This window comes from Flavobacterium sp. 140616W15 (assembly GCF_003668995.1).
Classification (GTDB): domain Bacteria; phylum Bacteroidota; class Bacteroidia; order Flavobacteriales; family Flavobacteriaceae; genus Flavobacterium.
This window is the reverse complement of record NZ_CP033068.1, coordinates 3,575,624-3,633,294: the sequence shown is the minus strand read 5'-3', so window position 1 is coordinate 3,633,294 and position 57,671 is coordinate 3,575,624. Positions and strand designations below refer to the sequence as shown.

The following is a 57,671-nucleotide window of genomic DNA, read 5'->3' as shown; positions in this document are numbered from 1 at the left end:
GCATTTCTTAAAAGATATTTATTGGGCTGCAGGCCGTACCATGGATGAAGTTCAGATTACGATTGATCATTCGTTTTGTTTTGGAATTTTTCTGGATAATAAACAAATTGGCTTTGCCCGCGTAATTACCGATTATGTGGTTTTTGCTTATGTAATGGATGTTTTTATTACCGAAGAACATCGGGGTAAAGGTTATTCGTCAATTCTAATTGAAAGAATGATAAATGAGCCAGCATTAAAAGATGTTAAAATATGGAGATTAGCAACTACAGATGCTCATTTCTTATATAACAAGTTTGGATTTACTGCATTAAAAAGCCCAGAGAAAATGATGGAAAAAGTAGTATTATGAAAACAGTTATAAAACTAGAAGAGTTAGGTCTATTTGTTCTCGGAATATATTTGTTTGGTCAATTAGATTATCAGTGGTGGTGGTTTCTGGTTTGGATATTAGCACCCGATTTCTCCATGCTTGGTTATGCAATTAATGCTAAAGTTGGTGCTTTTTTATATAATGTATTTCATCATAGAGGAATTGCTGTTTTTGTTTATATTTTAGGTTGCTATTTAAAGTTAGAAGCACTACAACTTGTTGGAGTTATTTTATTTTCTCATGCTTCTATGGACCGAATTTTTGGTTATGGATTAAAGTATGAAACAGGTTTTAAGTACACACATTTAGGTGAAATTGGTAAATAAGAAATGATATGAATTTAGAAACGTATTATGAATATTGTCTTTCTAAAAAAGGAGCCACAGAACATTTTCCTTTTGATGAAGAAACATTGGTGTTTAAAGTTGGTGGAAAAATGTTTGCATTATCATCTTTAACCCAATGGGAAAAAGAGATTCCTTCGGTAAATTTAAAATGTGATCCAGAGCGTGCTCAGGAATTACGTGCCGAATACGATGATATAAAGCCGGGGTATCATATGAGTAAAGTACATTGGAATACTATTACGATGAATGGAGATTTGCCTACTGCTTTTATAAAAGAACTGATAGATCATTCGTATGATTTGGTTTTCAAAAGTTTGACGAAGAAAATTCAGAATGAAATTATTGAATTAAAAAATTAGGCATTACATTTGTAACGTAAGACAAAAAACTAGCAACTCAGTTACTTTGTAACTTAGCAACTTATAAAATATGAAAGAACAATTTAAAAAGTTTTTAAACGAAGAACAAGACCCAAAAGCGATTGAAAAAATTACTTCTAAGCTCAATGATTTATTGATGAGAGGTGAAGAGATTGGATATATTGCAGTTCAGAAAAAACCGGCAATCACTGTTTTTCCTGATAGTATTGTTGTAACAAACAAAAGAATTATAATATGTAAGCCTAAAAACTTAGGTCTTTCGATGGATTTTACTGATTATACTTGGGATGATATCGTTGGTACATTTGTAAAAGAAAACATTCTGGGGTCAGAGTTTTCTTTTTCTACCAAAACTGATATTCAGTTTTCTATAGATTATATTCCTAAAATTCAAGCAAGAAAAATTTTTACTTACGCAAAAGAACAGCTAGATATACTTAAAAATCCAATTCTTGCAACTGCTCCAGTTGCTGAGGTTACAGAGCCTGAAGAAGTTGAGGCAATAGAAGAGGAAGAAGTAGAAGAAATCGAAACAGAAGAAGTTACAAACTATGCTGAAATTATACCAGCGACACCAGTTTATAACGAACCAATTCACGAAACTTCATTTGTAGCAGGCGAAAGAAGATTAAGTGATATGTCTCAAGATGAGCTTTTTGAAAAATTACAGAATTACAAGAAGTTATTAGACAACGGATTGATTATGCAAGGAGAGTATGATGCATTCAAAAAAGAGATCTTGAGTTATATGTAAGTAAGTCTGAATGTCCTAAAGTCAAAAGTCTTAAAGCCATTTAGGTTATAAATAAAAAAGTCGAAAATAGTAAAGTTTCTATTTTCGACTTTTTCTTTTAAATAATATTGGTCACTTTAAGACCTTCGACTTTTAAACTTTAAGACTTATAGAGTCGCTTTCTGTTTTTCTACAAAGCGATGCGCTTGTAATTCGAGTAATTCTTTTGCTTTTTGTCGCTGTAAGTTGTAGATGTCTTTATCTTCGGCAATATCGGCATAAACTTTATCATGCATTGCAGCACTAGTTTTTACTAATAAACTACGTTGGTATTTGTTTTGCTCCAGAGTAGCTTTTAATGCCGTTTCAAGTTCTTCTTGCTTAAAATCATATTCTCCTCTTGGAGCTAATAATTTGGCTATAATCGGTGATGTTTCGATTGCTAGAAACAATAGCATAATAAAGAAAGAAGGAACCCAAGGAAGCTTGTTCAGAGCATTTATTCGTGCCATTAAACCATCAAAACCATCAATGATAGGCTGAGTTTCTGATACTTTTTTGTCTACATCAGCTTGCAGTACCAGCGCAGCTTTTTCTTTTTCGGCTATTTTTACCTCATTCTGAGCTTTCAAAGTTGCATATTCCTTTAATGCAGTATCATGTTTGTCACGTTTCTCTTTATAAACGGGACCTTTACCTAAACGTTTTGAACCAGCTGTTCCTTCGGCTTCGGTAATGTAAGTGGAATATAATGCGTTTACTTCTTTCTCTTTGTTAAGGATATCCGATTTTAATCCAGCGATTTCAGCTTTGTTCTTATCTAAATCGGATTTATAATAATTACCAACTTCTTTTTTATTGGCAAGAGCCATTGCATTTTTCTCTTTTAATAAAACGGTGTTGATCTCCTTTTCAAAAATTTTGATTTCTAAAGGTTTTGAAATTACTATTGCTATAATAACTGCCAGAATAATTCGGGGTGTTGCTTGAAGGAATTCATCCCAAACACGGTCTCTTTTTTTTATTGTAGATACAATAAAACGGTCAAGATTAAAAATAAGTAAACTCCAAACAAATCCGAAAAGCATTGCTGGATATACAGAGTCGAAAACAGTAAATAGGGCATAAGCACTAGCGATAAATGCCATTACTGCAGTAAAAAAAACGGTAGCTCCAATACCGACATACTTGGTTTGTTCACTTTCTGAACAGTCCTCGAGGAGATTTTTATCTGCTCCAGAGCAAAGGATAAAAAATTGTTTCAACATGATTGATTGTTTTTGATTGATTGATAAGGCAAATTTAACGCCAAAAAATTAATAAAGAGATAAATAGTTGATATGTTTTTGATTAGAGTATTGTTTTTGGTGTTTACAATAGCTCTTTTATAGCATTTTTAAATAGGAGTAATGTTAATTTTACTCAATCTTTTTGAGGGTTGGTATTATTTTAAAGTGAAAAAATCTAGTTTAAAAAGTAGAAGCATAACGTTATGTTAAATTTTTTAGGTGGTAGAGTTAATATGCAGAAACTAGTTTAGCACCGTAGTAAAACAACCAAAACCAAGATGAAAAAAAATTGTTTAGTATTAGTTCTATTTTTAATAACCTTAGTTGGTTATGCCCAAAAAGGAATTGTTTCTGGAAAAGTGTTAGATGCAGATGATAAATTGCCTTTGCCAGGAGCAATGATTGAAATTGTTGGTCAGAATAAGTACACTGTTTCTGATTACAACGGAAGATATGAATTGCTGAATGTAATGTCAGGATCTTATCAAGTTAGAGTTAAATATATGGGATATACAGAGAATATCCAAGATGTCGTTGTTGCTGATGGTAAGAATGCAGTGATAGATTTTGCGCTTAAATCGTCAGGAACAGAATTGAATGAAGTTGTTGTTGGAGATATCTTAAAAGGGCAAGCAAAAGCGTTAAACCAACAAAAAACGAATAAGAACATCGGTAATGTTATTTCGGCTGACCAAATGGGGCGTTTCCCAGATGCAAATGTTGGTGATGCCTTAAAACGTGTGCCTGGAATTACCATGCAGAACGACCAAGGCGAAGCTAGGAATATAATTATTAGAGGTTTGGCTCCTTCATTAAACTCAGTAACTTTAAATGGAGATCGTATTCCATCAGCCGAAGGTGATAATAGAAATGTACAAATGGATCTTATTCCATCAGACATGATCTCGACAATTGAAGTAAACAAAACGCTTACTCCTGATATGGATGCCGATGCTATTGGAGGTTCAGTCAATTTGATCACTAGAGCAACACCAAATGGCGAAAGAATCTCAGCAACAGTTGCGGGTGGTTATGCACCAATTAGGGATAAAGCTATTTATACAGCAGGATTAGTATATGGTAACCGTTTTCTTGATGATAAACTTGGTGCTGTGGTAAGTGGTTCTTATAATAATGTAGATTACGGCTCCGATAACATGGAGGCTGTTTGGACGAAAGACAAATTTGGAAATGAGTATTTAAGCAAATCCGAAATTAGAAAATATGATGTGCAACGTATTCGCAGAAGTGGAGCTATTGCCTTAGATTATAAATTTGATGACAACAATGCTATTTTTGCTAATGCAATTTACAATTGGAGAGATGATAGAGAAAATCGCTATCGAACTACTTATGACGATATAAAACCTATTTACAATGGCGAAGAAATTTCGGGTTTTACAGGAAGAGTAAAGCGCCAGACAAAAGGAGGAGTTGACGATAATCGTAATAAAAACCGAAGACTTGAAGATCAACGTGTACAGAATTATGCATTACGTGGAGAGCATTTGATAAATTCTAATTTAGATTTAGATTGGTCTGCAAATTATTCTAGTGCAAGAGAGTACCGTCCGCAAGAGCGTTATATTGAATACCGTCAGAAAGGATTGAACACAGCTCAGGATTTGTCGGATATGGAATTTCCTTTGGTTACAACAACTGGAGAAGCTTTAAATAAATTTAAATTTGATTCAGCAACCGAAAACACTAATGAAACTAAAGAGAGTGAATTTGGAGCTAAAGTAAATATTCGATTCCCTTTTACAATAATCCCTTCAGAAAAAGGAAGATTGAGAACGGGACTTAGATTACGTATGAAAGATAAATCGAGAGATAATATTTTTTACTCTTATGAGCCATTAAGTGGAATGGGAACTCTTGCTGATGTTGGAACTAGCTATTATGATGGGGCCGATTTTAATGCGGGTAGCAAGTATGTACCAGGTACATTTGTTTCCAGTTCTTATTTAGGAGGTTTAGATTTAAATAACCCTGCTTTATTTAATAAAGAGCTTAATCCTGCTGAATTTTTGACTGTAAATTATAAAGCCAAAGAAAATATTTATGCGGCTTACGTAAGATGGGATCAGGATTTTAATGATAAACTATCTATGATTTTAGGTTTCCGTGTAGAGAACACGCATATTGATTATACTGGGAATCGTGTTTTGGATGAAGAAGCATTAGAAGGACAGATTAATACGACTAATTCATACACAAACGTAATGCCTGGAATTTCGTTTAAATATAATGCTACTAAAGACTTGGTGTTAAGAGCTGCTGCGACAACAGCATTGGCACGACCTGATTATTATGCATTGGCTCCATATATTAATAATATTGCTACCGATTCTCAAATCTTAGCAGGTAATCCAGATCTTAAAGCGACCTATTCATATAATTATGATTTCATGGCCGAGAATTATTTTAAATCAGTTGGTTTGATTTCAGGAGGGTTTTTCTATAAAAACTTAAATGATTTTATCTATACCTATAGTGATAATCAATACACGACAGCAAAATTTGCAACGGACTTTCCTAACCAACAAAACCCAATTCCTGCAACTGATAATTGGACACTTATCCAACAAAGAAACGGTGATAATGTTGATGTTTATGGATTTGAAGTGGCATTGCAACGCCAATTGGATTTCTTTACAAGTCCATTCTTGAAAGGATTTGGGATTTATTTAAATTATACCTATACAAAATCAACTGCCAAAGGTATTGCTGATGCCGAAGGAAATGAAAGACGTAATATAAGTCTTCCGGGAACAGCTCCACATATGTTTAATGGTTCATTATCATGGGAGAATAAGCGTTTTTCGGCAAGAGTTTCGACTAACTTTACTTCAGATTATTTAGATGAATTAGGATCAAATGATTACAATGATAGTTATTATGATAAGCAGTTTTTTGTAGATGCAAATGCTTCATTTAAAATTACACCAAAGATTCGTGTTTTTGCAGAAGCAAATAACTTAACTAATCAGCCGTTACGTTATTACCAAGGTGTAAAATCGCATACTAAGCAGGTAGAATATTACCAAGCGCGTTACAATTTCGGATTGAAATTTGATTTTTAATATATAATTACAATGAATTTAGTGATGATTGACAGGAATAATGCATTCCTGTCAATTCTTTTAAAAACAACAATAACATGAAAAATAAATTTATACTACTCATAGCGAGTGCTTTTTTGATTTCTTGTGGAAGCAACTTAGCCCCTGTTCGTAAAGATGCCTTAAAACCAATAGTTGTAACACAACCACTTCCGCATGATACTGATGATCCGTCAATTTGGATTCATCCTACAGATCCATCAAAAAGTATTATTGTAGGTACAGATAAAGATACCGATGGAGCATTGTATGCTTTTGATTTAAATGGTAAAATCTTAGTTAAATCTGAAACATTAAAAAGACCAAACAATGTTGATATAGCTTATGGTTTACTTATTAATGGGAAAAAAGTTGATGTGGCAGTTACTACCGAAAGAGAAAGTAATAAAATCAGAGTTTTTAGCTTACCGGATTTAAAGCCTATAGACAATGGAGGGATTTCTGTATTTGATGGCGAGTTGTTACGTGATCCAATGGGAATTGCATTGTACACCCGACCTAGTGATCATGCGATATTTGCTATTGTAGGAAGAAAATCAGGACCATCGGGGAGCTATTTGTGGCAATATGAGTTATCTGATGCAGGAAACGGAGTAGTTGGTGGGAAAGTGGTTCGTAAATTCGGCTCTTATAGTGGTAAAAAAGAAATAGAAGCTATTGCTGTAGATAATGAGCTAGGCGTAGTTTATTATTGCGATGAACAATTTGGAATTAGAAAATACGTAGCCGATCCAGCGAGTAATCATAGCGATGTTGAACTTGCTGTTTTTGGTAAAGGTGATTTTAAAGCAGACAATGAAGGAATTGCTATTTATAAAAAAACGGCAACAACAGGATATATTTTGGTTTCTAACCAACAAGCAAATACTTTCATGGTTTATCCACGTGAGGGAGCTAATGGTGATTTAAATAGTTATCCTTTGCTTGCTGAAATACCTACTTCGACAATAGAGTGTGATGGTGCCGATGTGACGAATGTAAATTTAGAAGGCCCTTATAAAAATGGTCTTTTTGTGGCAATGAGTAACGGAATGACTTTTCATTATTATAGCTGGGATTCTGTGCAGAAACGTATTGATGAGCAAGTGAAGAAATAAATATTTAGTTGCAGTTTCAGTTTTCCGTTACACTTAAGTTACAGCTTGCTGTTTAAAAGTAGTGAGTACACTGAGAGTGAAGACTGGCTGTATACTGATACTAAAAACTGCGACTGAAAACTGATATTAAAACCGAGTATAAATACAAAAAGAGCTGTTCAATTGAACAGCTCTTTCTTTTTTGAATTAGTAAGTAAGACTTTTATTATGCTAATGGTGCTCCTGCCATAATCTCGGCATTAGCAAACTCTTCAAATTTTGCAAAATTAGCTTTGAATTTCTCTGCTAATTCTACTGCTTTAATATCGTATAATTTTGGATCTGCCCAAGTATTTCTAGGATTTAAGATTTCGTTAGGTACATTAGGACATGTTTGTGGTTTTGCAATTCCAAAAACAACATGATTTTCGTATGCTACGTTGTCTAATTCTCCGTTTAAAGCGGCAGTAATCATAGCACGAGTATATTTTAGTTTCATACGTGTTCCTGTTCCGTATGCTCCACCAGTCCATCCTGTATTAATAAGCCAAACTTTTACATTGGCATCTTTCATTTTTTACTCAACATTTCTGCATAACGTGTTGGGTGTAACGGCATAAATGGCGCTCCAAAACAAGCTGAAAAGTTTGGTTGAGGTTCGTCTATACCTGCTTCTGTACCAGCAACTTTAGCAGTATATCCAGAAATAAAATGGTAAGCAGCTTGCCCTGGAGTAAGTCTCGAGATAGGAGGCAAAATACCAAATGAATCTGCTGTTAAGAAGAAAATATTTTTAGGGTTTTTACCTATTGAACCTGGTTGAATATTGTCAATATGGGTAATAGGGTAACTAACTCTTGTATTTGGTGTAATTGAGATATCATCAAAATCTACCACATTTGTACCTGGTTTGAAAACAACATTTTCTAGTAAGGCTCCTCTTTTAATAGCTCTAAAAATGTCTGGTTCGTTTTCCTCAGTTAGGTTAATTACTTTAGCGTAACAACCACCTTCAAAATTGAATACCGTATTTTCATTTGTCCAGCCATGTTCGTCGTCTCCGATTAATTTACGGTCTGGATCAGCAGATAAGGTTGTTTTTCCTGTTCCTGATAAACCAAAGAAAATAGCTGTATCTCCATCTTTACCAACATTAGCACTACAATGCATTGGTAATGTGTTTTTAAATACAGGCAAGATGAAATTTAAAGCTGAAAAAATTCCTTTTTTCATCTCCCCAGTATAACCCGTTCCGCCAATAAGAGCTATTTTTTTTGTGAAATCTAAGATTGCAAAATTGCTTTGTCTTGTTCCGTCTACAGCTGGATCAGCCATGAAGCTTGGAGCACAAATTACTGTCCATTCAGGAGTAAAGTTTGCTAGCTCACTTGCTTCTGGTCTCAGAAACATATTGTAGCAGAATAAATTAGACCATGCTGTTTCAGTTACAACACGTACATTTAATCTGTAATTAGGATCAGAGCAAACATATGAATCTCTAACAAATACTTCTTTGTTAGAAAGGTATTGAGTGACTTTGTCATATAATTTTTCGAAGGCAGCTGGTTCAAAAGGGATATTTACTTTTCCCCACCATACTTGGTCTTCAGTAATACTATCTTTTACAATAAAACGATCTTGAGGCGAACGTCCTGTAAATGTACCAGTATTAATTGCTAATGCACCCGTTGAGTCCTCTACACCTTGACCAGACTGTATCGTGATGTTGTGTAATTCGTCAGCCGATAACTGATAATGTATTGTTGCATTTTTAATCCCTAACTCATTTAGCGAAATCGATTGCGTAGATAACGTTTGATTGTCCATAAATTTTTTAAGTTGTTGTGTTTTATTTTATAGACTGTAAAATTAGATATTATATTTTAGATATAGATTTATATAACTAATTTTATGACTTTTGTTTAATAATTTTAACAAAAAGAACGCTCCAGGCAAGAATTAATAGGAGTCCGCCTATTGGAGTTACGAATCCTATAATTTTAAAGTCGAAAGATGTAAGGTTATTCGTCGCTAGTAGGTAAATAGAACCTGAAAATAATAACACTCCAGCCACAGCCAGATTATAAATAACTTTAAGCGTTTTTTGAGAAAGTTCTTTTCGTGTAGCTACAAAAAACAAAAAGAAGGCATGATACATTTGGTAGCGAACCCCAGTTTCAAAGGTAACTAACTCCTCTACAGATAAAACTTTTTTTAGAGCATGTGCTCCAAATGCTCCTAAAATGATAGCTATCATTCCTAAAAAAGCAGCCGTTGCAATTATTTTTTTATTCATCACAAAAATAGATTAGTCTTTACAAAAATAGGCTTAATACTTTCAATTTGAAAAAAATTAAGAGAACTTTTTGAAAAAATTTATGTTGTTTTTAAAAAGATAAATTCTGCTTATTTTTGGTTTAAAATAATATTTAGTTCAATATTTTAACATTATTTTATTGTTATGAATATAACAATATTGTATGTTTGTGTTATATATGTAAAATATGAGAGTAGTTTTGGTCATTGGAGCAGGTAGATCGGCATCGTCATTAATACGGTATTTATTAGATAAGTCCGAAAAAGAAAACCTGCATCTTATTATAGGAGATTTGTCTTTGGCACTTGCCGAAAAGAAAACGAATGGTCATCCTAATGCTACTCCTATTGCACTAGATATTTTTGATAAAGAACAGCGAAGACTGGCTATACAGCAAGCAAACATTGTTGTATCGATGTTGCCCGCTCATTTGCATATAGAAGTTGCTAGAGATTGTTTGCTTTATAAAAAACATATGGTTACAGCATCATATATAAGTGACGCCATGCAGGAATTAGATAAGGAGGCAAAAGCCAATAATCTGATTTTTATGAATGAAATTGGACTAGATCCTGGTATTGATCATATGAGTGCCATGAAAGTAATTGATGAAATTAGAGAGAAAGGTGGTAATATGCTGTTGTTCGAATCTTTTTGTGGCGGACTTGTAGCTCCTGAATCAGATAATAACTTGTGGAATTATAAATTTACTTGGGCTCCCCGAAATGTTGTTTTGGCAGGGCAGGGTGGTGCCGCTAAATTTATTCAGGAAGGAACGTATAAATACATTCCGTATTGTAATTTGTTTCGTAGAACCGAATTTTTAGAAGTAGAGGGCTACGGTAAATTTGAAGCATATTCTAATAGAGATTCCTTAAAATATAGAACGATTTACGGTCTTGAAGATATTCTTACTTTATACCGTGGAACGATTAGACGTGTTGGATTCTCTAAAGCATGGAATATGTTTGTGCAATTAGGAATGACCGATGATAGTTATGTTATGGAGAATTCTGAGACAATGAGTTATCGTCAGTTTGTGAATTCTTTTTTACCTTATCATCCTACAGATTCTGTTGAGATAAAAATGCGTTTGATTCTTAAAATAGATCAAGATGATATTATGTGGGATAAGCTTGTTGAGCTTGACTTGTTTAATCCTAATAAATTTGTTGGATTAAAAGAGGCTACTCCTGCTCAAATATTAGAAAAAATACTTTCGGATAATTGGACATTGCAACCTCATGATAAAGATATGATTGTAATGTATCACAAATTTGGATATGTATTAAATGGTGTTGACACGCAAATAGATTCCAAAATGGTTTGTATTGGTGATGATCAAACCTATACGGCAATGGCTAAAACGGTAGGATTGCCTGTTGCTATGGCTACCTTATTGATATTAAATGGCAAGATTACAACTCCTGGGGTTCAATTACCGATAAATAAAGAAGTGTATTTGCCTATTTTAAAAGAATTAGAAGAATATGGTGTTGTATTTCATGAGCAGGCAATGCCTTATTTTGGATACAATCCTGATAAACTTCTTAGTTAACCTTTTTTGAAAATTTTTTTTAGAATTTTTTTTAGTTTTTTTTATTTGATCCGCTTCTAGAACAGAAGCGGATTTTTTTATTTTTCACTATTTTATGTTTTCAATAGAGAAATGCTATGTTTTTTTTTAGAATCATTCTCTAATTAAAATCAGTTTATTTATTCTGGTGCTGATTGAACTGTTATTGGTAAATCGTACATTACTTTTGCGGGTTCGTTATTTATTGTACCTGGTTTCCATTTAGGAGAAAGTTTTATTACACGAATAGCTTCATCGCCTAAGCCGTAGCCTAAATCTTGTTTGATTGTAAAATCGGATAATGAGCCGTCCCTTTCAACAAAGAATTGTATGTACACTTTACCTTTGATTTTGTTTTTTGTAACCTCTTCTGGAACTTTGAAATTCTTTCCAATGAATTTGTAAAATTCGTTTATTCCACCCGGATATTCTGGTTGTGTTGTGTCTTGAATTGAATTAGAAAGAAATTTTTGAGGTTCATTTTCTGCTTTTCTGTTGTTTCCTTGTGCAATTGTAGTATTGCTAAAAGCGAAAAATAACATAGCGAATACAAAGCCTACTGCAGCCGTTTTTAATAGTATTCTTAATCGGGATTCTTGTTTTGTCATCATAAGTAGTCGTTTTTTGGTTATTTGAAAATTAATAGCACTTGCAAGAGCAATCTGACTTTGGTTTGAAGCCATTTTTAGTAATAAATTTTGGTAATAAGAAACAGAGTCTAATTGAGTTATTACCGCTTCATCGGCTAGGAATTCATGGTTTAATTTGATTGCTTTTTTGTAAAGTAAAATGATTGGATTAAACCATAATAGAATTTGGATTAGCTCGATAAAGATGATGTCGAAGGAATGTTTTTGTTCTATATGAGCCGTCTCATGAGTAATTAGTTGCGGATCAATTAAATCGTTTTTCAGGTCATTTTCGTTTATAAAAATGGTATTTAAAAACGAATGTGGTAAGATGGATTCCTGTATCAAAACTGCTTTTTGGTTATTGATGATTAGCGACTCGTTGTATTTTATTTTTTTGTGAAACGCGTATAAATTCAATACAAAACGAATAGTTAATAATAGAACTATGAAAAGATACAGTCCTGATATTCCGTAAATTATTGTTTGATTATTGTTAAAAGTGTTCGGGTTTTGTAAATTGTTGTTAAGTACCATTTCTGGTAATTGGATGCTGTTTATTGCCTTTGCTATTTTTGTATCAAAGGAGAATAGCTGCAACGGAATAATCAAGCTAAACAGCAAACTGCCTAATAAATAAACGCGATTAAAACGAAACATTTTTTCGTTCTCTAGCCATAATTTATATACTACAAACAAGATAAGAAGCAGTACTGACGATTTTAGGATGTACGTTATCATTTTTTCTTTTTTTGAATTTGTGAGTCAATTATTTTTTTGAGTTCTTCTAATTCCGAAGTTGATAAGTTGGTTTCGGTTGTAAAGAATGAAGCAAATTGTGATGCCGAATTGTTGAAGAAATTACTAATCAATCCGTTTACGTGTTTAGAAAAGTAGTCTGTTTTTTTTACTAATGGATAATATTCTCTTGAGTTTCCAAATTCGTTGTAAGCAACGAATTTTTTATCAATCATTCTCTTTAGCAAAGTAGCAACTGTTGTTGTTGCTGGCTTTGGGTCAGGATATGCTTCGAGTAAATCCTTCATGAATGCCTTTTTTAGTTGCCAAAGGTGTTGCATTAATTGTTCTTCTGAGTTGGTTAGTTGCATTTTGTTTTTGTTTATTATGTTGTTCTTAAGGATTGAATCGTTCTGACATCAATTTTCCTTCAAAGTATTCTTTTGTAGCTACATATTTTCCTTTGTTTGAATAATACTTCCAATCTCCGAAATAATACCAATGTGCTAATTTTGAATCGTAATCTATTTTTGTTTTTCCTTTTGATTCGATTTTTCCGTTTTCATAATAGTTCTTCGTATAACAGATTCCGTTTTTATATTTCTCTGTTTTATGTAATTTACCATTTATGTATGATTTCCATTTCTTAGTGGGCTCGTTGTTTTTGTAATATTCAATTGATTTGTACTGAGTTTTGTCTTGTGTATACGTATCAATCCATTTGCCTTCTTTTTCTTGTCGATTTTTTGATTGATCTGTTCTGGCTTACAGCCTAAACAGGATAAAAGTAGTATTAAGAGAATTATCTTGCGATTCATATCGTTCTACGTTTATAGATTATGTTCTACAAATGTAGAGTTAAAATTTTAATATGCAAATTATTTTTTAATATTTTGATTTTTAGGAGTTAAAAGGTTTTAGAGTCAAAGGGACAAAGGTTTTCTGTAGAGGCGCACCGCAGTGCGTTTTAATGGTGACGAGTATTTTTTTTGCTGACGCTAATCCCCGTGTTCACGTTCAATGCATTAAATTAAGGAAACAGTTGCAATGTTTTGCAGAATAAATCTCTCACAAAGGCGCAAAATCGCAAAGAAATCATATTTAAACTTGGCGACTTGGCGAGAAAAAATTTAGTCCAAAAAGCTTAACTTAATAATATTGCGCTCACGTTAGTATGGATGCCATAAAAAAATCCGCTCATTACTGAACGGATTTTGGATTTTTATACCTAACAGGTTTTAAAAATATTTAGGAAAGCTTTGTGAACTTAGCGAAAAAACGGAGCGTTCTTTGCGGTAAATTTTCACTTTGTCATTAGCTTATTTTTTAGATAATTCTACAAAATATTTATAGAATAACGGAATAGTTTCGATTCCTTTTAGGTAATTGAAGATTCCAAAATGTTCGTTTGGTGAGTGAATTGCATCGCTGTCTAGTCCGAATCCCATTAGGATTGTTTTGCTTTTTAATTCTTTTTCGAATAAAGCCACAATCGGAATACTCCCTCCTGAACGAACTGGAATTGCAGGAACTCCAAAAGTTTCGGTATACGCCATATTTGCTGCTTTGTAACCAATGCTGTCAATAGGTGTTACGTATCCTTGACCACCATGATGAGGAGTTACTTTTACAGTTACGCCAGCAGGGGCAATGCTTGTAAAGTGTTTTGTGAATAACTCTGTAATGTGCTCCCAATCTTGATTTGGAACCAAACGCATAGATATTTTTGCGAAAGCTTTACTAGCAATAACAGTTTTTGCTCCTTCGCCTGTGTATCCGCCCCAAATTCCGTTTACATCAAGTGTTGGTCTAATAGAGTTGCGTTCGTTTGTTACGTATCCTTTTTCGCCGTAAACATCATTTAAGTCTAATGCTTTTTTGTATTTCTCTAAGCTAAATGGTGCTTTTGCCATTTCGGCTCTTTCTTCTAGTGATAATTCTTGTACGTTATCATAGAATCCTGGAATGGTAATATGGTTGTCTTCATCATGAAGTGAAGCAATCATTTTAGCAAGTATATTAATTGGGTTTGCAACTGCTCCTCCGTATAAACCAGAGTGCAAATCGCGGTTTGGTCCAGTAACTTCAACTTCTACATAGCTTAAGCCACGTAATCCTGTTGTTATTGATGGTTGCTGATTTGAAATCATTCCTGTGTCAGAAATTAAGATCACATCATTTTTTAGTTTTTCTTGATTGCGCTCTACAAACCATCCTAAACTTTTAGATCCTACTTCTTCTTCACCTTCTATCATGAATTTTACGTTACAAGGCAAAGTGTTGCTTTGTACCATATATTCTAATGCTTTTACGTGCATGTACATTTGTCCTTTGTCATCGCAAGCACCACGAGCAAAAATGGCTCCTTCTGGGTGAATTTCTGTTTTTTTAATAACTGGTTCAAATGGTGGAGATGTCCATAGCTCGATCGGATCTGGTGGCTGAACATCATAATGTCCGTAAACTAATACGGTAGGTAAATTTGGGTCGATTATTTTCTCTCCATATACAATTGGGTAACCCGGAGTGTCGCAAATTTCGACAAAATCGCATCCCGCTTTCTCTAAACTTGCCTTTACTGCCTCGGATGTGTCAATTACGTCTTGTGAGTATGCTGTATCTGCACTTACTGAAGGAATTTTTAATAATTCTATTAACTCATTGATAAAGCGTTCTTTGTGTTCTTGAACGTATGCTTTTATAGTGTCCATTTAAATTGATTTTTATAGAATTTCAAAAATACGAAAAATAGAATTAATATTTTTTTTCAAAAATGCTTTGTAATGTCAAAGTTATGACTATCTTTGCACCCACAATTGAGCGGATATGGTGAAATTGGTAGACATGCCAGACTTAGGATCTGGTGCCGCAAGGCGTGTAGGTTCGAGTCCTATTATCCGCACTACTTACTATCCCTATTTATTTGAAATTCAAGTAAATAGGGTTTTTTGTTTCTTTTTATTCCCCTAAAAACAACCCCGTTTTACCTTGGGTAACTAAAGTGAATCTATTTTTATGTAATTGAATTAGATTTATGTAATATGTTAAAAGTAGTTAAATAGCCTCTTTTGTAATCATTTTAATCTACTTCTGTACATTTTGACTTAGAACAATAAAGATGTTTTGGAATTTAGTTTTTCCGTATTTAGGTAAATGTGTTTGTTTGAATCTCTGCGTAAATCATTTTATTGTGATGGTTTATGTTTCCCTATAAAAAAAGGGGGGTGCCCGTAAAAAAACAATTTTTAACCCTAAGTCTAAGAGACAAGACTAATAAGAGAGGGGTATAAATTTAATTTTTTTTCCAAAAAGTTGTATTTTTGAAATAACTACTATATAATAACTTTGTGTTAGAAGAACAGAACAATTAATATTTATTTTATTACATCCCTAATTATGAATTACATTTTAAATTCAATTGAAGACATTCAAAAAATTTATACGCCAGATATTGAATTTTTAGATGATGATTTTATGGAACATTTATATGAATTTAAATTGAGTAAAAAAGTTATTCTTGAATCAATGAGATTTAGAAATAAATTTTCTGATAATGAAGGAGAAGAAAGTTTTTTTTTGGAATTATCAACAGAGGAATTATTAACAGGAATAAAGTGTAATATCATATCTAAAACTAATTTAATTCACAATATTGATTATGCTTATTTACTAAGCAATATTGATTTAGATGTTTTTAAGAGTGAATTAGGCAAATTGCTATTAAATCAAGAAAAGAGTTTTGTAAAAGAAATTGAGAATACATTAGAAAATTCAAATTCTGATTTAAAATTTAATAAATATTTCAAAAATAAAATTGAAAACTTAATTAAATCAGAGGATTATCTAAAGTCTTTGATTCCAAATTCAAATGATTTTATAAAATTGGTTAGCAGTAGCTATTTAGAATCATATTCTAAAACATACAATCAGCTTAAAAGCGAATATTTTGATTTACTCCCTCAATGTTTTGAGTTACAAAAGATGGTAACGCTTGATAATAGTATTAGAAATAAGTATTCAAATATAAATAATAATGATTTGCTTCTGGAATATATTAATGACTATGATATATTCAGTCTTTATAGTTTAGAACCAATACTAGAAGGTCAGATTGTTACAATAACTTTTGAGAATCCAATTTACGATAAAGAACTTGATTGTACATATGCAATTGATGAAATTAGGTTGTCTTTGTCCCAATTTAATTTCCAAGACAGAATAAACAACAACTACGATGAAAATGACTTTTATCATTATGCCTGTGAATTATCTGATGATATGAAAACCTGGAAATTTCAAAAATTAAATTATGAAGATTTTATAACCTATAAAAATGATTTTAAGGATGTCGCCAAGCACAAGTTAATAGATATTGAGAATGAAATTTTAAAACTTATACCTGAATTTATATCTACAAACATTGATAAAATTGAAAATATAAAACACCTTATAAATTTTACGTTAATTAAAAAATGGGAGAAGAGTAATTTAGATTTGTTAAATCGTTTCGATGAAAATGATTTTGTCATTGTATCTTATAAGAGCATAAAGCATAATACATTGATTACAGAAGTAATGGATGTCGTTTATGAAAGAAAAGAGAGTTTTATTGAAAAAATAAAAAAAGAATTCTCTTTTTATTATGTTGAGGAATATCATGAGACTGAATTTTCAAGGAATTTGAAAAAATTGGATATTAATTTGAAAACAGATTTAATTTTAAAATTTAAAACTGAAGCAACCTCAAAAGCTGAATTTTTATCTGAAGCAATAGAAAAATTGACTGAATGCGGTTTTTATAAAGTTTTACAAGAAAAATATCCTGAGGTAGAAAAGCAGCAGTCTATTGTAGCAACCATTTTTCGAATTCACTTAAAGTCAACAGATATTAAATACGATATTATTACAGTTGCTACTCAATATTACAATTTTTGTTTTAAAATAGGCTTAATTAGCCACCTCGCAGAAACGGAATTTAAAACAGGTTCGGAAATTGCAAAATTATTAAATTGTTTTTCTAAAAGTAATTGTGAAGATGTAACTGAAATGAAAATTAAAACCTTTGAAAATAATCATACAAATCGGAATAATGTACAGTCGAGTTATTATCCATTTAAAGAACGCACTAATAAAAATGTAAATACTATTTTAATGAAATTAAACCTCATTAATTAGAAATCCTATACTCCACAAACTCCACCGTTTTACACCTTACTCTTTATTATGACATTTGTAGAATAATATTTAACAATAAATACAAATGACAGAAAACAACATTCGATTAATTGATCTGACCAAAACAGATTTAGCAAACCTTATTTCAGAAGCAGTTTCATTAGAGCTAAAAAAAGTTATCAGTTTGATGAATTTACAGCCTGAAAAAGAAGAAAATAGAATTATTTCAAGGAGTGAAACTTCAAAGCTTTTAGGGGTAAGTTTAACGACTTTATTTCATTGGAATAAACAAAATATCCTTGTAGCAAAAAAAATAGGCTCAAAAGTCTATTATCTAAAAAACGATGTGATGGATAAATTGAAATCCGTCGCATAGAGGTTAAACTCCATTGGCAAATCTGCCTAAATAAATCCATTTAATCACAATGACATTAGCGATGTTCTTACACATCAGGGCTTCGCTATGTCTTTTTTCAACTACAGACAATGACAGAATACATCATATTAAAACTAAAAAACATAAATATTGAAGAACGAGTGAAGCAGTTCCCGCCAGAATATGAAAGCCGTACAATTAAAGATTTTAATATTGATTTTGCTTATTTATTAATTCATTTTGTATTAGAACAAATGGCAAGTAGAATTGAAAAATATGGCGACACTAACTTGTACAATAGTTACAATCGATTATCTTCAAAAATACTAGAAAGTTATAATAAAAGTTACCGTTTTCATATTCGTTATTTATGTGAAAACTTTCCTTGCATTGGTAATGTTTTGGAAAGAGATGATTATTCAGAAGGGAAATGTTATGGTTATCGATTCAGACCGTTTTACTATTGGGAGCAATTAGAGCCGTATGTGGTAACAGATAGGTTATTGGTTAAGAAATTAAACAACAAAAATAAGTTAATACTAAAACCTGAAGTTGAGAAAAATTTTAATTTTTTAACCGAATATTTTGACTCCAAAAGATTAACAATTCAGTTTCAAGATGCGTTAAATCATAATTCCGATTTACTTGAGGAAAAAGGAAATATGAAAAATTATCTTGTAGATGCTTTTAAGATTCTAAGAATACAAAACGGAACTTATTATATGAGTCACAACTCCAAAACAGACGGACGATTTCATTCTAACATTACAGGATTTTCAAAAGAATTCAGACCGTTTTTGAGATACGACGGGGAGATAATTTCAGAGATTGATATTTCAGCATCAGTTCCTACTTTTCTGTTTTATCTTATTAGCAATTATAGGAATTCTAATTCTCTATTAGATAAAGTAATTAATAATACTAAATCTTTCTATTATCATTATATATTCTCAAAAGAAGCTGTAAGTATTGATAATAAAGAGATTCAAGATTTTGGAAGTAAGATTTTATCGGGAGGTTTTTACAGTAGTTTTATTTCCAAATTAGAGGAGTTTTATAAAGTAGAACATACTTTTGATAATTCAACTTATATAAGTACTTATCATCAATGGCAATATGAAGAATATTACTTCCCACAAGATAGTTACAAGAACTATGGTCGAAAATCATATCCTGAAAAAGTGACAAAAGACTATGCCAAAGATGTGATATTAAAAATGCTAAATGCTAAAAACAAAATGTTTTTATATGAAGAAATGGCTTTTAAAAGTTTGTATCCAACTATTTTTGAATTCGTAAGTAAGATTAAGGAAAGACATCATGAAGATTTTTCACATTTGATGTTGCAAACTGAATCATATTTTATGCTAAAAATTGTTGCACGAAGATTGAAAAACAAGTTTAAAAAAGTGCCGTTTTTTACTTTGCACGATTGTATTTGTACAACTGAGTCAAATTTAAACCTTGTAGATGAGTTTGTAAAAACTACTTTAACAGCCGAGTTGGGATTTGTGCCTGTTATAAAGAGTAAGGACTGGGTTTAAGACGTGTTTTTAAGTGTTCTAAGCTTCTTTTTATAAAAAAGGAAGAAAAGATAGGGGGTAGTTTTTTTAGCCTTCTTTTTTAACGCGTTGATATTAAAAAAAATTTAATTTTAGGAGCCTTTAAATGTTATTTGCAATCACATTTAAAATTTTCTATGTAAGAATGGAATGACTCGCCCCATGAATTAGTCGTTCCAAATTGTACAAAAGTTTGCCATCTTAATTCATTAATATTGCAATAAACGTAAGCATTATCATCTGAATCATTAAAGTCGTAGCTGTTATCTTTTACATATACTATAACGTATCCAGTATTCTTGTAAAAGTAGTATCTAACTCCTGATAGCATAGTCGATGATTTAATTGAAATGTAATCACTTGAATCTGCATTATTCATTAAAAATAGCATCCAATCATAGCAACTAATTTTTCGAGAATTATCATAATCTCTTTGTCGCTTCTCTAATGCTTTTTTAATTAATGGTATATTAATGGAAGAGCTTGGTTCTTGAATTCTGTAAGGGGTTGACATATAATTTTGTGCAGTTGCATAGGCTGTAAAACATAAAAATAATATTGTTAAGTGATTTTTTTTATATGAGTGTGTTAGATAGTCGAATATAGGGAAATTTACGTTTGTGCTATTGAATTTAGCTTTCATTATCATGAAATTTATGAGTTAAATTTTTTAGCTCTATCATCTTTGTAATCTTTGGCTGTTCTTTTGTATAGTATTGTTCCTAAAACGGAATACAAAATTAAACACCAGATTCCTAGCATAGGGTCTATTGAAAAAGCTGTAGGGGTTGTAAAAACAGCAAAGATACAAAAGGCTATACCTGCAAAATTTAAAGTGTATTTTTTGGCTATTAATATTTCGTCAAAAGCCCTTTTAGCGAATTCTTCATATCCCATAGAGGCATATTGTTTAGCTTTAAACTCTCCGTGGGCTTTCCATGTCTCCTCAGTAGCTTTGTATTGTTCTGTTGTGGTTGATTTTTTCTCAAATATATTTCTATAAAGTATATCGTATTCTTTTCTTTTGTCTGAATCCTTTAAAACTTCATAAGCCTCTGTGATTGTAATGAATAATTTTGTTGTTTCTTCATTTTTGGATTTATCGGGATGATATTTTACTGCTAAGGTTCGGTAAGCTTTTTTTATATCAGTAAAGCTAGCTAAAGGATTTATGTCTAGTATTTTGTAATAATTTTCCATTATTTAGTTGGTTTGGGTTACTGTTTTAAAAATATTGCGTCTGGAACTTCTGTCCATTGTATTTTAGTTGCAGAATTTTTTTTGAATGAATAAGTAATAGTTTGTCCTACTGAGTAGCTGATTTCTACGCTATAATATTTATCCGAAATAGTTTCGGTAACTTTAACAATAATACCGCCACTTCTAGCTAAATCAACTAATCCCTTTTGACACTGTTGCGTAGATGAAATTGTAGAGCAAAAATCATTACTGCTAAATTTAAATCCAACACCAGTAGAGAGGTCGGTTTGTTGTTTCCAAGTTCCTTGAATCCATGAAGGGGGATTAAAGTCTGATTTAGATGAATTGTCCTCAGAATCAGAAGATGAGCAAGAAATAAAGAGTAGAATTGTAAAAGTAAAGATTAATTTTTTCATATTTTAGAATTTAATTACAATAATAATAAGTATAATTTACATTGTTTCACGGGTTTCCGTATTTTGTTATTTTTTTTCAAATATAATAAAATGGTCGCTTAAATGTGACCTAATTAAAAAATATTTGTTTTGACCTTTGAAATATGATTTCAGAGGAAGAATATACAATAAGAGTAGGGATTCATATCCGACACTTAAGAGAACGTAAAAAGGTATCCCAACAAAATCTCGCTGATTTATGTAATATGCCTAAGACCTCTATTGGAAGAATTGAAAGAGCTGAAGTTTCAGTAACGCTTAAAACACTTATTAAAATAGCCAACGCATTAGAAATCGAACCAAAAGAGTTTTTTAATTTTTAAGTTAAATGGCTTTTTTATTGTTGGCTAATTTACTGTTTACCATACTAAAAACAGTATTTGTTGATTGTGGTATATATAATAATAGTGATGTGTTTTCAAATTCAATTTACATAAACTTATTAAATGCAATTGTTTGAATTTAGTGGTTTTATGATGTGGATGTTGGTTTGGTTTTAAATGTTGTTATTTTTCCAAAAGCGTTTAGTGCACATATAATTTTCTGAAAATCATAAATTATACGTTCCAGTTGTTTTGTAAAGTTTTATTCGTCTGCCTTATTAAAAAAAGTTTGGATACTTTATGATTTTGCAAATAGAATTAATGGCTCATAATTTTGATTATCAGCTTCTCTTAGCGATTTTATATACTTCTCTCTTATTTCATTTGCCTTAACTAGATTACTTTTGCCCCAAGTAAAATAATTTTCATTGAACAATTTATCTAAAATCAAATCAGCCATTAGCCTAGAGTGCCTTCCGTTTCCGTTAGGAAAACAATGAATACTTACTAATCTATGTTTGAATCTAATGGCAATTTCTTCTTTAGAATATGTGTCATTTTGAAACCAGTACAAAACATCGTCTAGTAATTGTTTTAATTCTGTGCCTATTTTGTAACTCTTGATTCCTATATTTTTTTCAGATCTTCTGAAATTTCCTGCCCATTTCCAAACATCACTGTACATTTTTTTATGCAAATCAGTTATAAATTTTTCTGAAAATAATTGTTCAGGTTTAATTTTTAAACGCATTGTCCATTCAATTGCCTTTTCTATATTGAGTTGCTCAAATTCATCTAATTCGCCTCGAGTTGAAATAGAAGGAATTTTTAATCCTTCTAATTCTTCTTCACTCAAAGGGGTTTGACCATTAATATACTCTATTTTCAATCCCATAAATATTTAGGCATTTCTTGTTTTATTTCTTCTGTTTTTTGTGCAATTGCCTTTTCGATTCTATCAGTTGAATTTTGTTGGTTTTCTAAAGTCATTGTTACGTGTGTGCGTCCTACAATTTCTTTTGCAATTTCTAAAGCTCGTTCTTCAATCATTTCATCAATTGAACCTTTATTTGGTATAAAACCATAAACCAGCTTCATATCTAAACCAATGGCTAATTCTCTTAGTGTATTTAATGTAATAGTACCATTTGCCTCTCTTTTTTCCATATCTCCAACACTTTGTGGGCTAATGTTCATTCTATTCCCTAGTTGACGAAGCGACATTTTTAAAACTGTTCTAATGGATTTTATCCACCCAGTAGAAGGCAAGGCGACTTCATCAACTGCCATAAAACAAGACAGTTTTGTATCTAATTGCTCTATTAGTAATACCCTTTTTTTATCTTTCATAAGTTAAAACTTAAAATTAACATACAAATTTAAGTCTATAAGTTTAAAAAAACAAAATATTTATCAGTTTATAGATTGATAAAATTTATTTTTTATCAGCTTGTAGACTTAATTTTAAATTAAAATATCAGTTTATAAGCTGTTATTTTTCCAAAAAGCTTTCAGTTTTTCAGCATATTCTTTAGGTGTGATTTTAATGTAGTCTAAGAAAATTTTCTCACTCTTATGTCCAGTTATCTTCATAATAGTAAGAGTGTCTATTTTTCCATATAAATTGGTTGCAAACGACCTTCTACAGGCATGTGAGGTAACAAGTTCGTGTTTTGGGTATTTTCCGAATTTTTTTCTGCTTATGTTTTTCTTTTTACCATCTTTAATAACTTCAAATGTTACCTTTTTTGCACCTTCTGTTAACTCTGTTAATCCTGCAATCTCTGATACTTTCTTTATGTATTCATTAAATTTTTGATCGCTTATTTTTCTCGGAAACTCCCCATTTCTCTTGTCTAAAATTTCTTGAACCTGTTCATGGATAGGAATTATAACAGGGAATTCAGTTTTATGGGTGTTTTTATAAATAAATCCATTATCTAGATTTTCTTTTTCTAACTTTAAAAAATCAGAGATTCTAAAACCTGTTCTTACTCCAATGATAAACCAGTCTTTAGTATTGTCAAGATAATCCTGTTCGAATTTTGTATTGTAAATTAAGTCTATTTCAGAGTCTTTTAAATAAATATCTTTAGTTTTATTTGAAGGAGAGTAGAATTCGGTCAATTTATAATCTTTGCAAACATTTAGTTCCTTTTTGTCGGCATTCCCACAAAACAACTTTATTGTATCAATAAAACCTCCAATGGTATTATTTATTAAGAACTCTTCTTTTTCAAGGTAATCTATGAACTTTTCATGAAAGTTTAAGTCAATATCTGTAAGTTTAAGTCTATACCCTGCAAAAGATTCAAAAGTAGTTATTTTGTTTAAAGTGGTATTGTAATACTGAATTGTTCTTGGTTTTACAGGAGTACCTCTTTTAGTTCTTTTAGTTTTAGCTTCTTCAATAAATGAACCTATGAAATTTGAAAAAAAAAGCTTTTCATTAGCTGTTTTATTTTCAGTTTCGCGATTAAAAAATGTGTCTATTTTTTCCTTTAACCACTTACTATTTATAATAGTTGATTCATTTATTATTTTAGTATTCTCGTATTCCTTTCTGATGTACGCTTCAAATTCTTTTAGTTTAACATTGATGGTTTTGTAGTTTATTTCCTTTGTGGATAGAATTTCTTGTTTTACATCACTCCATCTTCCTTTAGGCACTTGAATGCCAATTGAGGTTTCAATATCAAATTTATTTCCTTGTTTAAATCTAAAAAATATAGTGTTCCAATCATTATTGGTCTTCAATCTAAATTTACCAGTTGCCATAATATATCTTTTTAATCAAAGATAGGAATAATGTTTAATTCCCCTAATAACTACCCTGAATTTAATTAATGAATGCTAATTTAAATAAATTCATTTAAATTAATAATGCTATTAACTCCTGATTTTATTGTATTTATACGTTTGTTTTAATCTTGAATTAATGTGATGAAATATAGGGTGTGACTTCTATTATCCGCACTACTTACTACTAACCCTAATTATTTTTAAATAATTAGGGTTTTTTTTATGTCTTTACGCTAGTGAATTGTTGGTTTTGAGATGTTTTGTTTTTGAATTGGATGACTTCCTAGACGATTTTGTCATCCAGTGAAAGAGAAATCGAGAGGTTTTATGAATCTAAATATTAATATTATGAAATTAAAAGAAATATGGAGGCTCTATCCGATAGTATTAGTTATTGTTTTTTATTCGGTTTTTTATTTAATTGGTAAAAGAAAGAGAGATAATTTTTGCATCAATGAAATTAATTCTAAGATCATAGGTTCTAGTGATCCTCAAAAAAAGTTGTAGAATATTATTTGCCCAATGATTTGGAGATTAGTGTAAGTGTGGTGGATGATATTGATATTAAGGTAGGAGATTCTATTTCGAAAATAGCAAAAACTTCAAAGTATTGTGTTTATAAAAAAAATGACAAAGGAGAATATGTTTTCTTTAAATCATATAGTATTGATTAATTATACAACACTATTCAGATTGCTCGTATATTTGTTGTAGCGGGCACAGAAAGAATTTCCGTGTTATCGGAAGTCTTTGATTAAATCTTTTTCAAAAATAAGAGCAACTTAAAAAAAGAATAATAAAAAAGACCGATCATATTCGTCTATCGGGTTGTTTTATAGATAACATTTGTATTGTGTCTTATTATAGTGGGCACGGAAAGAATTTCCGCTATCGGATTAAGCTTCAGCTATTCAAATTTTTAATAAACCGAAAAACTCCTATCAACCTTACAAAATAAGAAGCCTAAATGGCAAATAATTTGAATTTGATATCAAACCATAAAAAACTCTAATACTAATGTTCCTCAAGAAAAAAAATAATGATTATTTTAAAATTTTAACATTTATTACCATAGTTGGGTTAACTTTAGTTAGTTGTAAAAATGAGCCAAGTAATTTGCCGAAAAGAACAACCGATGACAATGTAAAAAAATCAAAAAAAACTAAATCGAAAAATGAAAAAGTAATAGACAGTATCAAAATGCATGCTTTTGATAATCTTTATTTCGGAACACATGATGAAATAAAATCAAATGAAGAATATTCAATAAACGATTTAGATTACACAATAAAAACTTATCAAAGTTTGCCCGTTAAAGGCTTGTGTTACTTTATGCTTGTGAGTAAATATGAAATTACAACACAAGAAAAAGTCAAGAGAGAACTGAATGATTTGAGAACGATAATATCTAAGAAATATGGAAATCCAGTAAATATAAATAGAACTTTCCACATACAACATCCTGAAGAAATGGGAAAAGGCGAATCTTTCTTTGACACTAGAGCAAGTTATAAATATGACAAAAAGATAATAGGTCTACCATATGAATTTGTAGCTTGCACATGGAATTTAAGATATAAAGAAATTCAAATTGGATATTTTATTGAACACAAAAACAGAACAGCTGTTTTTCAATCTTCACTTAAAAGTAATAATTACACAATCTATATTGAAATAAGAAGTAAATTAATTATGCCTGAAAAAACAAATTCCGTAAAAAAAGATAATGCGAAGGATATAAATAAATTCTAAAATATAAAAATGTAGTTGACCAAATGTTCTTTAGTAATGAGACTGTATTGATTACTTAAATACAAATTTGAAAACATGCTTGATATTACGGTTAAAGAAATACAAAAAATCACAAGACTGGCAAAAAAATCTATCCCTTTTGGAGAGACAAAGTTCCCATATCTAAAGTCTTATGAAATCTTAAACAACGCTATTATAGAGAAAGCGAAAAATGGAGAAAACTCAATTAGCTTTGATTTCGTTGACGATAAAGTAGATGAAAATACTACTATAAAAGACCAAAAAAAAATAAATAGAATTTATCCACATTCAGGAATTGTATATGCAATTGAAGAAGTTTATGATTACCCAAATTATCTTAGCGTAAGAGGCTTTGAGGTGGAAATTAGAGAATCTATCAAAAGGCATGGCTATAAATCAAAATCTTATTTTATATCCTGGTAGCTATATCTATCAAATTTATTCAAAAAGCCAATTTAAAAAATATAAAGTAATATATCCATTAAAATCGCCACCATCTATTGATTGACTACTTTCTTTTGAATTTTTATCTGGAAATATCTCAAAGACTACAACTTGATAATTGTTTGCACTTAATTTATAAGATACATTTCTTTTATTGTTTTAATAATGTCATTTGATTTACTGTAGGTATAATTTGCTTTGCTCTTCCGTTAGGACAACCAGTTTGCGAGATAATCATCGGTTCAGGAGACAAGAATAAAGTCATTTTTGTATTATTACTACCTTGTAAGAAATCAATAAATATAGTTCCTGCTTGCCCGCAATTTGCAATTTTTCCACCATAAATTAAAGTGTAAGTAGTAGTGTCAAGATAGTAGCCTTCTATTACATAAGGACTAGAATCAGGTAGTGCCCTTGTATCCTCAATCACAGTCCCATTACTATTTGTTATAAGATAACGCATTACAAGTTTTTCCTCTGTAATTCGACCAGGTTTAGTTGTGATTTTCAATACTCTAAATTCGTAATTTTTACCCTCGTACGTTCCTTTCCAAGTACCTATAAATTTATCTAAAAGATGATTTACATCTTTAATAGAAGTAATATTTTTAGGGATGCCGTTTTTTGAATTTACATAGTTCACCACGTTTTCAACAGGTAGTACTTGTGCTTTGCAAGATAAGGTACATACAATCAGCATACCTATAATAATTATCTTTTTCATCATATTTGTTTTAAGTGTTAAGGACATGGTGTTGTTGTTAGTTTTTCTTTAAACTTAACGAAACATCTTCAGAAGAAGAACCTTAAAACAGAAAAGCAGTATTTCAAAAAACACTGCTTTTGTTTTGATTACTAAAATTGAGAATTAAAGTTATCTACTGTTTGGTTAAGCTCATTTTGGTTTTTGGAAATAATTGTGGAGCTGGACCATTGGGACAATTTTCTTCAAGTATAAAATCTTGACTAGGAGTAAGAAACAGTTCCATGGTAGTATTATTTGTATTTTTTGGTAACATAACAAATAATTCTCCCCTTTGTCCACATTGATATTGACGCCCTCCATAAGTTAAAACAAAATAGCTTTTGCCAAAATAATAACTATTCACAGTATAGGGGCTGTCATCAGGCTCTGTTCTGGTATCTTCTAAAACTGCACCACCCGTATTTGTAATTAAATAACGTATTGCTAATCCGTCTTGGGTAGTACGAGATATTTTAGTAGTAATTTTTGAAAATATCAATTCATAATTTTTGCCATTATAATTTCCTTTCCAAGTACCTACATATTTATCTCGAATACCATTTGTATCTTTTAAATAAGTGATACTTTCAGGAATACCAATATCTCCCCGTATGTATTCTGCTAATTTTTCAATTGCAACAATCGATTGTGCTTTGCAGGAAAAGCTACACACAGCTAGAATACTTATAATAATTATTTTTTTCATCTTATTTGTTTTAAGTGTTATGGACATGGTGTTGTTGTTAGTTTGTCTTTAAACTTAACGAAACATCTTCAGAAGAAGAACCTTAAAACAGAAAAGCAGTATTTCAAAAAACACTGCTTTTGTTTTGATTACTAAAATTGATAATTAAAGTTATCTATTGTTTGGTTAAGGTCATTTTGGTTTTTGGAAATAATTGTGGGGCTGCGCCATTGGGGCAATTTTGTTCAAGTATAAAATCTTGTCTAGGAGTAAGAAACAGCTCTATAGCAGTATTGTTTGTTTTTTTTGTCAACAGAACAAATAGTTCTCCCCCTTGTCCACACTGATATTGACGCCCTCCATAAGTTAAAACAAAATAGTTTTTTGCGAAGTAATAACTTTTTGCAGTATAGGGACTATCATCTGGCTCTGCTCTAGTATCTTCTAAAATAGCACCGCTCGCATCTGTAATTAAATAACGCATTATTAATCCGTCTTCAGTTATTCTGTCGTCAGAGGTGGTTCTTTTTTTAAAAACTAATTCATAATTTTTTCCATTATAATTTCCTTTCCAAGTGCCTATATAATTGTCCCGAATACCATTTACATCTTTTAAATAAGTGACACTTTCAGGAACATCTTTCTCTTCCCGCATGTATTCCGCTAACTTTTCTATTGGAACAATTGATTGTGCTTTGCAGGATAAGGTGCATGCAATCAGAACACCTATAATAATTATCTTTTTCATCGTATTTGTTTTAAGTGTTATGGACATGGTGTTGTTGTTAGTTTATCTTTAGCATCTAGAGTTTTCTGGGCAGTAGTACCATCATTATCTATTTTAAACAACGAAATACCAGTGATACCATTTTCTTTCATAAATTTTAAAAAGCCTAGCTCTCTAGAGCTTTTATTCTTCCCCATCGTTTTCATATATTTATCATCTAATGCTTTGTTAAAAATCAATCCTAGATTAAGATCGCTATACCCCCCTTTAAGTCGAAGGGTATAATTCCCTTTACTAGAAATCATAGTTCCATAAATATCTGATAAAGGAATACCATTTTTGTTGGCATTCATCAAAAGTATCATAAAAGATTGTACATCTGCAGGAGAAAACATTTTAATAGGCTGATTTAACAATGGATTACCATCTAAATCTACAGTTCCAGAATCATAATCGTCAAGATGGGTATGCATATAACCAACGGTAGTAGCATCATATGGGAGTCTCATTGAATCACTACTTAAATTTGTTAGAGCCGTAAGTGGTCCGTTCTTGCTTTGCATATAACCAGTTTCTTTTTTTAGATTTGTTTTCTTACTTAGTTCATCGATTTTGGATTTAAAATTAGCATTTGTATTTTGTTTTTTAATTTGGTCGCAAGGGTTTTCAGTATTCACCGTTGAACCACCACCACCACCACCACCACCTCGAGGCGGATTTGTATATTCAGGTGGATCAACCGCACCGTATGAGGGGCCACGCGGGATAAAAGTCATAGGAGGAAACGATGGTGGTGCTGATGGAGATGTAATTATAACTTCTCTAAGCGGTATTCCAGGAGAACCACCGCTACCTCCAGTTGGTTCCTCTTCATCAGGACAATAATAACAAGGGTCGGCTACCATTTTGCTTTGTTCATTGTTACTGGCAGATGATAACATTGCTATTATTCCTTCTTGAACAACTTTGTTGTTTTCAAATTGAGCCGCTTTTATAAAACCATTTTTCAAATCCCAAGAACCAATGTATCCATTAAAATTACCACCGTCTATTGATTGACTACTCATTTTTGAATTTTTATCGGGAAATATCTCAAAGACTACAGCTTGGTAATTGTTTGCACTTAATTTATAAATATACAATTCTTGTTTCCAAATTTCTGATATATTTTTTTTGCGCTCAACAATAGGAACAATAATGGTTTCAGTTCCGTCTTCTGAGGTTGTTATTTTGGCTTGATTCCAATTGTATTCTAAATTTTGGAATAAATCAAAATTTGGGCTTTCAGCTTCATACTTTTTAAACCAAGTTTGAGCATCTAAGGTTTGATTAGATACCGTTTCTTCAGTACTGCAAGAGTAGACTAAAAGAATAAAAAAAGATAAAGAGTAACTTAAGATAGTAAAGATAGCTTTTTTCATATATATATTGTTTTGAATAAACAATAGTAATACTTTTTTACGAAATCATGTGTTAATTTTTATAAATTTACACAAAAAGACTACTAAAAAGCTTCTGAGAGATCAGAAGCTTTTTTGTTTTGAATTGATTACAACAGACATGCATTATTTATGTCTTCTGATTTCTATTCATAAATTTATAAATAAGAGGGATAATAATGATGAGCCAGATTAGTGTTGAAAGACCAAGAAATGTATCTCCTAAGGTTTTATATCCTAGTAATTTAATTAATGTTCCTGCTATTATTCCAATGACTGATATAAATAATATTTTTTTGTTTTTCTTTTCCATTGATACATTATTGGTTTCTAAAAAAATCTTTAGAAAAGTTTCAGTAGTTTTTTTGAATTGCCTCCTGCTTTAGCTGGAGGTTTATAATGAAAGTAAAAAAAAGGCTTTAGCCAAATTTATCTATTCGGCTAAAGCCTTGATTCTTGCTAAATAAAATTCCTCCAGCTAAAGCAGGAGGCAATTCAACTTTTTGGAATTTAAAAAAAGAATACAACTTGAAGCTTTATAAGAATTCACTCCACATCCAAATAAGGATCTAAAGCTTCGGCTAATTTATTGAGCCAATAAAAATTATCTTCAATAATTCTTATTTGAGACTCTGTTGTTTCGCATCTTCTCATTGAGCATAAAGAGAGCGCATAATTTACTTGACGTATTACTTTTGCCATTTCTTCGGGTTCAATAGCATTATTGAAAAAATTTATTAGTCTTATTTCTGTTTCTTCCGGAAGTTTATTTTCGCTCATGATTTTAAAGTTTAGTTTGTATAAAAAAATTATGGAGATATTATAATAGCAAAAATCGTAAGACATATTTTGTACTTGCACTCATATATGCTTCTAAATTTGTTTTTTCTTTTCGTATGAAAAAGGCTTATGAGTGACTAACATTATTTCTTTCTATTACATAATTAATCACAAACTATAATGCATAAAAAAAGACCTCAATTGAGGTCTTTTTTCGTATTTTAAATATTGATTTTATGCTTCTTCTTTTGGTTCTGGGAACATTACTGAAAGAATAACAGATATTACTAAAACACCAGCAATAACAATTAATGAATAAAGAGATTCTATGTGATAGAATGGTGAGATAATCATTTTAACTCCAATAAAAGCAAGGATTATTGCTAGTCCGTATTGTAGTTTACTAAACAAATGAATGAAATTATCAAGTAGGAAGAATAATGCTCTTAGTCCTAATATTGCAAAAATGTTTGATGTATAAAGAATAAATGGATCACTTGAGATTGCAAAAATCGCTGGAATTGAATCTACTGCAAAAAGTAAATCTGTAAATTCTATAACTGCTACTACAACTAAAAGAGGTGTTGCTAGTTTTTTTCCGTTTTCGTATGTAAAGAATTTATCTCCATCGTACTTATCGCTTACGCTAAAGAATTTTCTAATTAATTTGGCTCCTCTTGTATTGTTGTAATCTTCGTCTTCGTCCTCATTTCCTGCAGACCATGATTTTATTCCAGCATAAACTAAGAACAATCCAAAGGCTGTCATGATTAAGTTAATGTCGTATTTAAATCCTTCTACACCAACTAGGCTTAAAAGTTTATTTAAATAAGTTAATTCGATTAAAAAAGCTCCAGAGAATATAAATATAGCTCTTAGGACCAATGCTCCAATAATACCCCAAAATAAGACTTTGTGTTTGTTGGTATTTGGTACATCAAAAAACTTGAATACAAGTATAAAAACAAAAAGGTTGTCTACAGAAAGTGCTTTCTCGATCCAATACGCTGATTGAAATTCGTAAAATTTAGCAGAACCTGCGTAATAGTAAACTAAACCACTAAAACCCATTGCTAAACTGATCCAAACTAATGACCAGGAAATAGCTTCTTTATTGCTTACGACATGACTTTTTTTGTTGAAAATTCCTAAATCTAGTAATAGCATGATTACTACTGCGATTGCAAAAATTGCTATTAATCCAGGATGTTCGGAGAAAATGGGATGTTCGTTCATTTGTTGTTTATTAAATTAATTTTTGTTTTTAATTGTTTTTATTTATTAGCCATTGTAATTACGATTACTCTTCCTCCTTCTTCTCTCGAGAGGAGTAGTTTTTTTCCATCAGTAAGCTCTACCATTGTACCGATTGGAATTTCTTTGTCTTCTGTTAAATCTTTTAAATTGGTTAGTTTCTGATTGACTAATACCCATTTATCATCATGAAATGTAAAATATCCCACAGGTATTTTCTGCTCTGCGGTTAGTTTTTCATTTCTGGCAATATTACGATTAACGTGCCATTGAAACAAGTATTGATCGTTATAAACCATTAATCTATGATTTTCGGGTTTCCATACCGATTCTTGGGCTTGATAGTAAAGGTCTAAAACAGGAAGTGTCCCTTTGTGGGATGTTCCACAAAATGGGCATCTTGGTGTGTTTGTATTGTCAAAAACATACCATTTTTGCTCGCAGGATGTGTTATGACATTTCTGCATTAAATCGGATGTTTTCAGCAACGCTATTTCCCATTCTTCTGCCGTTGGTCTTTGCATCGGATTGTGTAATCCATCTATAAATACTTTATCGAATAATGTTTTTAGATACGGCCCCGTAATCGTGTAGGGTAGTTTGGTGATATCTGCCCAAGGCAAATCCCATTTTGATACTTGATTAAGTTTTGGTCTATTTGCATTGTCTGTAGGATGTTCTATAAACATTGCTTTTTCGCCCATAGACAATAAATCATCTTTTTCGGTGTCTAAATCATGAACTTTACCTCCCTTTAATGGATGACGATGTAATAGAAACATATAAATAAGCACAGGCAAAGCATGCAGATCTGTTAATCTGTTTGGTAATTTTCTGTTTGGGTCTGTTTTATTTAGATGTTTAGTTGCTAGTACTTCGGGAGCAATAAATTCGGCAGTGCCTATTACTTCTGCCTGAAATAATCCTGGAACTACTAATCCGTCTAGATCAATCATGCAGGCAGATTTTTCGATAGGATCTATTAGTACATTATTGTATGATAAATCAGAATGCGCCAATCCCATGGCATGCATTTTTTTTACTCCCCGAGTTAAATTAACCGAAACCTGAAAGTAACTTAACCAATCTCCTAACTCTGAATTTGCAACTCTAAGCGGAAATTGTGGGTTCCTGAATTTGGGTCCAGCAAACCATTTTCCATTTTTTTCTTTTCCTTGAATTAAATCGCTTGTTGCGTATCCTTTTTTGAAGAAGAATTTTGAATTGTAAACGGGAACAATTATTCCAGTTAGATTATTATATTCGATAACATCTGTTGGCCATCTAAAAACTTCATTTAAATAATAATCGCCTGCTTCCTTGTTTTGAATTTGTGGCAAATAATAATTAGTTATTTTTTGGAGTCTTTCCTTTTGATTAAAGTCTAATTTATCTCTAAAAATAGCAACTACATATTTTTTATCAGGACTAAAATATACATCTTTTACACCACCACGCATTGGTTCACCATTATCAACAAATTGATATGATTTTGTGTGGTCATTAATTGATTTTACGGTAACTATACTCATGATTTAGTAAATTATAGCTAGGGTTCTGTCATCGTGATTTCCTGGACTCCAAAAATCCATCCACGCCGAAAGTTGGTTTGCAATTTCGGTATTTTCCGGATTAAAATCGACCTTATGGCCATCTTCGTTATTTCCTTGCAAATCTCCTAAAAATTCGTTCCACTTTGTTATTTTTTCTAAATTAACTTCAACAATAAATTTAGGGTCGTAAATTCCATCTGTCATTAACATCAAATAAGAGAAATCATCAACTAATTTGAAACCAAATCGGGACGAGAACCTGTCACTTTGAAATATTTCTGGCATGGTAACAAATCTGGTTCCTCCACCAAATTCTCCAACATCTAGCCAGTTCATTAGTTTTATTTCGGTTAAATCTTTATTTAATAAACCAATAGGACAATCGCCAACTCCAAAGGTTAGTATGGCGTACCCGAAATCATATTTTTTGACTAACGTAAATATTAAAGTCGAATGAAAATCTTTAAGCTCTTTTTCATTTTGTATTGCAAACTCCTCTATTTTTTTATGTGTATAGTGGGCTCCCTTTGACAAGGTATTATAAACAAAGTGGCTTATTTTTTTGATGTGCTTTCATCTGATTTGTTATAATGATTTAAAAGTGTCTCATCAAACTCTTTTAAATATTCTAGGGTTAAATTTTGTTCAAAATATTCAATCACTAAATCGCAGGCCAATTTAGATCCTTGTCTTGATAAATTTGCTGAACCAGCACCATCTGAAACTGCCAGCACGCACCAACCTGTTTCATTGATGTTTTTAAAAGCATAATCATCATCTCTAAAGGAGCCAACATTTGCATGACTTCTTCCTCTTTTAGAAGCTATAACAATGTTTTTGTCTAAAAATTTTCCCGAAAAAGCAATGTTGTCTTCTTTCCAGAAAGGATCCGTTTTGTTGCTTTCAATGTTTTTCCACAACGATTTTGGATCAGGATTTATAATTACTGTAATTGTTTTTTCATTTAGTGTTGAATTTTCTTCCTCTCCTTCAACTCTGAATAGTAGTTTTATTTTTAAATCACCACTTATTTTTGGATTTCCATGAAGTAACTTTTCAGTATCGTTAAAAGAAAGTCCAGTATCGTCTAAGTTTTTAATTTCTGAATAAACAATATCGTTCCAGCCTAATTTAATAAAGTCAATTTCTGATTCATAATTTTTGTTCACCGTACCGTTTGGTAATAATACCGATTGTTGAATAATGTCATCAATTCTAGTTTTTAGCATCCAGTTTGCCATAATCATCTGTTGATTTTCTTTAATTATTTTTACGGATTCAATGTTTGTTTCATTTGCAATAAAATCATCAAATAGAGAATGTTTGCTTGTTGGAACTTCAATTTTATTTTGTGATAAAAAAGCTTGGACATATTTTTTTGTTTCTTCCATGAAAAAATTATCCTTGCGTTCTGTTTACATCAAAACCACCTTCGCCACTAGCGCCATAAGTTCCTTGATTGTTACACCACGGACAAGTACTTATGTCCTCGTCACCAATACAATGTATTTTGCTACAAACACAAACGGCAAACGCTATCTGATTGCCACAACAAGGACATGTTGGACCTCCTATGAGTTCATCGGTATTTACTTTATTGCTAAAATTAGTGGTGTCTGCTAGTTCAAAATAAGAATTGTCAACTTGATATGCTCCGACCAGCTTATAGTTTTTAGACGATAATTCGATACCGGCATAAATTGACGGAGCAATTGTTTTGCGGTATTTCATCAAATAAGGTCTTTTGGTATTTTGACATTTTCCGTTTAACACCACAAAATTATCATCTACATACTGACGATTTGGTTCTGATTTTGTTAAATCTATTTTTGAAAGTGTTTCTCCATCTAATTTTGCTAATTCGAATCCTGTCGAGTTGCTTTCGACACTTATACTACTTGTCTTTATAGAATCTGTAACCCATTTAAAGAATTCTTTATAGGATTGAACATTTGTGTTTTTAAAATGTAAAACGTTTTCGGTTAATTCACCTAAAAGGTTTGTGTCTGTTTCGTTTCCAAAAGAAATTGCAATTAGATTAGCTGTTTTTTGCCAATTAAGTTTCCATTCATTAATCGCCGCTTTACTATCATCTGTAGGAACTCCATCTGTAAATAAAAATACAATTGGTTTCCAATCGCCTTTCATTTCATAAGTAGTCTTAACGATATTTGTTCTCAATTCATGCATTAAATGCCCCAATCCTTTGCTTAATGAGGTTCCGCTACCAATTGGGAATTTAGGAGGGTAAAAACTAACTATTTCTTGTAAAGGGACCAATGTTTTAGGTTGCCCAGCAAAAACGATGATAGAAACAAATACAGTTTCTAGAGCATGAGGGTCCGTTTTTAAAGCTTGAATGATTGTAGCTAACCCCTCTTCAACTTGTTGAATAGGTTCTCCTACCATTGATTCGGATATATCAATTAAAAAATATATAGGTAATCTTCTCATTTTAAAGGAAATTTAGTAGCATTAAAAAAATAATTAAAAGTACAATTTGTGTCATATCAACTGATAATCCAATACCAACTTGAAAAGGCTTTACGATGGTTTTCAAAAAATTGAATATTGGCGAAAATATACTATTGAAAAAGTCAAAAATCTTTTTGTATTGTGGACTTAATTTATCTTTATAAGGGAGCAACTTAGAATATAAAAATAAACCAATTATTAGGATTTGGATGAAAAGTTTGATAAGTGTCATTTTGATAGGGTAGTTATTAATTCATTTGCAATTTGCTTAAAAACTTCTTCTTCTGTATTTTTTGTTTTAATCCCATAAACAGAGATACAATTATTGGACTCCATATAATTAATGGAAAAAGTAGCCCCGTAACATTTATTTATATCTGTAAAAGGAATAGCATGCATTGCTTTTATATAAATGCAGTTCTTGCGTGTTATAATATCTCTTATGTATAAATGCTCTTTTTGATAATTATCGATCAAAAGTTGTTCTATCTTCTTAATTGTAAAATCATTTACTATTATTGATTGATAACATACAACAAGACTATCTATATTCATGAGTTCTAATCTTTCGGTTGAGTTTAAAACTATTGAGTCTATGTCTGGTTTTCCTTCATGATAGGCTTCATCTGCATATTTTGCTACATCAATAATCGAAGTTGAAAGTTTAAATATTATATCTATCATTTAAAGAAAAATTAAATTACGATAGTTATTTCGCTTGGCGGTGGAGGCAAAGCTACACTTTCTCCTGTTCCCTGACTTTTATTGCCTTGTTCGATAGTTTCAGAAACCCATTTAAAAAATTGTTTCAGAGTTGAGCTATCTGTAGAGTCTAAATGAACGACATTATCTGTTAGTTCTTTTAAAATATCGTCGTTGGCCATATGACCAGCTGCACAACCAACAATTGCTCCAAAATTCAGGTTTTTAATTTCGGGTGTTTTTTGTCTATAAAGTTGTATGTCTGATGGTTTTCCGTCTGTGAATACAAAGAGTAACGGTTTCCAATCTCCTTTTTGAGTTGGTGAGCCTTTTATAACATCTGTTTTTACTTTTTCAATTATAAACTCAAGTCCTGCTCCAGTATTTGTTGGTCCACTTTGGGGGCAGGTTATCTCTGGAAGCTGAAAGTTTACTAACTCTGTTAAGGGAGTAATTTCTTTTACTTCTCTATCAAAAGTTATAATACTAATCCAAAGCGAATCTAAAGCTTGTGCGTCTGAACGCAACGTGTTAATCATGCCACTCAAAGCATTATTTAATGCCTGAATTGGTTCTCCATACATTGAACCGGAAGTGTCTAATAAAAAATATACTGGTAGTCTTCTCATCGTATTTTTTGCAAAAAATGATTTAATAATTGTATTACTAAATTTGTTCTACGTTTATTTTATGTAGAAACACTTGTTTGTATTATATGATTCTGTTTGGCTCAAGAAGACTCTAAAAATCTTTTTTAGATGTATTTCGAGAGTAGGAATTTAAACTACAATATTAAGTTCTGATGGAGGAGGAGGTAATTCTTTGAAATTTGTGATTTCCTTTCCTGAATCTTCTAGTTTTGTTGAACTTACGCCAATAGAAGCTGTTACCCACTGAAAGAATTTACCAATGGTTGCAGTGTCTGCTGTATCTAAACTAACTACATTATCTGTAATTTTCTTTAAAACATTAGTATCTGCACCATTTCCTGCTGCACATGCTACTGTAAAAGCTACTTTTGATTTTTTAAATTCATTTAAGCCATTTTCCCAGTTATCTGTAGGGATTCCATCTGTCATGATAAAAACTAAAGGCTTCCAATCTCCCTTTTGTTCGGTAGTTGTTTTTTGAACTTCAGTTTCTATTTTATGAGCGACTAATCTTAAAGCTTCTCCTAAAGCTGTAACTCCTGTTGCTTTAATATCTACCATCTGAAAAGAGGCTAAATCTGTTAGTGGCACAATTTGTTGAGCTGTACTATCAAAAGTGATTATGCTTAAAAATGCGGTTTCAATAGCTTGAGGATTTTGACGCAAAGAACTAATCATTATCTGAACGCCATTCTTTACAGCTTCAATTGGCTCTCCTGACATTGAACCTGAAGTATCTAGCAATAAGTATACGGGAAGTCTTCTCATTTTTTTCTTTTAAGGGATGAAATAGTATTGGGTATTGTATGTGTTTGTATTTGCCTTTTGTTTATTAAGTGATTATAAAGAGCCCCAATAATAGGAATGGGGCTCATGAGAAAAATTTTCCACTAACCAATTAATAAAGTTATCACAACATAATTAAAGTGTATTATTGATCTTGTCTCATTTGATGAGCGAAGACTCAATTTCTTTACAATTTTAATTATGGAATGCGCTTGTACGCAAATAATGCATTTTCGTACTCTAAAATACTAGATTTTATTATAGGTATGATTGTACAATCTTGTGAACTGTTTGTCCTAAGAAAGTATCTTCAGTAGGATCTCCAATTGCACTAAATTTCCATTCATTATTTCGTTTGTAAAGTTTCCCCATAATTATTGAACGCTTGTTTACATATTGTCTATCAGCAGAGACATTATATGACGCAAACTCTGAAACTACTCTTGTTGGAGTACCTTCGTACATTCTGATTTTTGCATAAGGGATTTGAGAAAAATCTTCATTTCCTGCATTGTTCAAGAAGAAAAATATTTGGTTAACTTTTGAATCTACTTTTGATAAATCGACAGTTATAATTTCATTATCTAATCCATCATCACCACCTGTATCTCCAGCAAGATCATCACCTGTATGTTTTAGAGCGCCATCAACACTTAATAATTTACCTTTTGGTAAACCAAATTGTTGTAATGCTTCAATTCTGTATAAAGGAGAATATAAATGGTCACAAAGTTTGTTTTGGTCATCAATAAGAATACAACTCAAATCTAAGTCTACATCTTTTACATTTTTTGATAATCCGAGGAATCCTTTTGTTTCAATTGCTCCCCAGTTTACACCAACGCAGAAATTTGTTAATGTTTCACCACTTGATTTTCTTAGATCAATTTTTTGTCCTTTGGTTAAGTTAATTGCCATGTTTTTTTAGTGTTTCTTGTTAATTGTATTTATTTATATAATCTTGTAAACCACCTTTCATTCCTACGCCAACAGCTTCAAATTTCCACTCGTCGTTTCTTTTGTAAATTCTTCCAAATTCAACAGCAGTTTCTATGGAGAAATCTTCGTCTAATTCGTATTTAACTAATTCTACATTCGATTGATCTAGAATTCGGATAAATGAATTTCTTATTTGACCAAAGTTTTGTCTTTTTGTATCTGCATGATGAATAGTAACTACAAATGAAATTTCAGAAACTTCTGGAGCAATTTTTGATAAATCAATTTGTATTTTTTCATCATCTCCATCACCATCACCAGTTAAATTATCTCCAGTATGCACTACTGCCTGATCTGGTGATTTTAGATTGTTATAATATACAAAGTGGTTGTCAGAAGGAAGTTTGCCATTAGCACCAACTAAAAAGACTGATGCATCTAAGTCAAAACCTTCTCCAGTACTACTAGAATTACTATCCCATCCTAATCCAACAGTAAATTTTGGTGCATCGATACTTTGTCTTTGCCCTTTTTCTAAATTAATTGCCATTTTATTCTTTTAATTAATATTAATGTTTAACATTGTTTTTAAAATATTTGTTTGTTCATCCACATTCTGCAAATCATCTAGGAAATCAACAGAAGAGATCTTGTCTAAGTAATCTTTTAATACTTCCTGAACAGTTTCTGGAAGTATTGATTTGATTGTACTAAGCTCTAAATTCAAATCTGCATTTTTAGTTGTTAGTTGAATTACAATTTCTTCTTTTGCAGAATTATTTTTCGATAAATCTATTCCTTGAGAATTTTCACTATTTAAAAAATAGAAAGATTTATCATTGGCAACATAAATAAATTTGTCATTAGAATCTCTAAATTCGTAGACTTCAATTGTCTCGTTATTACAAACTAATCCACACAAAAATTTAATTTTGAACTTTAGAATGTTTAATCTGCCTAATAATTTTTTTTCAAATTTCGCAAATGAGTTTTCATACAAGCTTTTGTTGTAGCGAGTGAGCTGTTCATATTGATCAATACTTATTTCTCTGTAATATTCAGATTGAACGCTTTCAGAAAAAATCGTAATCTCATTCCAATTAAATAAAGCAGATTTATCAGCTACAAATATGTTGTATAATTCCTCAATCTTTTTAGACATATTTTGCGAATGAACCCGCATTTGATTCGTAAACTTAGTTTCTTCTATTTCTGATTTTAGTTTTGAAATAATGTCATCATTAATATATATTTCATCTGAAATTAAAAGATAGTTTTGTTCTTTTGATTTCTTGATTTTTTGAAACAAATCAATGAGGCTGTTAGTAAACTGTATGTGAAATAGTTCTAATTTATTAATGTCTAATGAACGGTTGTTTTGAAAAAGAGTATGGATTATTTTTGTTTTTATTAAGGTACCAACAAGATCCTTGTGATTAAAGAAATTGGATAACAATTCTAAAATCACAAGTTTTCTGTTACTATCTTTTATTATTTGAACGAACCGTTCCTCTTCCTCTTGCATTTGTTGGTCTTATCTTATATTCAATTAGCTTATGACGCCTTTTTTTAATTCGCTTTCAAGACTTTGCAAACCAGCATCTAGTTGTCTTCTGGTTTCAGTACCTTGTTCGTGAATTTGTTTTACTTCTGTTAAAGTATCTATTAAAGATTTGGTTGTCATTTTAAGCGTTTCTAAAGAAACAATTGTGTTTTCATTTTCTTTAGCTACTTCAATGCTGTTTTGTTTCAGCATTTCGGCATTTTTCTGCAAAATAGTATTTGTTGTTTCAGATACTTTTCGCTGAATTTCAATATTTTGTTTTTGTCTTTGTAGAGCAACAGCTAGGGTAAGCTGGTTTTTCCAGACAGGCATTGTCGTCGTTAAGATAGATTGTGCTTTTTCTGCAATAGACGTATTGTTGTTTTGAACCACACGTATTTGGGCTAGAGATTGCAACATAATAAAACGAACAATTTTCATGTCGGCCAAACGTTTGTCTAGACGGTTTATGAAATTCCTTTTATCAGAAATTTGATAATCTTGATATTGTGCCGTGTTAGCTTCCATCACAGCAAGTTCTTCGTTTAGTTCTTTAAAACGAATTTGTCCTGCAATAACGTGTTTTTCCATTTCTTTGATAAGAGCGACATTACCATCAAACATGGTTTGAAGTGCGCTATTATCTTTAACAGAATTAATCATTCCAGCTTTTACTTTATTACTGATTTTGTCAATGTTTACAGTAATTTTATCGTATTGTTGGAATAATTTTTTTACATCGACAACTAATTTATTAAGGACTGGAATCTTTGAAAGAAATCGCTTAACAGGTCCTTGGTCTAACTGATCAACATCTACATAGTTTAATTCAGTTAACAAATCATTAATCAAAGTTCCTACTTCTCCAGAGTTGTATGTTCTAACGTTGGTTAAGAAAGTATCACTTTGTTTTGCAATAGCATTTTGAATGTCAGCGCCGTAATTTAAAATCGAATTGGCATCGTTCTCATTTAATTGATTTGAGATTGATTTGTAGCTGTTAATTTCTGTTTCAGTAATTGTAGCTAAGTTTACATTTCCATCTTTGTCAATTAAGGCAACGTTTTCTTGAGTAACTAATTGATTGTCTATCATGTTGTCTTTTATAAATGATTTTGTTGGATAGTAAGAATCGTTTCTTCAAGTTTTTTATCTCTTGTAGGTGTTCCGATTGCACTAAATTTCCATTCATCATTTCTTTTGTAAAAAACACCAAGAACCATTGATACATTTCCAGCAAAAGAAGAATCGTTTGCAATATCATAACGAGCATATTCCTGGTTAACTCTTGTTGGAGTTCCTTCGTATATTCTGATAGATGCAAAAGGAATATCTTTAAAATCTTGTCCTCTAAAACTATTTATAAAGAAAGCTACATGGTTTGCAGAAGGTGATATTCTAGAAAAATCTAATGTAATAACTTCATTGTCTAATCCGTCATCACCGTTTAAATCTCCAGTTAAATCATCACCGCTGTGTTTAATAGCTTGATCATTAGATTGTAGTTTTCTAAAGTTAACAGAATCGATATGGTTTTTCTTTTCGTCATAAATGGCACAACTTGCATCTAGATCTACAGGCTCTTTTTTTGTTCCAAAAAGCCCTTTTTTCTCAATAGCTCCCCAATTTACACCTACGCAAATGTTTTGTAATTTAGTACCGTTGCTTTTTTCAAGATTGATACGTTGTCCTTTTTCTAAATTTATAGCCATTTTTTAGTTGTATTTATTTAAGTAATCTTCTAATCCACCTTTCATTCCTGCACCAATAGCTTCAAATTTCCATTGTCCGTCTTTATTGTATATTCTACCAAACTCAACTGCAGTTTCTATAGAGAAGTCTTCTTCTAATTCATATTTAACCATTTCAGTATTGTTGCTATCATCTACAATTCTAATAAATGAATTACGAACTTGTCCAAAATTTTGTTTTCTGTTTTGAGCATCATGAATTGTAACGACAATACATATTTCTTTTACAGCAGCATCAATTTTTGTTAAATCAATTTTTATTTGCTCATCATCTCCATCTCCATCTCCAGTTAAATTGTCTCCTGTATGAATAACAGATTCGTCTGGTGATTTTAAATTATTATAAAATATAAAATGAGAGTCAGAAATTATTTTTCTATTATCTCCTAATACAAATACAGAAGCATCAAGATCATATCCTGATCCTGTCGAGCTACTATTTGTATCCCATCCTAAACCAATTGTAAATTTTGGGGCATTTATGTTTTCTCTTTGCCCTTTTTGTAAGTTGATAGCCATAATTTAATCAATTTTTATTACGTTAATGTTATTTTGGTATTCTAAAATTTGGTGGTAGTTATTACTTATTGCTAGATGAAATAAATCATTACTTTTTAGCAACGAAATGTTATTTGCTAAATAGCTAAAATCATCTTCGTTGAGACTTAATATATACTTTACTATTCTAGTATTGTATTGAAAATGATCGCTATTTATAATGTTAACGATGTCTTCAACATTCTTAACAGAATAATAATTATAATGATTTTCTATGTTTGGATGAATCTCTTTATTTATTAATTCAGCAAAATAAACAAATACAAAATCACCATTTACATTATACTGATCTAGTATTTTATTTACAGTATGTTCATGGCTTCCTGTGATCTTAATATCATCAACGAAAATACAAAGTTTTCCTTCAATAAAATTTTTGTCAATATAATAGGTGTCATTAGAGATTAATTTTACTCTTTCTTCAAAATTTAAATTTCCATAATCAGTAACATAAGTTTGATTTCTGTAAATTTTTGACTCAATACATGCTTTTTTGTTGTTTTTAAACAGAAAGGCGTTGAGTTGTTTCTTGAAATAATAACATAAAAAGTTTGAAGCTGTAGGTATCGATAAAAATGGACTTGGAAGTATAACTATTTCCTTGTTTGATAAAATCAATTCACCATATTGTTCCGTAAAGCCATCGAATAATTCTTTTGCAAATTTTTCTGCATAGCTTTTATCTCCAAATTTAAATCGGCTGTATTCTCCTTCTTGAAAAGGGCAATTATCTTTTTCAAGAATTTTATGTAAACTAAAATTTTTATTCACTTTTATAATTTTAATAGGTGTGCATCAAATCCAAAATTAATAGCTCCATTATAATCGGCTACTATGTTGTCTCCAATATGCAGTATTTCTTTTTTGGTTGTTTTTTTTATCTCATTTGCTTGGTCAAATACTAATTGAAAAATTTGACTATTTGGCTTTGAAATTCCGACTTCATCGGAGTATATCTGAAAATTAAAATGATTTTCTAATTCATAATGAGATAATATTTTTCTCAATGTTTTCCCTTTAATAAAAGCAGTGTTACTAAGTAAGTTGATTGTTTTTCCTTGTTTAGTAATTTCATCAAAAAGGGCTGGGATATTTTTATATAGAAGCTCTGGTTTATATTTCAAGAATAATAATTCAGTCTCTTTATAAAATAATTCTAATTTATCTGTTGAGATCTTATTTATGTCTAAATTTAATGCGTTTAAGATTAAATAATAAATTTCATAAGTATCAATATTGGATCCCGTTCTTTCGTTTATATTATTGCATAAAACATCATAATAGCGAACTACCTCATTCACTTTTTCGATTGTAGAATCTACATCAAAAAATCTTTAAATAATAGATTTCTTTTACTTTTAAATTCAGGATTTGATTTTATGAGGGTCAACCATAAATCGAATGATAGATGACTATGGTTTGAATGATTTATTTTCAAGTTTACAAGTTTGATAGCAACAGATTAATTTTAAGTAGAGTTCATGATACTTCTTAAATACTAATTTGTTTTGGATTAGTAATGAATTGATTTGATTTTGAGAAAGTCATTATTTAATGATTTCACCTGAATAGTATTTCTCTAAAAAGAAACCTAAATCGGCTCTATATCCAATTCCAGAAGCTTCAAATTTCCATTGGTCATTCTTTTTATAAAGTCTTCCAAATTCTACACCTGTTTCTATCGAGAAATCTTCGTCCAATTCGTATTTAGCAATTTCTTCTCCGCTTGCATTATCAACTATTCTAATATATGAATTTCTTACTTGGCCAAAGTTTTGTTTTCTTCTTTCAAAGTCTTCAATTGTTACAACAAATAAGATTTCATTAGCTCTTGGGTCAATTTTAGTTAAATCAACTTTTATAGCTTCGTCGTCATCTCCATCACTACTTTTTCCATCAGGATCGTCACCGGTATGTTCTAATGATTCATCAGGAGATTTTAAATTATTATAAAAAACAAAGTAATCTTCACCCAAAAGTTTTCTATCTGAATTAATCATTATTGCGGATGCATCCAAGTCAAAATCATTTCCTGTTCCTTCGTTTGGATCCCAACCTAAACCTATTGTTATTTTTGATAAGCCAATGTTTATTTTTTGCCCTTTCTGTAAGTTAATTGCCATAGTGATATTTAGAATATAATTGGTTTTAAAAGGATAAAAATATAATATATTTTGTATTAAACTGTTTTAAATTAGTTAAAATAGCTTTTTTATTTGTCTTTATTTTGTTGTAACAATCTGTTGTTATTTTTATTCTTTAATAGTACTCTTTTATAATGTTTCTGTTTGAGGTGTTACTGTTAAAAATTATCTGTCGATTCAGTAGACATACTAATACTAACTATTCTTAAATACGTATTTCCGTAATTTGCTTAGAAGCTACTTTCTTACTTTTGAAAAATATGATTTTATAGTTTTTTGTTAAAAGGATACTTTTATTTATTGTCAGTCTGCATCATTGAGTGTCAATGTATTAATGAATGACATGTAAAACTGTATTATGCAGTTTTTAATACTTATTTTATTTTTATAAAAGTTAATAAGAGTAAATCCATTAATGTCCTGTTGTGTTTAATAAATGTAAAAAAAAAGCTATATTATTTTGAAATAAATGTAGTATTTGTCATTCTTTTTAAAATTAGTGTGATTTCTTTAAAATTCTTGATATTTAGTCAGTTAAGGCTATTATTGGGTTTTTTATACATTATATGGTTTATTTGAGGTTAATGTTAAATTTTTTTTAACGTTTTTTTTGGATATGATATTATTTTATATATATTTATCACATAAACGATGAAATACCACACTTTATCGATTATTTATAATCGATAAAAATTATTTAATTAAAGAAATCCAGTATTCATGAATCCAAATCTACAAATTGAACTTAGGCGTTTTATTTCTTCAAATGTTGTTTCTAAACTGAATAAATTTTACTTTGAAAATGATGCTTTATTAATTAAAGCAATTGATGCATCTATCGGAACTATATTAATAGGAGCACATAATAAAATACACGATGGTGATTTATATAATGAGTTAATTGACATTGTTGAGGTTACCGAATTTTATAAAGAAATAGATTTTGAGTCAGGGCGATTATTATCTGTCAATGATTGTTATAAAAACGAAGGGAATAAGTTGTTGAAACGAATTTTTGATAATAAAAAATCAAGAATTACTGAAATGGTTTCTAACGAAATAGGAATTAAGAGCGAAACTGCCCGCGAAGTATTAAATTTTTCTGCTCTTTTGGTTTTTTCTTATTTCAATTTCAAAAAACAAGTACAAGAGAGTCTTCAATCTACGTTAGAAGAGCAAAAGAGAGGTATTCTAAATAGCATTCCACTCGGAATCAAAATTATCTTAGGATTTTCATCATACGAAGTTGTCGAGGAGAAAAGCAAATCTAAGTTTTCAAATTCCATTTTCAACCATATTTTTTCAAATAGCAATTCTTAAACTTCAACTTTCATTGAAGTCTAAAAAAAAATCCCATTTTACAAATGTGTAAAATAGGATTTTCTGTTTATGTATAATTTGAAGTTTTATACGTTCTTCAAATTGATAATTTCTTGTTCTGTTAGCATACGCCAGTTTCCTCTAGGTAAATTCTTTTTGGTTAAACCTGCAAATGCTACACGGTCGATACGTAAAACATCGTAATCAAAGTGCTCAAAAATTGAACGAACGACTTTTACATTTGATGAACGTAATTTAAGCCCAATTTCGCTTTTTGGTTCATTGTCGATATAGCTTATATCTTCAACAAAAACACGGTGTCCATCAAGAACAAGCCCTTTGTTTATTTTTTCTAAATCTTCAAATTTCAAGTTTTTATCTAATGAAACTTGGTATATTTTAGATGATTTTTGGCTTGGTAAAGTAAACTTACGAAGCATATCAGTATCATTTGTAAACAACAACAAACCAGTAGTATTTTTGTCCATTCTACCTACTGCAGCAATTTTGGCATTTGTAGAACCACGAACCAATTCTAAAACATTACGGAATTCTTGACCTTCGTCAAAAGCAGTTGTAAAGTTTTTAGGCTTGTTTAATAATATGTATTCTTTCTTTTCTGGAGTTAAAACTGCTCCGTCAAAATTAACGACATCACCTGGTTTAACCAAGTATCCCATTTCTGTAACAGGAACGCCATTTACTTTTACATTTCCAGATTGGATGTAAATATCTGCATCACGACGAGAACACGCGCCAGAATTAGCAATATATTTATTCAAACGAATCTCATCAGCAGCCTTTTGTCTTTTTGGTGCTTGATTCGGTTTTTTAGTAGCTTTTTCAGCAGCTTCTTCCGCTATCTTAGTATTCGGCTTCGCTTTTTTAGGCCCTTGTGCACGCTTTTGCATGGCAGGTTTTGGCTTATTTGAGTTGGGTCTTGAACTATTTGCTCTTGGCCCTTTTCCTTTATTATTGCCTTCCTTGTTATTCATAAATCCTGTAATTTGTGCAAAGATAGTTTATTATTGGTTAATAGCAGTAACTTGATTGTTGTTAGATTACTAGCTTTTAATACTATTATTAGCTTTAAATATGAAAATTATCAAAAAAAGCTGAAAATTTTCAAGTAATTAGATTTTTAAAAGTAAAGTTTTTCCGTGCCACAAAACACTTGGATTAATAAGTACAATGCAAAATACACCAGAAACGATAAGAAATTTTAATACATTGTGTAATAATAAAAATTGTGTTTTAGAATTTGACTTCCATAGGTATAGTAAGAAAAATATTAAAATTATAAAGCAGGAATAAAAATAAATGTCCATGTAGCCAATGTCATATATTTCGATTAAGATGTATACAGGGACTATGGTTAGGAAAGTTAAAAAGGTGATGATTTTTTTGAAGCTCTTTCACCATAAAGAATCGGAATAGTTTTGTAGTTGTTAATCAAATCTCCTTTTAAATTCTCTAAATCCTTTATCATTTCACGTATTAGTAGTAATAAGAATAAAAAGATAGCATGAGCAAATATAACTGCAAAATGACCTCTTTGGTTTTCTAAATCATTAAATGAAATTTGGTTGTAGAAATATAGTAATATGGCAAAGAATGGTAAAACGGCTAATAGTGCGGCCATAAGATTCCCTATCAATGGGAATTTTTTGATCTTATGTGAGTAAAACCAAATCAGAAAAATATATACAGAAAAGAATAAAAAAGCTCTCCAGGAAACAATTAATGCCATTAATGCAGCAATGAAGTTGAGCGTGAAATAAACACTCAGCTTCGTTTTTTGACTTACCAATCGATCCAACATTGATTTGTTTGGACGATTAATTAAATCTTTCTGACTGTCGTAAAAATTATTTATGATATAACCTGATGCAATCGTAATTGCCGATGCGAATACAATTAAAAACAAATGAAAGTCTAATAAAATATCGAGTGCTCTTTTTTCGGGAGCTAGTATAAATATTGCAGATAAGTATTGGGCTAATATTATAATAGGAATGTTGTAGCCTCTCACTACTGAGAACAAACTTATAACTTTCATCGCTAAAATTTTATTCTGACGGCTTAACATTTCTTTTATTATAGGTTGTTAGAGTTGTACTTCGGTATTTAAAATGACTAAAGTACATCTTTTAATAGTCTTTAAGAACTTTATCTTGATTTTATCATCTGTAGTAAATCCTTTTTTTATGATACTGTAATCTATTTTGTGTTTTCTTTTCTACAGCGTAAATAGAAGACGCTATATAATTTAGGTCCATTTGGTATTAATATACTAAAATACTCTTGTTGTCAATATGTGTTAGTTTTTTTAATCTTTTGTTTTTTTAAATTCCTTTACTGTTTTCGTGAGATGAAAATTCGGAAATAAAGTAAGATTTAAGATGTCAATTCCTATTTGAAATTAAGAATTTTGTTTGTTTGATTTTTAGAGCCGAATTTTATCGGCTCTAAAAAAGTAACTATATGTGATTCTATAAATTATAGAATTTGAATGTGTTTAAAATTGGTAAACTACTTCAAGTTTGTAGTCTTTTAACGATTGCTTAGCGCGCTCTAAATCTTGTGTAAAACCAAGAATATAACCGCCACCACCTGAACCGCATAATTTTAAATAATAGTCATTAGTGTCAATACCATTTTGCCATATGCCATGAAATTGTTCTGGAATCATTGGTTTAAAATTATTCAAAACTACTTTTGATAATTTTTTGGTATTACTGAATAATGACTTCATGTCGCCATGTAAAAAATTCTCTACACAAGCATCAGTATATTTTACAAATTGGTTTTTTAGCATTGTACGGAAACCTTTATCTTTCAAGTTTTCCATGAAAATGTTTACCATAGGAGCAGTTTCTCCAACAATTCCTGAGTCTAATAAAAATACAGCACCTTTCCCGTCAAAACTTTGATTCGGGATCCCAGTTGCTTCGATGTTATCTTTTGAATTGATTAAAATAGGAATGCTTAAGTAGCTATTTAATGGGTCTAAACCAGAGCTTTTTCCATGGAAAAAACTTTCCATTTGAGAGAAAATAGTTTTTAGCTGTAATAATTTTTCACGAGTTAAATTCTCTAAAACTGTGATTTTGTTTTGAGCATATTTATCATAAATAGCTGCAACAAGCGCTCCACTACTTCCAACTCCATATCCTTGAGGGATACTTGAATCAAAATACATTCCAGTTTCTACATCATTCTTTAAAGTAGTTAAGTCAAAAGTTACCAATTCTGGTTGCTCTGCTTGTAATGTTTCAAGGTATGATGTAAACTTGCGTAAACTTGAATTAGAGGCAATGGCTTCTGCCGAAGGATTTTCGGTTCTCTTCAATGCGCCATTGTAAAAATTATAAGGAATAGAAAGTCCTTTTGAATCACGGATTATTCCGTACTCTCCAAAAAGTAATATTTTTGAGTAAAATAATGGTCCTTTCATATATTTATTTAATGTCTTTCTTAATTTTATTTGGGTCTTGTCGTGTGTCAAAAATGGTGTAAATCTTTATTTCATTTGAACCAAAACTATACAAGAAACTTGATTGTTTTGTTATAACGCATTTTCGATATTTTTTATTTACTGATGATTTTGGAAAAATTTCAGGATTCATACTTATTATCGAAATTGCTTTTTGAAATTTCAATAAAAATGTTTCTTTTGATTTTTTGGACCATCTGGCTTCAATAAAATTTAAAACAGAATCTAAATTTTTCTCAGCTGTTTTTGAAATATTTACTTTAAGATTCACTACCTGTATTTTTTCATCACATCTTCAAAGCTTGTGAATTCTCCTTTTTCAAATTCTAATTCACTTTGAGTAATATCTTCTTTTTGCCGATCAGTTAAATCATTCCACCAATCTTTTTTTTCTTTCGTCAGAATCTTTTTTATTGACTCGATGATTTCAGGATTGTCAATCTCGGTTAACATTTTTATTAACTCGAGTTTTTCTAATTGAATGTCCATAATCTAAAAATTTAATTAAAGATACGTAAAATTATAATGCAATTGCACCATCTCCAATTTTGTCGCAAAGGTACTGACCATTCTGGCAAAATACAACTAATTCGTCTTGAATAAATTGCAGTACTTTCTCTGTAACGTTTTCGGGATATAAAACATGAACATTTGCCCCTGCATCTAGCGTAAAACAAACTGGGATTTTAGTCTCGGCTCTAAATTTCCAAATTGCATTGATAATCTGTAATGTGTTTGGTTTCATTAGTATAAAATAGGGCATAGAGGTCATCATCATAGCATGCAGTGTTAATGCTTCACTTTCGACTACTTTGATAAATTCCTCCAGATTTCCATTTTCAAAAATTGTTATTAGTTTATCTAGATTTTCATGGGCTTGTGCAAAACGTCTTTCTGCATAAGGGTGATTGTGCATTAAATCATGTCCCACGGTGCTCGAAACTTGTTTTTCGCCTTTATCAACTAATAAAATAGTATCTTGATAATTGTTGAAGTTTTTATGAATTGCATTTGGAAATTCTACTCCAAATAAATCAGAGCTTCCTTTTATATTGGCTTGATTTCCCCAAACAACAACACTTCCTTTTACACTTCGGCAAGCGCTTCCTGATCCTAAACGTGCTAGGAAAGAAGCTTTTTGATAAAAGTATTCTTCTGTCATTTCTGGATTTAATGTTTTTTCCAGGCTCATGAAATTCATTGCCAAAGCTGCCATTCCAGATGCCGAAGAGGCGATTCCGGAACTATGTGGGAAAGTATTTTGAGTGTCTATTGTAAAATGATAGTCTTTTAAGAAAGGCAGATAGATAAAAACACGCTCTAGGAATTTCTGAATCTTAGGTTTGAAGTCTTCCTTTGGTTTTCCTTCAAAAAGCAAATCGAATGAAAAGCCATCATTTGTCTCACTGAGCGGAGTCGAAGTGTTTTTCTTTGAAAAACTCAATTTAGTAATCGTTTTACAGTTGTTTAATGTGAAACTAACTGACGGATTAGCCGGAATTTGATTGTCTTTTTTACCCCAATATTTTACTAAAGCAATGTTACTTGGTGCGCTCCACTCGAAGTTGCCTTTTGTTATATCTGAAGTATATTTTTTTGGTATAAAATCGTTTGCTGTTAACATAAAATAAAAAATTTACGCAAAGATACTTTTTTTGAATTATACCTTTTGCACTTTTTGATAGCCTATAAAAATGTTTACCTTTATTAACTCAAAAATATAGTATAAAATGAATAAAATCACTCGAATTTTAGCGGTTGTTGTTACCTGTCTTGCTATTGGGTATTTTTCTGGAATAGTGACAAGATCTAGTATTGATACTTGGTATCCCACTTTGATTAAACCAAGTTTTAATCCTCCTAATTGGGTTTTTGCGCCTGCTTGGAGTTTACTTTATCTTTTGATGGGTGTCGCGGCTGGATTAGTTTGGGATCGAATTGAGTATGAAAAAGAAGCAGTTAAGAATGCATTGGTTTTCTTTGCCATACAATTAGCTCTGAATGCTTTGTGGTCGTATTTATTTTTTGGGTTGATGAATCCATTATTGGCACTTATTGAAATTTTTGTACTCTGGTTAATGATCTATGAAACTCTTTTGAAGTTTATTAAAATTAATAAAGTCGCAGGATACCTTCTTGTTCCTTATTTGCTTTGGGTAAGTTTTGCAACTATCTTAAACGCTAGTATTTGGTGGCTTAATAAATAAGTTTACAGTTTCAGTATTCAGAATAATATTATTTTGAATACTGGAATTAATTTTTATTTTCGTTGCTTTTTACTTTCTTAAATTCTTCGTTTTTAGTATATAAAAAATCCATTGTAGAAAGAATATTACTGTGTTCAAGGATTTTTATCGACTTAGGGTCTGCATCACAAAATTCAAGAAAAAGTTCCTTTTCTTCTGGATTTAGTTTTAAGTCTTTTGTGAAAAAATCTGGATTCAACGTCGTTTTTGCATGTTGAATAAAATCTATTTTTGGTGTTTCGATTTTTCTTTCTTTTTCTTTTTTAAATATGTTATAGATTTGTTTACCAAGACGAACAAAATCAGTTCCAAGATCAATCGGTGCTGTGCCATCTTTATAGCCATCAATTTTCATCCCTAGTTTGGCTCTGGATTTATTTAATTTAATTTCTTTGATTTCCTCTTTGGTTATAAATACCGGTTTTAGTTTTTTAGATAAAATAACCACTTCATTTAATTCTTCTGGTTTTGGAAGCATCTTTACAGTAAGATTGTTCATTTCAATATTTTCCTGAGTTATTTTTAGCCTTTTAAAAAGATAATCATTGGAGAAAAATATTAAGCTGTCTTTTACATTTACTAAAATCGCGAATTCTCCCTGTTCATTTGTAGTAGTACTAGTTTTAGATGTTTTATTGATTATTTCTACATTTTCCAGGAGTGTAGTTTCTGATGAAACTTTTCCTTTTAAGAGCTTTTCTGTCTGTGAAACACCAAGTTGGCAGGTAAATAAAGAAATTGTAGTAAGTAATTTTGTTTTCATCTATAAGTAGTAAGTTAGAAGTGAAATTATTAGAGTTGTCTTGAGTAAAACTTATGGAATTTCTAAAGTCTTGTTAATTCAGTTTTTAGTTTACAGTTGCGCTATTCAGTCTCAATCAAGAAACTGAGACTGTTACTGAATACTTAAAGCTTTTTTCACAGTTTTTTAAACATTCCGTTTTTTGCATACAAAAAATCCATTGTAGCTAATATATTATTGTCCTCTAAAAGTTTCTTAGATCTTGGATCAGCATCGCAAAATTCAATAAAAAGGTCTTTTTCCTCGGGTTTTAAGTTTAAATCTTTGGTGAAAAAATCTGAAGGAATTGATTTTGCTATAAGTTTTTTGAAATCAGTTTCCGAAGTTTTCTTTTTGAGCTCCTCTTTATCTTTTTTAAATAAATTTAAAAGCCCAGTTCCCATTCGGGTGAAGTCCATACCATTTGGAATAGTTCCGTCGTAAACGCCAGTATATTTTTGCAAAGATCCAACTTCTTTATAGAGTTTTACATTGTCTATATCTTTTTGAGAAATTTTTACAGGATTAAATTTCATAGTCGTTATTACTACTTCATCTAATTCTTCGGCTTTGATAACCATATTAACAATAATATTATCTTTATCAATATCGGATTGAGTTATTTTTAGTCTTGTAAAAAAGTAATCTTTAGAGAAAAATAGCAGACTATCTTTTACTTTTACCGGAATCGAAAACTCTCCCAAAGTATTTGTTCTGGTGCTGGTTTTCGCTGTTTTATTAATAACTTCTACTTCTTTAAGAGGATTGTTGTTGGAAAAAACTTTTCCGTGAAGTAATTTTTCTGTTTGAGAAATGCTAAGTTGATAGGTAAGTAACGAAATTGTTGTAAGTAATTTTACTTTCATGTATGGTTAATTAGTTGAAAGTAAAATTATTATAATTATCTTAAGTAAAACTTATAGAATTCGTAAACTCTTGTTAATTGATTTAGGAAAAAACTATATTTTATAATGACTTATTTTAATTCTTCCTGAATCCATAAATTTTCTCGCCATTTTGTGACGATATTTATTAATTCATTAAAATCCCAGTACTCAGATAAAAAATTGAAGCCTTGGTAAACAGGTGAGTCAGATCCGGTTTTATGGAAAAAGTCTTCGTTTCCTAGTCCATATATTACTTTTGTAGGGATGTTTAAATTGTCAAATGGTTTGATAGTATTCTTGCGTAATTCAGAAGGGGAATCTCTGTGTTTGTAAAAATTTGCAATTGCAATAATTAATTCAATTCTAGAGATATTTGAATTGTCTATCTTTTCGTCAATAGAGTACTTCTCATGAATTTGTTTTAATTTTGGATATAAATCATGAATGCTGCTATTAATATAATTTTGCAAGACTATAAATACAGTTCCTACAATGTGTTCCATATCGTCAGCATATACTGAATCCCAATAAAGAAAATCTTCTTCTTTATTTATTTTGCGCATTTCATTTAATTGATCTTGAAATGGCGAAATGATCTTTCTAAGAACATTAATCCTATCATCAATTCTTCTGTAATGACCTGTATTCATACTTACTTTATTATATTAAATAGAATTTGCTACAATAAAACCGCTTGTCCATGCATTCTGAAAGTTGAAGCCTCCTGTAATTGCATCAATATTTACAATTTCTCCAGCAAAATATAATTTTTCATGTAATTTACTTTCCATGGTTTTAAAATTGATTTCTTTTAAATCAATTCCGCCTGCAGTCACAAATTCTTCCTTGAAAGTGCTTTTTCCGTTTACTTGGAAAGTTCCATTTGTTAATTGATTCGCTAAATTCTGAAGTTGAATTTTAGATAAATCAGCCCATTTGGTTTCAGCTTCGATAGTAGATGCTAAAACTAAACTTTCCCATAATCGGTTTGGGAAGTCAAAAGGGGATTTTTTAGAAACAGCTTTTTTAGCATGTTCTTGTTTTAATTCTTTTAGTATTTTTTCGGCATCTTCGGTATCAATATCATTTAACCAATTTACAAAAATTGTAAACTGATAATTTTTGTCATGCAAAATGCGTGCTCCCCAGGCCGAAAGTTTTAAGATTGCTGGGCCACTCATTCCCCAATGGGTAATTAATAAAGGGCCAGTCGATTCTAGTTTGGTACCTTTTACTTTTACAGTTGCTTGTGCAGCAACACCTGGCAATTCTTTTATTCTTGGGTCTTTTATATTAAAGGTAAATAGGGAAGGGACAGGACTAACAATGGCATGACCAAAAGTTTGCAGCATTTCCCATATTTTAGGATTGCTTCCCGTTGCCAAAATTAATTTCTCGGCAATGTAATTCTGGTTTTGTGTTTCGACTTTCCAGAAGTTTTCTTTTTTAAAGATAGATTGTACGCTTTGTCCTGTAAGAACGGTAATGCCTAATTTTGCAGTAGCTTTTAAAAAACAATCAATAATAGTTTGTGAAGAATTAGATACAGGAAACATTCTTCCATCATCTTCGATTTTTAGTTCTACTCCGTGTTTTTCGAACCATTCGATAGTATCTCCTGAACAAAATTGATGAAAAGGGCCTCGTAGTTCTTTTTCACCACGCGGGTAAAATTTAACCAATTCATTGGGTTCAAAACAAGCATGCGTTACGTTACAACGACCTCCGCCTGAAATACGAACTTTTGTAAGTACTTCAGATCCTCGTTCTAAGATAGCGACTTTTAATTTTGAGTTTCTCTCTACAATATTTATTGCTGTAAAAAATCCTGCTGCACCGCCACCTACTATTATTATATCAAAATTTTGAGTCATATTTTTATTTTAACCTCTAAGTATTTTTGTCAAAGTTCTAAATTTTGACAAAGATTATAAGAATTGGTTTTATATTCTGTCAGGAAAATCACTAATAATCCCGTTTATGTTGTATGCTTTTATTCTTGCAATATCCTCCTTTTCATTGATTGTCCAAGGAAAAATCTGAAAGCCTTTTTCTTTTATTTGTATTGCGTTTTCTTTGTTTAGCAAATTAAAATCGGGATGAATTGCTTTTGCTTTTATGCTTTCTGCAAAAGTAATAGCCGAATGAATATCAGTTTCGGTTAAAACACCAATAGAAATTTCTGAATTTAGATTATTAATTCGTTGTAAAAAATCCCATTCAAAACTGGATACAAGAAAAGAATTGTAATTCCAGTTCTTTTCTGAAACATATAATTCAATTAATGCAACTACAGCATCAGCAGTTCCTTGACCTTTTAATTCTATATTAATAAAACATTGCTGGTTTACTAGATCAAAGACTTCTGGTAATGTTGGAATCTGTAGTTTGTTTTCTATTCGGAACTCTCTTAATTCCTGCAAAGATAATGTATTTACAAAACCTTTTCCGTTAGTAGTCCTGTCAATAGTTTCATCGTGAATTACGATAATATGATCATCAGAACTGAGGTGTACATCTAGTTCAATACCATCAGCATGTAAGTCTAATGCTTTCTGGAATGCCTTTAAGGTGTTTTCGGGTTCGTAACCTCTTGCGCCACGATGTGCTATTTTAAGAATTTCACTCATAGTTTTACAAAAGTAAACAAAATGATGTCGATTTTAAAAGTGAACCATAAAGACACGTTAATCTATTAGTGGGATTAATAAATTTCTATTAATATAACGTCCCGCTGGGACTTATTTTACTCATAACTTAAAAAAGAATAGCCACAGATTATGATGACTTGAACAGATTTAAAAACCCGTTTAATTATTATAATCTGTGGCTAAATATATTGTGGTTTAGCTACAAAGAATGTAAAACTTACCTTTTTATTCCAGTTCTAATACTATTGCAGATTTTGGTTCTAAAATAATTTCTGATGTTAAATCGAATGTTTTTCCTGTAAGGATGTCTTTTCCGGATTTAAAATTCTTGATGTTTTCTTTAAAACGATTTGTTTTAATGGTTTGCTCTTTTGCATTGTTATTGAAAACAACCATTACAGTTTTAGCATCTGTATATCTGAAATAAACATAAGTGTTATTTTCTGGAATATAATGTGTCATTTTTCCGAAATGAACCGCTTCATTTGTTTTTCTCCAATTGAATAGTTTTGATGTGAAATCAAAATATTCAGATTGTTTGGCTGTTCTGCCTGCTGCAGTAAAAGCATTGTTTTGATCGCCGTTCCATCCACCAGGGAAATCTTGACGTATGCCGCCATCACCTTGACTTTTGTCTCCACCCATTCCAATTTCTGAACCATAATACAATTGCGGAATTCCACGAACGGTTGCCATTAATGTCATTACCAATTTGTATTTAGCGATGTCATATTTGTAAAGATCATTGATCCTACTGGTATCATGATTTTCTGCAAAAACCATAATGTTGTTTGTATTTGGATATAGATAATCTAATGCAAAATTATTGTAAAATTTAATCATACCATTGTCCCAAGTTGCTTCGT

General features: G+C 30.9%; 59 protein-coding genes, 1 tRNA gene and 2 pseudogenes (2 of these 62 running past the window's edge). 16 read left to right on the top strand and 46 right to left on the bottom strand.

Features of this window, described 5'->3' with window-relative positions; translation table 11 throughout:
• The 4 genes from EAG11_RS15945 to EAG11_RS15930 form a co-directional block, all read left to right on the top strand.
• Positions 1-352, top strand: partial view of a GNAT family N-acetyltransferase gene (locus tag EAG11_RS15945; protein ID WP_129540023.1) — the 3' portion only. Its footprint begins 50 nt before the window's first position; the window shows 352 of its 402 coding nt (coding positions 51-402); its start codon lies beyond the left edge, outside the window; the stop codon is at positions 350-352.
• Complete coding sequence (locus EAG11_RS15940) at positions 349-699, top strand: DUF4260 domain-containing protein (RefSeq protein WP_129540022.1); 351 nt, start codon at positions 349-351, stop codon at positions 697-699. Before EAG11_RS15945 ends, EAG11_RS15940 begins: the two co-directional genes overlap by 4 nt.
• An 8-nt stretch (positions 700-707) precedes the next feature.
• Positions 708-1,079, top strand: coding sequence for an MmcQ/YjbR family DNA-binding protein (locus EAG11_RS15935; protein WP_129540021.1), 372 nt, complete (start codon positions 708-710; stop codon positions 1,077-1,079).
• Between the two features lie 70 nt (positions 1,080-1,149).
• Positions 1,150-1,854 (top strand): PH domain-containing protein, encoded by a 705-nt coding sequence (locus EAG11_RS15930; protein WP_129540020.1) that lies wholly within the window; start codon positions 1,150-1,152, stop codon positions 1,852-1,854.
• Between the two features lie 146 nt (positions 1,855-2,000).
• Here the strand turns inward: EAG11_RS15930 and EAG11_RS15925 are convergent, their stop codons facing one another.
• Positions 2,001-3,101 carry a DUF4407 domain-containing protein gene (locus tag EAG11_RS15925; protein ID WP_129540019.1) on the bottom strand — a complete coding sequence of 367 codons (1,101 nt, stop codon included), beginning with the start codon at positions 3,099-3,101 and terminating at the stop codon, positions 2,001-2,003.
• Positions 3,102-3,400: 299 nt separating this feature from the next.
• On the opposite strand from EAG11_RS15925, the gene EAG11_RS15920 reads away from it, so the two are divergent.
• Both EAG11_RS15920 and EAG11_RS15915 read left to right on the top strand, forming a co-directional pair.
• A complete protein-coding gene (locus EAG11_RS15920) occupies positions 3,401-6,208 on the top strand; it encodes a TonB-dependent receptor (RefSeq protein ID WP_129540018.1) in 2,808 nt (935 codons plus the stop codon).
• A gap of 77 nt (positions 6,209-6,285) precedes the next feature.
• Positions 6,286-7,344, top strand: coding sequence for a phytase (locus EAG11_RS15915; RefSeq protein ID WP_129540017.1), 1,059 nt, complete (start codon positions 6,286-6,288; stop codon positions 7,342-7,344).
• Positions 7,345-7,549: 205 nt separating this feature from the next.
• Here the strand turns inward: EAG11_RS15915 and pckA are convergent.
• Positions 7,550-9,150, bottom strand: a pseudogene (gene pckA, locus EAG11_RS15910) (phosphoenolpyruvate carboxykinase (ATP)).
• A gap of 82 nt (positions 9,151-9,232) precedes the next feature.
• Positions 9,233-9,619, bottom strand: a complete 387-nt coding sequence (locus tag EAG11_RS15905; RefSeq protein WP_129540016.1) for a DUF423 domain-containing protein — start codon at positions 9,617-9,619, stop codon at positions 9,233-9,235.
• Positions 9,620-9,827: 208 nt separating this feature from the next.
• On the opposite strand from EAG11_RS15905, the gene EAG11_RS15900 reads away from it, so the two are divergent.
• On the top strand, positions 9,828-11,198 hold the full coding sequence (locus EAG11_RS15900; RefSeq protein ID WP_129540015.1) for a saccharopine dehydrogenase family protein: 1,371 nt from the start codon (positions 9,828-9,830) through the stop codon (positions 11,196-11,198).
• A 158-nt stretch (positions 11,199-11,356) separates the two neighbouring features.
• Here the strand turns inward: EAG11_RS15900 and EAG11_RS15895 are convergent, their stop codons facing one another.
• The 3 genes from EAG11_RS15895 to EAG11_RS15880 form a co-directional block, all read right to left on the bottom strand.
• Positions 11,357-12,586: a M56 family metallopeptidase gene (locus tag EAG11_RS15895; protein ID WP_230727673.1), complete on the bottom strand. Its 1,230-nt coding sequence runs from the start codon at positions 12,584-12,586 to the stop codon at positions 11,357-11,359.
• Complete coding sequence (locus EAG11_RS15890; protein WP_039116310.1) at positions 12,583-12,954, bottom strand: BlaI/MecI/CopY family transcriptional regulator; 372 nt, start codon at positions 12,952-12,954, stop codon at positions 12,583-12,585. The genes EAG11_RS15895 and EAG11_RS15890 overlap by 4 nt, the downstream gene beginning before the upstream one ends.
• Before the next feature lie 948 nt (positions 12,955-13,902).
• Positions 13,903-15,294 carry a dipeptidase gene (locus EAG11_RS15880; RefSeq protein WP_129540014.1) on the bottom strand — a complete coding sequence of 464 codons (1,392 nt, stop codon included), beginning with the start codon at positions 15,292-15,294 and terminating at the stop codon, positions 13,903-13,905.
• A gap of 109 nt (positions 15,295-15,403) precedes the next feature.
• On the opposite strand from EAG11_RS15880, the gene EAG11_RS15875 reads away from it, so the two are divergent.
• The 4 genes from EAG11_RS15875 (at position 15,404) to EAG11_RS15860 (ending at position 19,678) form a co-directional block, all read left to right on the top strand.
• A tRNA-Leu gene (locus EAG11_RS15875) sits at positions 15,404-15,485 on the top strand.
• A 494-nt stretch (positions 15,486-15,979) separates the two neighbouring features.
• The gene (locus EAG11_RS15870) at positions 15,980-17,758 is read left to right on the top strand and encodes a hypothetical protein (protein ID WP_129540013.1); all 1,779 of its coding nucleotides are present in this window, start codon (positions 15,980-15,982) and stop codon (positions 17,756-17,758) included.
• Positions 17,759-17,843: 85 nt separating this feature from the next.
• Entirely contained in the window at positions 17,844-18,134 is a 291-nt protein-coding gene (locus tag EAG11_RS15865; RefSeq protein ID WP_129540012.1) for an AlpA family transcriptional regulator, read from the top strand.
• A gap of 110 nt (positions 18,135-18,244) precedes the next feature.
• Positions 18,245-19,678, top strand: coding sequence for a hypothetical protein (locus EAG11_RS15860; protein ID WP_129540011.1), 1,434 nt, complete (start codon positions 18,245-18,247; stop codon positions 19,676-19,678).
• A 127-nt stretch (positions 19,679-19,805) separates the two neighbouring features.
• On the opposite strand, the gene EAG11_RS15855 is transcribed toward EAG11_RS15860, so the two are convergent.
• The 3 genes from EAG11_RS15855 to EAG11_RS15845 are packed head-to-tail and all read right to left on the bottom strand — an operon-like array spanning position 19,806 to position 21,312.
• Positions 19,806-20,339, bottom strand: a complete 534-nt coding sequence (locus EAG11_RS15855) for a hypothetical protein (protein ID WP_129540010.1) — start codon at positions 20,337-20,339, stop codon at positions 19,806-19,808.
• An 11-nt stretch (positions 20,340-20,350) separates the two neighbouring features.
• Positions 20,351-20,896 carry a J domain-containing protein gene (locus EAG11_RS15850; protein WP_129540009.1) on the bottom strand — a complete coding sequence of 182 codons (546 nt, stop codon included), beginning with the start codon at positions 20,894-20,896 and terminating at the stop codon, positions 20,351-20,353.
• Between the two features lie 17 nt (positions 20,897-20,913).
• Entirely contained in the window at positions 20,914-21,312 is a 399-nt protein-coding gene (locus EAG11_RS15845; RefSeq protein WP_129540008.1) for a hypothetical protein, read from the bottom strand.
• 143 nt (positions 21,313-21,455) lie between these two features.
• Between EAG11_RS15845 and EAG11_RS15840 the strand changes: the two genes are divergently transcribed.
• The gene (locus EAG11_RS15840) at positions 21,456-21,674 is read left to right on the top strand and encodes a helix-turn-helix domain-containing protein (protein WP_129540007.1); all 219 of its coding nucleotides are present in this window, start codon (positions 21,456-21,458) and stop codon (positions 21,672-21,674) included.
• Positions 21,675-21,972: 298 nt separating this feature from the next.
• Here EAG11_RS15840 and EAG11_RS15835 read toward each other — a convergent pair whose 3' ends face one another.
• From EAG11_RS15835 to EAG11_RS15825, 3 genes are all read right to left on the bottom strand, one after another.
• Positions 21,973-22,569 (bottom strand): mobile mystery protein B, encoded by a 597-nt coding sequence (locus EAG11_RS15835; RefSeq protein WP_129540006.1) that lies wholly within the window; start codon positions 22,567-22,569, stop codon positions 21,973-21,975.
• Positions 22,560-23,024, bottom strand: a complete 465-nt coding sequence (locus EAG11_RS15830; RefSeq protein WP_129540005.1) for a mobile mystery protein A — start codon at positions 23,022-23,024, stop codon at positions 22,560-22,562. The genes EAG11_RS15835 and EAG11_RS15830 overlap by 10 nt, the downstream gene beginning before the upstream one ends.
• A 132-nt stretch (positions 23,025-23,156) precedes the next feature.
• Positions 23,157-24,452, bottom strand: coding sequence for a tyrosine-type recombinase/integrase (locus EAG11_RS15825; protein ID WP_129540004.1), 1,296 nt, complete (start codon positions 24,450-24,452; stop codon positions 23,157-23,159).
• Positions 24,453-25,493: 1,041 nt separating this feature from the next.
• Here EAG11_RS15825 and EAG11_RS15820 point away from each other — a divergent pair.
• A complete protein-coding gene (locus tag EAG11_RS15820) occupies positions 25,494-26,228 on the top strand; it encodes a hypothetical protein (RefSeq protein ID WP_129540003.1) in 735 nt (244 codons plus the stop codon).
• A gap of 75 nt (positions 26,229-26,303) precedes the next feature.
• Positions 26,304-26,672 carry a hypothetical protein gene (locus tag EAG11_RS15815; RefSeq protein WP_129540002.1) on the top strand — a complete coding sequence of 123 codons (369 nt, stop codon included), beginning with the start codon at positions 26,304-26,306 and terminating at the stop codon, positions 26,670-26,672.
• 172 nt (positions 26,673-26,844) lie between these two features.
• On the opposite strand, the gene EAG11_RS15810 is transcribed toward EAG11_RS15815, so the two are convergent.
• The 22 genes from EAG11_RS15810 to EAG11_RS15705 form a co-directional block, all read right to left on the bottom strand.
• The gene (locus tag EAG11_RS15810) at positions 26,845-27,444 is read right to left on the bottom strand and encodes a DUF6705 family protein (RefSeq protein WP_129540001.1); all 600 of its coding nucleotides are present in this window, start codon (positions 27,442-27,444) and stop codon (positions 26,845-26,847) included.
• A gap of 127 nt (positions 27,445-27,571) precedes the next feature.
• Positions 27,572-28,144 (bottom strand): DUF6705 family protein, encoded by a 573-nt coding sequence (locus EAG11_RS15805; RefSeq protein WP_129540000.1) that lies wholly within the window; start codon positions 28,142-28,144, stop codon positions 27,572-27,574.
• A gap of 154 nt (positions 28,145-28,298) precedes the next feature.
• Entirely contained in the window at positions 28,299-28,871 is a 573-nt protein-coding gene (locus tag EAG11_RS15800) for a DUF6705 family protein (RefSeq protein ID WP_129539999.1), read from the bottom strand.
• A 17-nt stretch (positions 28,872-28,888) separates the two neighbouring features.
• Complete coding sequence (locus EAG11_RS15795) at positions 28,889-30,271, bottom strand: hypothetical protein (protein WP_129539998.1); 1,383 nt, start codon at positions 30,269-30,271, stop codon at positions 28,889-28,891.
• A gap of 564 nt (positions 30,272-30,835) precedes the next feature.
• On the bottom strand, positions 30,836-31,069 hold the full coding sequence (locus tag EAG11_RS15790; protein WP_129539997.1) for a hypothetical protein: 234 nt from the start codon (positions 31,067-31,069) through the stop codon (positions 30,836-30,838).
• Positions 31,070-31,303: 234 nt separating this feature from the next.
• Complete coding sequence (locus EAG11_RS15785) at positions 31,304-32,305, bottom strand: TerC/Alx family metal homeostasis membrane protein (protein ID WP_129539996.1); 1,002 nt, start codon at positions 32,303-32,305, stop codon at positions 31,304-31,306.
• Between the two features lie 38 nt (positions 32,306-32,343).
• Complete coding sequence (locus EAG11_RS15780; RefSeq protein WP_129539995.1) at positions 32,344-33,855, bottom strand: helix-hairpin-helix domain-containing protein; 1,512 nt, start codon at positions 33,853-33,855, stop codon at positions 32,344-32,346.
• 3 nt (positions 33,856-33,858) lie between these two features.
• Complete coding sequence (locus EAG11_RS22660) at positions 33,859-34,410, bottom strand: protein phosphatase 2C domain-containing protein (RefSeq protein ID WP_256387064.1); 552 nt, start codon at positions 34,408-34,410, stop codon at positions 33,859-33,861.
• 20 nt (positions 34,411-34,430) lie between these two features.
• Positions 34,431-35,267 carry a protein phosphatase 2C domain-containing protein gene (locus EAG11_RS22655; RefSeq protein ID WP_256387063.1) on the bottom strand — a complete coding sequence of 279 codons (837 nt, stop codon included), beginning with the start codon at positions 35,265-35,267 and terminating at the stop codon, positions 34,431-34,433.
• A gap of 7 nt (positions 35,268-35,274) precedes the next feature.
• Positions 35,275-36,330, bottom strand: coding sequence for a TerY-C metal binding domain-containing protein (locus tag EAG11_RS15770; protein ID WP_129539994.1), 1,056 nt, complete (start codon positions 36,328-36,330; stop codon positions 35,275-35,277).
• Positions 36,331-36,579: 249 nt separating this feature from the next.
• Positions 36,580-37,035 (bottom strand): hypothetical protein, encoded by a 456-nt coding sequence (locus EAG11_RS15760; protein WP_129539992.1) that lies wholly within the window; start codon positions 37,033-37,035, stop codon positions 36,580-36,582.
• Between the two features lie 11 nt (positions 37,036-37,046).
• Complete coding sequence (locus EAG11_RS15755) at positions 37,047-37,682, bottom strand: VWA domain-containing protein (RefSeq protein ID WP_129539991.1); 636 nt, start codon at positions 37,680-37,682, stop codon at positions 37,047-37,049.
• A 150-nt stretch (positions 37,683-37,832) separates the two neighbouring features.
• The gene (locus EAG11_RS15750; protein ID WP_129539990.1) at positions 37,833-38,471 is read right to left on the bottom strand and encodes a VWA domain-containing protein; all 639 of its coding nucleotides are present in this window, start codon (positions 38,469-38,471) and stop codon (positions 37,833-37,835) included.
• Between the two features lie 276 nt (positions 38,472-38,747).
• Positions 38,748-39,407: a TerD family protein gene (locus EAG11_RS15745; RefSeq protein WP_129539989.1), complete on the bottom strand. Its 660-nt coding sequence runs from the start codon at positions 39,405-39,407 to the stop codon at positions 38,748-38,750.
• Positions 39,408-39,426: 19 nt separating this feature from the next.
• Positions 39,427-39,978 carry a TerD family protein gene (locus tag EAG11_RS15740; protein ID WP_129539988.1) on the bottom strand — a complete coding sequence of 184 codons (552 nt, stop codon included), beginning with the start codon at positions 39,976-39,978 and terminating at the stop codon, positions 39,427-39,429.
• Positions 39,979-39,987: 9 nt separating this feature from the next.
• On the bottom strand, positions 39,988-40,953 hold the full coding sequence (locus EAG11_RS15735; RefSeq protein ID WP_129539987.1) for a hypothetical protein: 966 nt from the start codon (positions 40,951-40,953) through the stop codon (positions 39,988-39,990).
• A gap of 24 nt (positions 40,954-40,977) precedes the next feature.
• Complete coding sequence (locus EAG11_RS15730) at positions 40,978-42,066, bottom strand: toxic anion resistance protein (RefSeq protein ID WP_129539986.1); 1,089 nt, start codon at positions 42,064-42,066, stop codon at positions 40,978-40,980.
• Between the two features lie 8 nt (positions 42,067-42,074).
• Complete coding sequence (locus EAG11_RS15725; RefSeq protein ID WP_129539985.1) at positions 42,075-42,683, bottom strand: TerD family protein; 609 nt, start codon at positions 42,681-42,683, stop codon at positions 42,075-42,077.
• Between the two features lie 3 nt (positions 42,684-42,686).
• Complete coding sequence (locus tag EAG11_RS15720) at positions 42,687-43,241, bottom strand: TerD family protein (RefSeq protein ID WP_129539984.1); 555 nt, start codon at positions 43,239-43,241, stop codon at positions 42,687-42,689.
• Positions 43,242-43,244: 3 nt separating this feature from the next.
• Complete coding sequence (locus EAG11_RS15715) at positions 43,245-44,051, bottom strand: phosphoribosyltransferase family protein (RefSeq protein WP_129539983.1); 807 nt, start codon at positions 44,049-44,051, stop codon at positions 43,245-43,247.
• 2 nt (positions 44,052-44,053) lie between these two features.
• Positions 44,054-44,581 carry an HAD family hydrolase gene (locus EAG11_RS15710; protein ID WP_371414597.1) on the bottom strand — a complete coding sequence of 176 codons (528 nt, stop codon included), beginning with the start codon at positions 44,579-44,581 and terminating at the stop codon, positions 44,054-44,056.
• A 246-nt stretch (positions 44,582-44,827) separates the two neighbouring features.
• Positions 44,828-45,403 carry a TerD family protein gene (locus tag EAG11_RS15705; RefSeq protein ID WP_129539982.1) on the bottom strand — a complete coding sequence of 192 codons (576 nt, stop codon included), beginning with the start codon at positions 45,401-45,403 and terminating at the stop codon, positions 44,828-44,830.
• Positions 45,404-46,144: 741 nt separating this feature from the next.
• On the opposite strand from EAG11_RS15705, the gene EAG11_RS15700 reads away from it, so the two are divergent.
• Entirely contained in the window at positions 46,145-46,744 is a 600-nt protein-coding gene (locus tag EAG11_RS15700; RefSeq protein WP_129539981.1) for a DUF937 domain-containing protein, read from the top strand.
• 86 nt (positions 46,745-46,830) lie between these two features.
• Here EAG11_RS15700 and EAG11_RS15695 read toward each other — a convergent pair whose 3' ends face one another.
• The 6 genes and pseudogenes from EAG11_RS15695 to EAG11_RS15670 form a co-directional block, all read right to left on the bottom strand.
• Positions 46,831-47,739, bottom strand: coding sequence for a pseudouridine synthase (locus tag EAG11_RS15695; RefSeq protein WP_129539980.1), 909 nt, complete (start codon positions 47,737-47,739; stop codon positions 46,831-46,833).
• Between the two features lie 138 nt (positions 47,740-47,877).
• Positions 47,878-48,833, bottom strand: a pseudogene (locus tag EAG11_RS15690) (geranylgeranylglycerol-phosphate geranylgeranyltransferase).
• Between the two features lie 429 nt (positions 48,834-49,262).
• A complete protein-coding gene (locus EAG11_RS15685) occupies positions 49,263-50,201 on the bottom strand; it encodes a mevalonate kinase (RefSeq protein ID WP_129539979.1) in 939 nt (312 codons plus the stop codon).
• A gap of 4 nt (positions 50,202-50,205) precedes the next feature.
• The gene (locus EAG11_RS15680; RefSeq protein ID WP_129539978.1) at positions 50,206-50,511 is read right to left on the bottom strand and encodes a type II toxin-antitoxin system RelE/ParE family toxin; all 306 of its coding nucleotides are present in this window, start codon (positions 50,509-50,511) and stop codon (positions 50,206-50,208) included.
• Positions 50,511-50,729, bottom strand: a complete 219-nt coding sequence (locus tag EAG11_RS15675) for a hypothetical protein (RefSeq protein WP_129539977.1) — start codon at positions 50,727-50,729, stop codon at positions 50,511-50,513. Before EAG11_RS15675 ends, EAG11_RS15680 begins: the two co-directional genes overlap by 1 nt.
• 31 nt (positions 50,730-50,760) lie before the next feature.
• Entirely contained in the window at positions 50,761-51,864 is a 1,104-nt protein-coding gene (locus EAG11_RS15670) for a diphosphomevalonate/mevalonate 3,5-bisphosphate decarboxylase family protein (protein ID WP_129539976.1), read from the bottom strand.
• Between the two features lie 106 nt (positions 51,865-51,970).
• On the opposite strand from EAG11_RS15670, the gene EAG11_RS15665 reads away from it, so the two are divergent.
• Positions 51,971-52,447 carry a TspO/MBR family protein gene (locus EAG11_RS15665; protein ID WP_129539975.1) on the top strand — a complete coding sequence of 159 codons (477 nt, stop codon included), beginning with the start codon at positions 51,971-51,973 and terminating at the stop codon, positions 52,445-52,447.
• A 46-nt stretch (positions 52,448-52,493) separates the two neighbouring features.
• Here the strand turns inward: EAG11_RS15665 and EAG11_RS15660 are convergent, their stop codons facing one another.
• The 6 genes from EAG11_RS15660 to EAG11_RS15635 form a co-directional block, all read right to left on the bottom strand.
• The gene (locus tag EAG11_RS15660) at positions 52,494-53,249 is read right to left on the bottom strand and encodes a carboxypeptidase-like regulatory domain-containing protein (protein WP_129539974.1); all 756 of its coding nucleotides are present in this window, start codon (positions 53,247-53,249) and stop codon (positions 52,494-52,496) included.
• Between the two features lie 155 nt (positions 53,250-53,404).
• A complete protein-coding gene (locus EAG11_RS15655; RefSeq protein ID WP_129539973.1) occupies positions 53,405-54,133 on the bottom strand; it encodes a hypothetical protein in 729 nt (242 codons plus the stop codon).
• A 110-nt stretch (positions 54,134-54,243) separates the two neighbouring features.
• On the bottom strand, positions 54,244-54,804 hold the full coding sequence (locus EAG11_RS15650; protein ID WP_129539972.1) for a hypothetical protein: 561 nt from the start codon (positions 54,802-54,804) through the stop codon (positions 54,244-54,246).
• Between the two features lie 15 nt (positions 54,805-54,819).
• Complete coding sequence (locus EAG11_RS15645; protein ID WP_129539971.1) at positions 54,820-56,028, bottom strand: NAD(P)/FAD-dependent oxidoreductase; 1,209 nt, start codon at positions 56,026-56,028, stop codon at positions 54,820-54,822.
• A 69-nt stretch (positions 56,029-56,097) separates the two neighbouring features.
• Complete coding sequence (locus tag EAG11_RS15640) at positions 56,098-56,784, bottom strand: glycerophosphodiester phosphodiesterase family protein (RefSeq protein WP_129539970.1); 687 nt, start codon at positions 56,782-56,784, stop codon at positions 56,098-56,100.
• Between the two features lie 246 nt (positions 56,785-57,030).
• A protein-coding gene (locus tag EAG11_RS15635) for a glycoside hydrolase family 13 protein (RefSeq protein WP_129539969.1) crosses the window boundary here: on the bottom strand, positions 57,031-57,671 show its 3' end. It continues 1,225 nt past the right edge of the window; only the last 641 of its 1,866 coding nucleotides appear in the window; the start codon falls outside the window, past its right edge; its stop codon occupies positions 57,031-57,033.

Excerpts from the sequence above, each read along its gene's own strand:
- EAG11_RS15760 (WP_129539992.1), bottom strand. The coding sequence starts at position 37,035 with ATGATAGATATAATATTTAAACTTTCAACTTCGATTATTGATGTAGCA.
- EAG11_RS15720 (WP_129539984.1), bottom strand. The coding sequence starts at position 43,241 with ATGGCTATCAACTTACAAAAAGGGCAAAGAGAAAACATAAATGCCCCA.
- EAG11_RS15920 (WP_129540018.1), top strand. The coding sequence starts at position 3,401 with ATGAAAAAAAATTGTTTAGTATTAGTTCTATTTTTAATAACCTTAGTT.
- EAG11_RS15940 (WP_129540022.1), top strand. The coding sequence starts at position 349 with ATGAAAACAGTTATAAAACTAGAAGAGTTAGGTCTATTTGTTCTCGGA.
- EAG11_RS15805 (WP_129540000.1), bottom strand. The coding sequence starts at position 28,144 with ATGAAAAAAATAATTATTATAAGTATTCTAGCTGTGTGTAGCTTTTCC.
- EAG11_RS15825 (WP_129540004.1), bottom strand. The coding sequence starts at position 24,452 with ATGGCAACTGGTAAATTTAGATTGAAGACCAATAATGATTGGAACACT.
- EAG11_RS15915 (WP_129540017.1), top strand. The coding sequence starts at position 6,286 with ATGAAAAATAAATTTATACTACTCATAGCGAGTGCTTTTTTGATTTCT.
- EAG11_RS15865 (WP_129540012.1), top strand. The coding sequence starts at position 17,844 with ATGACAGAAAACAACATTCGATTAATTGATCTGACCAAAACAGATTTA.
- EAG11_RS15645 (WP_129539971.1), bottom strand. The coding sequence starts at position 56,028 with ATGACTCAAAATTTTGATATAATAATAGTAGGTGGCGGTGCAGCAGGA.
- EAG11_RS15900 (WP_129540015.1), top strand. The coding sequence starts at position 9,828 with ATGAGAGTAGTTTTGGTCATTGGAGCAGGTAGATCGGCATCGTCATTA.
- EAG11_RS15830 (WP_129540005.1), bottom strand. The coding sequence starts at position 23,024 with ATGAAAGATAAAAAAAGGGTATTACTAATAGAGCAATTAGATACAAAA.
- EAG11_RS15705 (WP_129539982.1), bottom strand. The coding sequence starts at position 45,403 with ATGGCAATTAACTTACAGAAAGGGCAAAAAATAAACATTGGCTTATCA.
- EAG11_RS15730 (WP_129539986.1), bottom strand. The coding sequence starts at position 42,066 with ATGATAGACAATCAATTAGTTACTCAAGAAAACGTTGCCTTAATTGAC.
- EAG11_RS15895 (WP_230727673.1), bottom strand. The coding sequence starts at position 12,586 with ATGATAACGTACATCCTAAAATCGTCAGTACTGCTTCTTATCTTGTTT.
- EAG11_RS15840 (WP_129540007.1), top strand. The coding sequence starts at position 21,456 with ATGATTTCAGAGGAAGAATATACAATAAGAGTAGGGATTCATATCCGA.
- EAG11_RS15880 (WP_129540014.1), bottom strand. The coding sequence starts at position 15,294 with ATGGACACTATAAAAGCATACGTTCAAGAACACAAAGAACGCTTTATC.
- EAG11_RS15870 (WP_129540013.1), top strand. The coding sequence starts at position 15,980 with ATGAATTACATTTTAAATTCAATTGAAGACATTCAAAAAATTTATACG.
- EAG11_RS15745 (WP_129539989.1), bottom strand. The coding sequence starts at position 39,407 with ATGGCAATTAACTTAACCAAAGGACAAAAAATTGATCTAAGAAAATCA.
- EAG11_RS15670 (WP_129539976.1), bottom strand. The coding sequence starts at position 51,864 with ATGTTAACAGCAAACGATTTTATACCAAAAAAATATACTTCAGATATA.
- EAG11_RS15790 (WP_129539997.1), bottom strand. The coding sequence starts at position 31,069 with ATGAGCGAAAATAAACTTCCGGAAGAAACAGAAATAAGACTAATAAAT.
- EAG11_RS15685 (WP_129539979.1), bottom strand. The coding sequence starts at position 50,201 with ATGAAAGGACCATTATTTTACTCAAAAATATTACTTTTTGGAGAGTAC.
- EAG11_RS15925 (WP_129540019.1), bottom strand. The coding sequence starts at position 3,101 with ATGTTGAAACAATTTTTTATCCTTTGCTCTGGAGCAGATAAAAATCTC.
- EAG11_RS15800 (WP_129539999.1), bottom strand. The coding sequence starts at position 28,871 with ATGAAAAAGATAATTATTATAGGTGTTCTGATTGCATGCACCTTATCC.
- EAG11_RS15770 (WP_129539994.1), bottom strand. The coding sequence starts at position 36,330 with ATGAGAAGATTACCTATATATTTTTTAATTGATATATCCGAATCAATG.
- EAG11_RS15845 (WP_129540008.1), bottom strand. The coding sequence starts at position 21,312 with ATGAAAAAATTAATCTTTACTTTTACAATTCTACTCTTTATTTCTTGC.
- EAG11_RS15905 (WP_129540016.1), bottom strand. The coding sequence starts at position 9,619 with ATGAATAAAAAAATAATTGCAACGGCTGCTTTTTTAGGAATGATAGCT.
- EAG11_RS15930 (WP_129540020.1), top strand. The coding sequence starts at position 1,150 with ATGAAAGAACAATTTAAAAAGTTTTTAAACGAAGAACAAGACCCAAAA.
- EAG11_RS15855 (WP_129540010.1), bottom strand. The coding sequence starts at position 20,339 with ATGAAAGCTAAATTCAATAGCACAAACGTAAATTTCCCTATATTCGAC.
- EAG11_RS15660 (WP_129539974.1), bottom strand. The coding sequence starts at position 53,249 with ATGAAAACAAAATTACTTACTACAATTTCTTTATTTACCTGCCAACTT.
- EAG11_RS15780 (WP_129539995.1), bottom strand. The coding sequence starts at position 33,855 with ATGAGTATAGTTACCGTAAAATCAATTAATGACCACACAAAATCATAT.
- EAG11_RS15835 (WP_129540006.1), bottom strand. The coding sequence starts at position 22,569 with ATGGGATTGAAAATAGAGTATATTAATGGTCAAACCCCTTTGAGTGAA.
- EAG11_RS15860 (WP_129540011.1), top strand. The coding sequence starts at position 18,245 with ATGACAGAATACATCATATTAAAACTAAAAAACATAAATATTGAAGAA.
- EAG11_RS15675 (WP_129539977.1), bottom strand. The coding sequence starts at position 50,729 with ATGGACATTCAATTAGAAAAACTCGAGTTAATAAAAATGTTAACCGAG.
- EAG11_RS22655 (WP_256387063.1), bottom strand. The coding sequence starts at position 35,267 with ATGGAAGAAACAAAAAAATATGTCCAAGCTTTTTTATCACAAAATAAA.
- EAG11_RS15820 (WP_129540003.1), top strand. The coding sequence starts at position 25,494 with ATGTTCCTCAAGAAAAAAAATAATGATTATTTTAAAATTTTAACATTT.
- EAG11_RS15735 (WP_129539987.1), bottom strand. The coding sequence starts at position 40,953 with ATGCAAGAGGAAGAGGAACGGTTCGTTCAAATAATAAAAGATAGTAAC.
- EAG11_RS15890 (WP_039116310.1), bottom strand. The coding sequence starts at position 12,954 with ATGCAACTAACCAACTCAGAAGAACAATTAATGCAACACCTTTGGCAA.
- EAG11_RS15810 (WP_129540001.1), bottom strand. The coding sequence starts at position 27,444 with ATGTCCTTAACACTTAAAACAAATATGATGAAAAAGATAATTATTATA.
- EAG11_RS15695 (WP_129539980.1), bottom strand. The coding sequence starts at position 47,739 with ATGAATAACAAGGAAGGCAATAATAAAGGAAAAGGGCCAAGAGCAAAT.
- EAG11_RS15850 (WP_129540009.1), bottom strand. The coding sequence starts at position 20,896 with ATGGAAAATTATTACAAAATACTAGACATAAATCCTTTAGCTAGCTTT.
- EAG11_RS15785 (WP_129539996.1), bottom strand. The coding sequence starts at position 32,305 with ATGAACGAACATCCCATTTTCTCCGAACATCCTGGATTAATAGCAATT.
- EAG11_RS15725 (WP_129539985.1), bottom strand. The coding sequence starts at position 42,683 with ATGGCTATAAATTTAGAAAAAGGACAACGTATCAATCTTGAAAAAAGC.
- EAG11_RS15650 (WP_129539972.1), bottom strand. The coding sequence starts at position 54,804 with ATGAATACAGGTCATTACAGAAGAATTGATGATAGGATTAATGTTCTT.
- EAG11_RS15740 (WP_129539988.1), bottom strand. The coding sequence starts at position 39,978 with ATGGCAATTAATTTAGAAAAAGGGCAAAGACAAAGTATCGATGCACCA.
- EAG11_RS15795 (WP_129539998.1), bottom strand. The coding sequence starts at position 30,271 with ATGAAAAAAGCTATCTTTACTATCTTAAGTTACTCTTTATCTTTTTTT.
- EAG11_RS15755 (WP_129539991.1), bottom strand. The coding sequence starts at position 37,682 with ATGAGAAGACTACCAGTATATTTTTTATTAGACACTTCCGGTTCAATG.
- EAG11_RS15640 (WP_129539970.1), bottom strand. The coding sequence starts at position 56,784 with ATGAGTGAAATTCTTAAAATAGCACATCGTGGCGCAAGAGGTTACGAA.
- EAG11_RS15655 (WP_129539973.1), bottom strand. The coding sequence starts at position 54,133 with ATGAAAGTAAAATTACTTACAACAATTTCGTTACTTACCTATCAACTT.
- EAG11_RS15935 (WP_129540021.1), top strand. The coding sequence starts at position 708 with ATGAATTTAGAAACGTATTATGAATATTGTCTTTCTAAAAAAGGAGCC.
- EAG11_RS15815 (WP_129540002.1), top strand. The coding sequence starts at position 26,304 with ATGCTTGATATTACGGTTAAAGAAATACAAAAAATCACAAGACTGGCA.
- EAG11_RS15665 (WP_129539975.1), top strand. The coding sequence starts at position 51,971 with ATGAATAAAATCACTCGAATTTTAGCGGTTGTTGTTACCTGTCTTGCT.
- EAG11_RS15700 (WP_129539981.1), top strand. The coding sequence starts at position 46,145 with ATGAATCCAAATCTACAAATTGAACTTAGGCGTTTTATTTCTTCAAAT.
- EAG11_RS15750 (WP_129539990.1), bottom strand. The coding sequence starts at position 38,471 with ATGAGAAGACTTCCCGTATACTTATTGCTAGATACTTCAGGTTCAATG.